This window comes from Klebsiella sp. HMSC09D12 (assembly GCF_001808475.1).
Classification (GTDB): Bacteria; Pseudomonadota; Gammaproteobacteria; order Enterobacterales; family Enterobacteriaceae; genus Klebsiella; species Klebsiella oxytoca.
In genome coordinates, this window is sequence record NZ_KV793512.1 from 57,672 (window position 1) to 113,151 (window position 55,480).

The following is a 55,480-nucleotide window of genomic DNA, read 5'->3' on the forward strand; positions in this document are numbered from 1 at the left end:
TCATCTGGACCGCCGCAGCGGAGAGAGACCCGGCTTCGACAATCCGAATGAACGTACGCATCAATTCGATACGATCTATACGCTCCTGCTTCTTCATTTTTATTCTGCCTATACGTTTAGCGTATAACCGTTTTACCACCGGGCTATCTACCGCGCCAGCCTCATTACGGGAAAAATAGCGCCATCGCTTCTAAGAGGAATCATTCATGACACCGACACCACTCACCTCCCGCGCAGCCGGCTGGGTAATTTTTATCCTTGCGCTCGGCGCAGGCTTCAGCGTTGCCGCTATCTATTACGCGCAGCCGCTGCTGCCGCTAATGGGAGCAAACCTGCATTTGAGCGTTGAGGGTATGGGTCTGGTTCCGACCCTGACTCAAGCGGGCTATGCGCTGGGTATACTTTTCCTTCTACCGCTTGGCGACCGTCACGATCGCAGAAAGCTGATCCTGATGAAAAGCGCCGCGCTGGCGGTCCTGTTGCTGCTCTGCAGCCTTACCGGTCAGCTCACCTCTCTGTTGATGGTTAGTTTGCTGATCGGGATGGCTGCGACAATGGCGCAGGATATCGTACCAGCTGCCGCGATTCTGGCTCCTGCGGGTAAACAAGGGAAAATGGTGGGTACGGTCATGACTGGCCTGCTGCTGGGGATCCTGCTGTCACGGACGGTGAGCGGGCTGGTGGGTGCGCTATTCGGCTGGCGGGTGATGTATCAGGCCGCTGCGGTCAGTATTGCACTGATTGGTCTGCTGATGTGGCGCGTGCTGCCGCGCTTTGAAATTCACTCAAACCTGACTTATCCGCAGCTGATAAAATCGATGGCCCACCTGTGGAAACGCTATCCGGCACTGCGTCGCGCCGCATTCGCCCAGGGGTTCCTCTCTATCGCCTTCAGCGCATTCTGGTCCACCCTGGCGGTCATGTTACTGGCGCACTATCAAATGGGCAGCGCGGTAGCCGGCGGCTTTGGTATTGCAGGCGCTGCCGGGGCGCTCGCCGCCCCGCTGGCTGGCGGCCTGGCCGATAAATTCGGAGCCGAAAAAGTCACGCAAATGGGCGCGGCGCTGGTTACCGTTTCTTTTGCCCTGATGTTTCTGCTGCCTGCGCTACCGCCGCATGGCCAGCTGATCCTGATTGCCATCTCGGCCGTCGGTTTTGACCTTGGACTGCAATCCAGCCTCGTGGCGCACCAGAACCTGGTGTATGGTCTGGAGCCTCAGGCGCGCGGTCGTCTCAATGCGCTGTTGTTTACCGGCGTGTTTATCGGAATGTCGCTCGGCTCAGTGCTGGGAAGCAAACTGTATGTGATAGCAGGCTGGAGCGGTGTAGTGACTCTCGCCGTCATTACCGGCGCTATCGCCCTCGGCATCCGCCTGATAGAAAGCGCGAGGGTCGTTTCGGCGCAACGAACCGTCAGGTAAAAAAAAGCCGCCCTGCTGGCAATACAGGGCGGCTTTTGTGTCAGGAAGAGAACTCAGACCGTGCGGCGAGCAAACTCTTTGACGCGGAAGCCCAGCAGCAACAGCGTCGCGAAATAGGCGACGACACCCGCTACCACGACTACCATCAAACGCAGCAGGCGGAACGGCATCGTCCCCTGCGACCACTCCGGCATCAGGTACATCACGCCCAGCAGCGCCGCAGACATCACGATGACGGCAATCACCAGGCGCAGCAGGAACAGGAACCAGCCGGGCTGAGGGGTGAAAATTTTCTGTTTCCTCAGCTGCCAGTAGAGCAGCCCGGCGTTAAGGCAGGCCGCCAGGCCAATCGACAATGACAGACCGGCATGCTTTAGCGGACCAATAAAGGCGAGGTTCATAACCTGCGTCATGATCAGCGTGACGATGGCAATTTTCACCGGCGTTTTAATGTCCTGACGCGAATAGAAGCCGGGAGCCAGTACCTTCACCACAATGAGTCCCATCAGGCCAACGGAATAAGCGACCAGCGCGCGCTGAGTCATCGCGGCATCAAAGGCGGTAAATTTTCCGTACTGGAATAACGCGACCGTCAGCGGCTTGGCCAGTATCCCTAACGCCACGGCGCTCGGTAGCGCAAGCAGAAAGCACAGGCGCAATCCCCAGTCCATCAAACGGCAGTATTCGTCGTGATTGCCGCTGGCAAAACTTTTGGACAGAGAAGGCAGCAGAATGGTCCCCAGCGCCACGCCCAGTACGCCGGACGGAAACTCCATCAGGCGATCGGCATAGTACATCCATGACACCGAGCCGGAGACGAGGAACGAGGCAAAAATGGTATTGATGATCAGGGAAATCTGGCTAACCGAGACGCCGAGGATCGCCGGCCCCATCTGTTTCACCACCCGCACCGCGCCAGCATCTTTGAGGTTGATTCGCGGCAGCACCAGCATGCCGATTTTCTTCAAATGCGGCAGCTGCCAGGCAAGCTGCAAAATACCGCCAACCGTCACCGCCCACGCCATGGCCAGCATCGGCGGATTAAAGTAGGGCGCGGCAAACAGCGCAAAACCAATCATGCTGACGTTCAGGAAAGTCGGAGCAAAAGCAGGCACCGAAAAGCGGTTCCAGGTATTCAGGATGGCGCCCACGAGTGAAGCCAGGGAGATCAGCAGAATATAGGGAAAAGTGATGCGCAAGAGCTGAGTGGTCAGGGCGAACTTTTCGGGCGTATTGGCAAATCCCGGCGCGGTGATGGTGATCACCCACGGTGCCGCCAGCATACCAGCGATGGTCACCAGCGCCAGCACCAGCGTCAGCAAGCCCGAAACATAGGCGACGAAAACCCGGGTCGCATCTTCACCCTGCTTGCTTTTATATTCCGCCAGAATCGGCACAAAAGCCTGTGAGAACGCGCCCTCAGCAAAAATACGCCGTAATAGATTCGGAAGTTTGAAAGCAACGAAGAAGGCGTCGGTGGCCATCCCTGCGCCAAAAATACGCGCCACAATCGCATCGCGCGCAAAACCCAGCACGCGCGAAAACATGGTCATCGAACTGACGGCCGCCAGTGATTTTAAAAGATTCATTAACGTGTTATTCCACAACCCTGGAGTAAAACGCCCGCTCAGGCGGGCGCTGGAAAGTGGCGATAGTCTACCGGGTTCATAATGAATTACTACTGCCAGTTGTTACAACGGGTTATTCGCTCATTGCTTCGCGCCAGAGTTTCTCCACGATACGCTGAGCAAGCAGCGCCTGTTCGCCGGAGGTTTCAGGAACCGTCTGATTTTGCACGCATTCGATAAAATGCCGGGCGCAGCCGGTGAATCCTCGTTGCTCAAGGGTGGTCTGCCAGCCGGGGACCGGACGCTGGATCACGCCGCGCCCCCGCTCCTCCTGCCACTCCCGCATATCACGGACTTCATATAATCCACCGTCGGTTACCGCCTGCACCCACTCCCGCTGGCTTCCAGCGCGGCGGTGCATACTGGTGGTCATTTGGATCATCCCGCAGCTGAAATGATGTTCAGCATAAAGCATTTCACCCTGGGCCGTCGTGAGCAGCGTACCGCCGTTTAAACGGGCTTTATCGCCCGCCAGCCATAGTGCGGTGTCGACGACATGCAGATAGTCATCCAGCAGCGTAAAGCGCAGATCGTGGCCCACGCTGTCGCTACGGTGTTTATCCATCCGCAGCGAAGCCGCGTTACCGAGCTGAGCTTTAAGTTCGCGATAGAGAGGGGAGAAGCGGCGATTAAATCCGACCATAAGAGTAAGACGGCGGCGGGCCGCCAGCTCAACCAACGTCTCCGCATCGCTAAGCTTGTCGGCCAGCGGTTTATCAACGCAGACATGAACTCCGGCATTGAGTAACCGACTAACCACTTCATAATGTGAAACCGTTGAAGTATGGACGAATACAGCATCACACTGCGCCGCCAGCTGTTCCAGAGTATCCGCATAGGGGATACGCCACGTTTCACAGATGCGCAGCGCTTTCTCTTTTCCCGGCGACCACGCCGCCTGTAGCGTCCAGCCATCCGCTGCTCCCAGCACCGGCAGCCAGCCCTTTTGCGCAATGCTACCTAAACCAACGACGCCGATGCGTAGTTTCGCCGACATGCTTAATCTCCTGAATGAGGCAGCAGTGAATCCAGACGCGCTTTAAGTTCAGCGACGTCCGCTTCCAGCGCCTCAACGCGGGCCTGGAGATCGTCACCCGCCGGCGAAACGGCTTCAACGGCGGTAATCAGCGAATCCATATCATCGCAGAACAGGTGCATATAGCGGCTTTCACGCTTCCCGGGTTCCCGCGGCAGACGTGCAACATAGGGGCCGTCGTCTCGCGTAGCCAAATTTTCGAGGACGCTTTCCACCTCTGCCATATCGCTGAATTCATGCATTCTCTGCGCCCGCCCGCGCAGTTCTCCGGGCGTCTGCGCCCCGCGCAGCAGCAACGTGGTAATAATTGCCACTTCCGCTGGAGTTAATTTCAGGTCGCCAAATTCAGAGTTGCAGAAGCGCTGTTCATATTTGGTCACCCGATTGCCGAAACCGCTTACCGTACGCAAAAAATGACGCTTAACTAACGTATCGAGGAGCTCCTGCACGTCATTTTCGCTGAGCGACATCACCGGTTCACGGTTCGTTTTCTGATTACAGGCGGTCACCACCGCGTTGACCGACAGGGGGTACTGCTCCGGCGTGGTGACCTGCTTTTCCAGCAGACAGCCAATGACTCGCGCCTCATGCGCGGTTAACTGATATTTCATGATGTCTCCTTAGCGACCCGGGGTCCAGTCCGGTGTCGTCAACGCCGTCAGTACGTGATCGCGCCACTGCCCATCAATGAGCAGGTAATCTTTGGCGTAACCCTCTTTTTCAAAACCCAGACGCGCCAGCAAATCGCCGCTACGCTGATTATGCGGCATATAGTTTGCCATTATGCGATGGATATGTTGCGTGCGCTGCATATAGCGAATTGCCGACGTCAGCGCTTCAAACATTAGCCCCTGCCCTTGCCATTTCTCTCCGATAGAGTAACCGAGATAGCAGGCATGAAACGATCCGCGCACCACGTTCGAAAAATTCGCCACGCCGATAATCTCTTTTTCTTCGGGGTCCAGCAGCGCAAAATAGAATGCCGAACCCTGCTTGTGAAACTCCGAAATCATCGATAAACGCGCCTGCCAGCCGGAAGGATAACAGTGGCTGTCGTCGCGCACTGGTTCCCAGGGTTTTAAGAACCCTTTATTTTCCGCGTAGTAATCGGCCAGACGCCAGGCGTCACGATCGTGTACCAGCCGCACCACCAGCCGATCCGTCGTCAAACGCACCTTCGGTACGTTACTGCGATAGCCAAACATTCCCCTCTCCTGTTCCCCTGACGCAATACTTGCTGACTTTACTATACCTGTCCTGCAGGGATGTGTGAAAACAGCAACATACCATTTTCTGCACCATCTCTGCTTTTCGATGAATAGCCTCTATCGTTCTTGCATTTTGATAAAAAAATATTGTCGCGAGTTAGCTGGGAAAATAGCCATTAACCCCGCAAAATATCAGAGCTTATTCTTATTTTTCCCGGGAGGGGAAATGTCCCGCGTATCGCAGGCAAGGAGCCTGGGTAAATATTTCCTGTTAGTTGATAACATGCTGGTCGTACTCGGCTTTTTCGTCGTGTTCCCGCTCATCTCTATTCGCTTTGTCGATCAGATGGGGTGGGCCGCGCTAATGGTCGGCATTGCGCTCGGGCTGCGTCAACTGGTGCAGCAAGGTTTAGGGATATTCGGCGGTGCGATTGCCGACCGTTTTGGCGCCAAACCGATGATCGTCACCGGCATGCTGATGCGAGCTGCCGGTTTCGCCGCGATGGCCGTCGCCCATGAACCATGGGTCCTGTGGTTATCCTGCATACTCTCCGGTCTCGGCGGCACGCTGTTCGATCCCCCGCGGGCGGCGTTGGTGGTTAAGCTGGTTCGCCCACACCAGCGCGGGCGTTTCTTCTCCATTCTGATGATGCAGGACAGCGCCGGGGCGGTGATCGGCGCGCTGCTGGGTAGCTGGCTGCTGCAGTATGATTTTCGTCTGGTGTGCAGCGCTGGAGCGGCCCTGTTTATCGCCTGCGCGGCGTTCAATGCCTGGTATCTCCCGGCCTGGAAGCTGTCAACGGTTAAAACGCCGGTTCGTGAAGGGCTGGGCCGCGTGCTGCGTGACAAACGATTTGTCACCTACGTCTTGACGCTAACCGGATATTACATGCTGGCAGTACAGGTCATGTTAATGCTGCCGATTATGGTTAACGATATTGCGGGTTCTCCGGCGGCGGTAAAATGGATGTATGCCATCGAAGCCACCATTTCACTGACGCTGCTTTATCCGATTGCCCGCTGGAGTGAAAAACGGTTTCGCCTTGAGCATCGGCTGATGGCCGGACTGCTGATTATGACGCTGGCAATGATGCCGATTGGCCTGAGCAGCAATCTGCAGCAGCTGTTTACGCTGATCTGCGTGTTTTATATCGGGTCCATCATCGCCGAGCCTGCGCGCGAGACGCTTGGCGCTTCGCTGGCGGATGCCAGAGCGCGCGGCAGCTATATGGGCTTTAGCCGTCTGGGATTAGCCTTCGGCGGCGCTTTCGGCTACGCAGGCGGCGGCTGGCTGTTCGATGCCGGTAAGGCCACGGGTCAGCCGGAGCTGCCGTGGCTGATGCTGGGCGCGATCGGTCTTGCGACGTTTGTTGCTCTGTGGTGGCAGTTCAGTCCAAAACGTTCAACGTCCGGTATGCTCGAGCCGCGCACCTGATTTGCCGGACCGTCGTTTCTCCTCCATACTGAATTGAGGAAGTTCAGCAACAATGGAGGAGAAACGTGAAGTTATATATCTACGATCACTGCCCGTTCTGCCTGAAAGCCCGCATGATTTTCGGCCTGAAAAATATCCCTGTCGAACTGATCACGCTCCTGAACGATGATGAATCAACCCCAACCCGCATGATCGGCCAGAAAATGGCGCCCATCCTGCAAAAAGACGATAGTCGCTATATGCCAGAAAGCATGGATATCGTGCACTATGTCGATAAACTTGATGGAAAACCGCTACTGACCGGAGCGCGTAACCCGGCTATTGAAACCTGGCTGCGCAAGGTCAACGTCTACGCGAATCGTCTGTTGATCCCGCGTTTCGCCAAATCCGCATTTGATGAATTCTCAACCCCAGAGGCGCGCGCTTATTTTGTGAATAAGAAGGAAGCGGCTATTGGTAGCTTTGCCGATCACCTCGCCCATTCTACCGGTCTGGTTAAGAACATCAGCGACGATCTGCGCGCGTTGGATAAACTTATCGTCCAGCCAAACGCCGTCAACGGAGAGCTGTCTGAAGATGATATTCATCTCTTCCCACTCCTGCGGAATCTGACGCTGGTTGCCGGGGTGAACTGGCCGAGCCGCGTGGCCGCCTATCGCGACAATATGGCTAAACAGACGCAAATCAATCTGCTTTCCTCAATGGCTATTTAAGCTCAGGGCAGCGGAAGGTAGTGTCCTTCGCTGCCTCCCCCCGCTTTTTAAGTCTTTTCCGCTAGCACCTCCTGCGCTGGCGGGTCATGCTGCTTTGTGTCAGGATGAACCCATGGCATGACATTAAGGAATCCAATGAAAAAGATGTTTATCGCGGCCGCGCTTATCGTCAGCGGCCTGCTGAGCGGCTGTAATCAGCTTACGCAATATTCCGTGAGTGAGCAGGAGATCAACCAGGCGCTGCAGAAACGTAACCACTTCGCCAAGGATATTGGCCTGCCCGGCGTTGCGGATGCTCATATTGAACTACAAAACCTGACCAGCGCGATTGGTCGTGAAGAACCCAATAAAGTGACGCTAAGCGGCGTTGCTAATTTAGATCTGAATTCACTATTCGGGAACCAGAAAGCGACCATTGACCTGAAGTTAAAAGCGCTGCCGACCTTCAACAAAGAGAAAGGCGCCATTTTCCTGCAGGAGATGGAGGTGGTGGACGCAAAGGTTCAACCTGAAAAACTGCAGTCCGTGGTACAGACGCTCATTCCTTACCTGAATCAGTCGCTGCGTAGCTACTTCAATCAGCAGCCTGCCTACGTCCTGCGCGAAGACGCCAGTGCGGGCGAAGCGTTGGCGAAAAAGTATGCTAAAGGGATTGAGGTTAAGCCGGGTGAGATTATTATCCCGTTCACTAACTAACGGCTCGGGCGCAGAAGCGCCCGTTTTTTTACAGAAGTTGATGCAAAGGAAAACGTTTACGCTTATCCTTAGTGCCCGGCAAAAACAGCCCTGATGACTGACCCTATTTAGCCGGAGCCTTCCATGACAGCACAATCCCAGGTATTGAAAATCCGCCGCCCTGACGACTGGCATATCCATCTGCGCGATGACGATATGTTAAAAACCGTCGTGCCTTACACCAGTGAGTTTTATGGCCGGGCGATCGTGATGCCGAATCTGGTACCCCCTGTCACCACCGTCGAAGCCGCCCTTGCCTATCGCCAGCGCATCATGGCGGCAATCCCGGCGGGCCACGATTTTACGCCGCTGATGACCTGTTATCTGACGGATACGCTCGACCCTGCTGAGCTGGAACGCGGATTCAACGAGGGCGTTTTCACCGCCGCCAAACTTTATCCGGCCAATGCGACCACCAACTCCAGCCACGGCGTCACCAGCACTGATGCAATCATGCCGGTACTGGAGCGCATGGAAAAGCTGGGAATGCCCCTGCTGGTGCACGGTGAGGTCACTCACGCGGACATCGATATTTTTGACAGAGAAGCGCGGTTCATTGAAACCGTCATGGAGCCGCTGCGTCGGCGCCTGCCGGGTCTGAAAGTGGTGTTCGAACACATCACCACCAAAGATGCCGCTGAATACGTACGCGACGGCAATGAGCTGCTGGCGGCGACCATCACCCCGCAGCACCTGATGTTTAACCGCAATCATATGCTGGTTGGCGGCGTGCGTCCCCATCTATATTGCCTGCCGATCCTTAAACGCAATATTCACCAGCAGGCGCTGCGCGAACTGGTGGCCAGCGGTTTTGACCGCGCCTTCCTCGGTACTGATTCCGCTCCGCATGCCCGCCATCGTAAGGAAGCCAGCTGCGGATGTGCAGGCTGTTTTAACGCCCCGACCGCCCTGGGCAGCTACGCAACGGTGTTCGAGGAGATGAACGCCCTGCAGCACTTTGAAGCCTTTTGTTCGCTTAACGGCCCTCGCTTCTATGGTCTGCCGGTCAATGAAGGCTACGTTGAGCTGGTGCGCGAAGAGAGCCTGGTGGTAGAGAGTATCGCTCTGCCTGGCGACGCGCTGGTGCCGTTCCTGGCAGGAGAAACCGTGCGCTGGAGCATGAAGAAATAAATACCTCTCCCCCTGTTGTAAATGCGACAACAATACTGTATAAATAAACAGTACATTACACAGGGGGCAATTATGCGTATTGAAGTCTCTATCGCCAAATCGACAGCCTTACCCAACGGCGCTTTAGATGCGCTGAACAATGAACTCTCCCGCCGTATCGAACAGCAGTTCCCCTCGACGTCAAGCCAGGTGACGGTTCGCTACGCGGCTAATAACAATCTGTCGGTTATCGGCGGCCTGAAAGAAGACAAAGACCGGATTAGCGAAATCCTGCAAGAAACCTGGGAAAGCGCTGACGACTGGTTTGTCCGCGACTAGTCAATTAAATTTGCTCCCTCATTGTGCAACTTTTTGCCGGGTCGCCCCGGCTTTTTTATTTTTTTGATACTCAGACTCTCCCCTATTGCTTTTGCTTAGCGCCTTCAAAAATAACGTATAACTGAATTGTGTTTGCGTAAAAAATCAGCAATCAGCAGCGTATGTATCTCTTTTTCATTTAATTTCTCGAGTTTATTCTTGACTGCTGATATAATTAACTTGCTTCAAAAAACACGCATTAAACCTCGAGAACTGTTGTCTTTTAACATATGAATAAGGGGTTATGATGGAAAAGAATAATGAAGTCATCCAGACCCATCCCCTCGTTGGATGGGACATCAGCACCGTAGATAGTTACGATGCGCTGATGTTGCGCCTGCACTACCAAAACCCCGCTCAAGAAAGCAGTAGAGACGCAGAGATTGGCCAGACGCTATGGCTAACGACGGACGTCGCACGTCAGTTTATTTCTATTCTGGAAGCAGGTATTGCGAAGATTGAATCAGGCGAATACCAGGAAAATGAGTATCGAAGGCATTAAGATTTAGCAAAATGTCTTAATATTCACCTAACAGGCACCTTCGGGTGCCTGAACTATTTTCGGGCTTGTATATCAGCAGGTTGTTAATTACCCTGCTAATAAAGCAATAACCTGGAACTCACCATGCAATACGATCTTATCATTATCGGTAGCGGCTCCGTCGGCGCTGCCGCAGGCTATTATGCTCGCCAGGCAGGGCTTAACGTACTGATGATTGATGCCCATCAGCCTCCGCATCAGGAAGGTAGCCATCACGGCAGCACCCGCCTGATACGTCATGCTTACGGCGAAGGCGAAAGATACGTCCCTCTGGTACTACGCGCGCAGAAGCTATGGGATGAATTTGCCGCCGCCAGTGGGGAAGCCGTTTTTGAGCGTACAGGGGTGATTAACCTCGGGCCTGCCGACTCCGACTTTCTGCGCAACGTGGCCAGCAGCGCGCGCGAGTTCCAGCTCAATATTGAAGAAATGGATGCGCAGACAGTGATGACTCGCTGGCCGGAAATTCGTATTCCTGACGATTACCGGGCGATATTTGAACCCGCATCCGGGATACTGCGCAGCGAACTGGCCGTTGAAACCTGGATCCGTCTGGCACGCGAAGCGGGAGCCGCGCAATTGTTCAACTGCCCGGTTTCTGCTATTCACCACCAACCGGACGGCGTAACCGTTGAGACGCTGGATGGCGAGTACAGCGGCAAAAAACTCCTTGTCAGCGCCGGTACCTGGGTTACGCGTCTGTTGCCAGAACTCCCAGTCCAACCGGTACGTAAAATTTTCGCCTGGTTTCAGGCCGATGGTCGCTACAGCAGCAAAAATAACTTCCCGGCGTTTACCGGCGAGTTAGCTAATGGCGATCAGTTTTACGGTTTCCCGGCAGAAGATAACGAATTAAAAATCGGTAAGCATAACGGCGGGCAGCTTATTTCCACTCCGGAGGAGCGCAAGCCGTTTGGCTCTGTTGCTACGGACGGTTCAGAATCTTTTAGCTTCTTGCGTAACGTGTTGCCCGGTATCGGCGGCTGCCTGCACGGCGCATCCTGCACCTATGACAATACTGCTGACGAAGACTTTATTATTGATATGCTACCCGGCCAGCCGGATACGCTGCTGATCACCGGCCTGAGCGGTCACGGCTTTAAATTTGCTCCGGTTTTAGGCGAACTGGCCACACGGTTCGCGCTTGAAGAACCCTTTGGATTTGATCTATCTGCGTTTTCACTGGCGCGGTTTAATAAATAACTGCCCAACGTCACAACTACGCTAAAGAAACGGCCTCGTTTGAGGCCGTTAATAACTGAGAGAGATGATGCGTCGCCTGTTTGAATTACTGGTTAACAACGTCCGCGAACATTTTATGATCTACCTGGCGCTGTGGCTGCTGCTGGCGTTTATCGATCTTATCTGGTTATGGTTTTTCTGACGGCTCAGGATCGGGGATCCCCAGCTTAGTATTCAGACGACCGCGGGATTTATTAAAAATCTTATTGCCATTTTCCCGTCCGGCGCGCAGTTTTCTCTGCTCCTCTTCCGGCAGCTTATGTTCTTCCATGCAGGCTTCGCTACAGCAGCCGGCGAATTTCTCCGCGCAGGAAGGACACTGGATAAATAGCAGATGGCAACCATCATTCAGGCAATTGGTGTGGCTATCGCACGGAGCGCCGCACTGATGGCAATGGGCGATAACGTCATCTGAGATACGCTCCCCCATCCGCTCATCGAAGACAAAGTTTTTACCGACAAAGCGTACCGGCAGCCCCTGCTCGCGGGCGCGTCTCGCATACTCGATAATCCCGCCCTCAATATGCGAGACTTTAGTAAATCCGTTGTGCTTCATCCAGGCGCTGGCTTTTTCACAACGGATACCGCCGGTGCAGTACATCACGATATTCTTATCTTTATGTTCCTGCATCATCTCCACGGCTTTTGGTAGCTGGTCGCGAAAAGTATCCGCCGGGATCTCCAGTGCGTTCTCGAAATGGCCAACCTCATACTCATAGTGGTTGCGCATATCAATAAAGACCGCATTGGGATCGTCCAGCATCGCGTTAACCTCTGCGGCTTTCAGATAATCCCCCACGTCCGAGGCATCAAATGTCGGATCGTCAATTCCATCCGCCACGATCCGATCGCGAACCTTGAGGCGCAGAACCCAAAATGATTTGCCGTCATCGTCCAGAGCGATATTCAGGCGGAGCCCATTGAGGGCGGGGTCAAAACCGTATAAGAATTCGCGCAGCGCATCGACCCGGCTTTGCGGGACGCTGATTTGCGCGTTAATCCCTTCATGAGCCAGATAAATTCGGCCAAAGACATTAAGCTTAGTCAGCGCAATCCACAGCGCATCGCGCGTGGCTTTCGGGTCAATAATAGAGAAATACTTATAAAACGAGATCGTCGTGCGCGGCTCGGTTTCAGCCAACATTTGCGCTTTTAACGTCTCATTTGAAATGCGGTTATGTAACACTGGCATGGTGTACCTGCTCGGCATAGTCAATGAGTAAAATAAACGGCGGGCATCATATAGCAAACACGCTTAATTTACATCCCTACATTTTGCGCTACATTTTTCTCACCCATATTTGCATGCATTAACATTAAATGCCATCTGAGGCCGGTATTTTGGCTGAGGCATAAAAAAATGCGATAATAGAACACGTTGCTTAATTAAACAGGTATGAGATGACCCATTTACCTAAATTTTCCGCAGCGTTGCTGCACCCGCGTTACTGGTTGCTTTGGTTAGGAATCGGCCTGCTGTGGTTGGTAGTTCAGCTGCCTTATCCCCTGATTTATCGCCTCGGTACTGGTCTTGGCCGTATCGCCATGCGGCTAATGAAGCGCCGGGCCAAAATAGCCCATCGCAATCTGGAGCTCTGTTTTCCTGATAAAAGCGAGCAAGAGCGTCACCGGATGGTCGTGGCAAACTTTGAATCCGTCGGTATGGGGCTGATGGAAACCGGTATGGCCTGGTTCTGGCCGACGAAGCGTATTGCGCGCTGGACGGACTCCATCGGCGTAGAGCATATCCGCGATGTACAGGCGCAAAAGCGCGGCATTTTGCTTATTGGCATTCATTTTCTGACCCTGGAAATGGGCGCCCGCATGTTCGGCATCAATGAGCCGGGTATCGGGGTTTATCGCCCTAATGATAACCCGGTTATCGACTGGCTACAGACCTGGGGACGGCTGCGCTCCAACAAAGACATGATCGATCGTAAAGATCTCAAGGGTATGATCCGCGCATTGAAAAAGGGAGAAGTGATCTGGTACGCGCCGGACCACGACTATGGCCCCGCCGCCAGCGTGTTTGTGCCGTTTTTCGCCGTTGACCAGGCCGCGACGACCTCCGGCACCTGGATGCTGGCAAAGATGTCAAAAGCCTGCATCGTTCCCTTCGTTCCGCGCCGTAAACCCGACGGTAAAGGTTATGAGCTGATCATCCTGCCGCCAGAGTGCGATCCGCCGCTGGACGATGCGGAGACGACCGCTCTGTGGATGAATAAAGTTGTTGAGAAATGCATATTAATGGCGCCGGAGCAGTATATGTGGATGCACCGCCGCTTTAAAACGCGTCCGGAAGGCGTTCCTTCTCGTTATTAAATCTTTTCCATTTTCCGCCTGGTTATCCCGCATCTGAACACGGATGCGGGATATGTCGCCTTGTTTAGTCCCCTCCTTTAGCTTTAAAAGCTCTCCTGCATTGCGGCAGTCATTTCTCAGGCGCATAATTAGCATGCTCATATTTTCAATTATTTGACCTGCGCTGCAGGCCAGTGGAATCCTATGTCGTCTGCTGATACCCCTATTAACTGGAAACGTAATCTCACCGTCACCTGGCTCGGCTGCTTTTTAACCGGGGCGGCCTTTAGCCTGGTGATGCCATTTCTCCCTTTGTACGTTGAACAGCTCGGCGTCACCGGCCACAGTGCCCTGAATATGTGGTCAGGGCTGGTTTTCAGCATTACCTTTTTATTTTCAGCCGTAGCTTCTCCCTTCTGGGGCGGACTCGCGGACCGCAAAGGGCGCAAAATAATGCTGCTGCGCTCAGCCCTCGGTATGGCTATCGTCATGCTGCTCATGGGGCTGGCGCAGAATATCTGGCAATTTCTGATCCTACGCGCGCTGTTAGGCCTGCTCGGCGGATTTATTCCCAACGCCAATGCGCTGATCGCAACGCAAATCCCCCGCCATAAGAGCGGCTGGGCGCTGGGGACCCTCTCTACGGGGGCCGTTAGCGGCGCGCTGCTGGGGCCGCTGGCTGGCGGCTTCCTGGCCGACCACTGGGGGTTACGCACCGTCTTCTTTATGACAGCAAGCGTACTGTTTATTTGTTTCTTATTTACCCTGTTTCTCATCCGCGAGAATTTTGTCGCGGTCAGCAAAAAAGAGATGCTCAGCGCGAAAGACGTCTTTTCGTCGCTTAAAAGTCCAAAGCTGGTGCTGAGCCTGTTTGTAACATCACTGATTATCCAGGTCGCTACCGGTTCCATCGCTCCGATTCTGACGCTTTACGTGCGCGATCTTGCCGGCAACGTAAGTAATATTGCGTTTATCAGCGGTATGATAGCTTCAGTCCCCGGCATTGCCGCCCTGCTTAGCGCCCCTCGCCTCGGGAAGCTCGGCGATCGTATTGGTCCGGAGAAGATCCTGATCGTCGCGCTGGTGATTTCAGTCCTGCTCCTGATTCCTATGTCGTTCGTCCAGACGCCGCTGCAATTGGGGATCCTGCGCTTCCTGCTAGGCGCCGCTGACGGCGCGCTGCTGCCGGCGGTACAGACGCTGCTGGTGTATAACTCGACCAGCCAAATCTCGGGCAGAATATTCAGCTATAACCAGTCGTTTCGCGATATCGGCAACGTCACTGGACCGCTGATCGGCGCGTCGGTCTCCGCCAACTACGGTTTTCGGGCGGTCTTTCTGGTGACCGCATTTGTGGTGCTCTTTAACGCGGTTTACTCAACTCTGACCCTTGGCCGCGTTCGTCGTCAGCGGGCTACGGACAATCCGGGTTCCGGCAATCATTCGGTAAATTAATGCTCCCTCCTTGACGCATTGCCAACCGCCTTCTATAGATTGAATCGTATTCATTTCTATTCTTCTTAGGAGGTTAGCCATGCCAAAGGATTCGATGTTCTATGCCACGCTCGAAGAAGCAATCGATGCAGCCCGCGAGGAGTTTCTGGCTAATAATCCGGACAGCGACGAAGAAAGCGCCAGCATTGAGCAGTTAAATATCCAGAAGTACGTGCTTCAGGACGGTGATATTGCCTGGCAGGCAGAATTTTTTGCCGACGAAGATCAGCAGGGAGAATGCCTGCCAGTACTCAGCGGCCAGGCTGCGCAAAGCGTCTTTGACGGTGATTATGATGAGATTGAGCTGCGCCAGGAGTGGCTGGAAGAGAACACGCTGCATGAATGGGATGAAGGTGAATTTCAGCTTGAACCCTCGCTCGATACCGAAGAGGGCCAGGCTGCGGCCGATGAATGGGATGAACGCTAATTAGTTGTAGGGGCCATGGCTGGCATCAAGCGGCAGCAGAAGCGTATCGAACACCAGCGAAAAGGGCAGATCGAGGATCGTGATGTAGCGCCATGAGGAATCACGGACATCCCATTGCACGCCGGGATAGTACTGATTTCCATGGCCCTGCCCTGGCACCGTGCGACTGATAATGCTCCCGCAGCCGCTCAGCAGCAGCGTCATTGCGATAACCAGCAAAACTCTCATCAACAACCTCTATTCTCAGGTCAAAAAAATACCGGCACTATTGCCGGTATTTTCCTTAAGGTACGGCTTACTTGGTTTTTAACGCCAGCGGATTCAGCGTCAGCTGCTGATAAGCTGCCACCCACGAAGAGTATTTCTCCGGAGCGGCCCACACGCGATAATGCATACGCGACATGGTCACCGGGTCGCTCAGCAAGACCAGACGACGATCGCGGTTAAGTTTATCCGGCGTCTCGTTCAGCGCCTGTTCAACGTGACGTTCGCGAGCGATATCCAGAATATGCCCGTGACGGTGGCGCGCGGTAGCCATCGCTGTTGCCAGCGCGTTAAACGACGGGTTGAATACCGCATGCATAAAGCCATCGCCCAGAGAACGCTGGCGGTTCAGCGTCAGGTAAGCGTCAGTATCTTTTAGCACCTGCGGCGGAGAGTACTCTTCCGGGATCAGGAACAGCTTCCAGCGCTTAGTGCGCAGGCCAATGGTGGCGCGGCTGGAAATAGCCGACACGAACGGCGACAGAATCAGCGAGACCACGATCGGCGCCAGCCAGAACAGGAAACGCAGATCCAGCCATGCCATGCCCACCGCCCAGACCAGACCCAACAGCATCTGTGATCCGTGACGCATAAACGCTTCACCCCATGGGGTAGAGTCATCGTCACGCTGCGGCGAGTTCCACACCACTTCCCAGCCGAGAAACGCGCTGACCACAAAGACGGTATGGAACAGCATACGTACCGGCGCCAGCAGCACCGAAAACAGCACCTCCAGCAGCAGAGAGAGCGTGACGCGGATAAAGCCACCGTACTCTTTAGGCCCTTTACACCAAACCAGAATAATGCTCAGCAGCTTCGGCAGGAACAGCAGCACCATGGTCGAAGCAAACAGGGCTATAGCCAGCTCCGGGCGCCACTGCGGCCAGACCGGGAACAGCTGCCGCGGCTGCAGGAAGTACTGCGGTTCGGTCAAGGCATGCACTACCTGCAGAGCGGTAGAGAGCGCAAGGAACATAAACCACAGCGGTGCCGACAGGTATGACATCACGCCGGTCAGGAACACTGCACGGTGAACCGGATGCATCCCTTTAACCAGGAACAGGCGGAAGTTCATCAGGTTACCCTGACACCAGCGGCGATCGCGCTTCAGCTCGTCCAGCAGGTTTGGCGGCAGCTCTTCATAAGAGCCGGGAAGATCGTAAGCAATCCATACGCCCCACCCGGCGCGACGCATCAGCGCCGCTTCCACGAAGTCGTGCGACAGAATTGACCCGGCGAAGTTGCCCTCGCCCGGCAGCGGCGCCAGCGCGCAGTGCTCAATAAACGGTTTCACCCGGATAATCGCGTTGTGACCCCAGTAGTGGGATTCCCCCAACTGCCAGAAGTGCAAACCGGCGGTAAACAGCGGGCCGTAGACGCGGGTAGCAAACTGCTGGCAGCGCGCATAGAGCGTATCCATACCCGACGCGCGGGGTGAAGACTGAATGATCCCGGCATTCGGGTTCGCTTCCATGAGGCGCACCAGGCCGCTCAGACATTCACCGCTCATTACGGAGTCGGCATCCAGCACCACCATATAGCTGTACTGGCTCCCCCACCGACGGCAGAAGTCATCAATGTTACCGCTTTTACGCTTCACGCGGCGGCGGCGGCGGCGGTAGAAGATCTGCCCTTCGCCCTGCACTTCGGCAATCAGCTCCATCCACGCTTTTTGCTCCGCCACGCAGATGTCCGGGTTGTAGCTATCGCTCAGGATATAGACATCAAAGTGCTCGGCATTACCGCTGGCTTTTACCGACTCCCAGGTCGCGCGCAGGCCCGCGAATACGCGGTCAACGTCTTCGTTACAGATAGGCATGATAAGCGCGGTGCGATGCTCCGGATTCAACGGCTCATTCCCGACCGTTGACGCGGAGATACTGTACTTATCGCGGCCGATAAGTAGCTGCAGGAAGCCCATCAGCGCAGTCCAGAAACCCGCAGAAACCCAACAAAAAAGCACGGCGAAAAGAATCAGGATCCCGGACTGCAGCACATACGGCAGCAGCTGCATAAAGGAGATCCACAGGTTCTGTCCCACCATGTCCGCCGGGTTAATCAGCGCCCAGCCCTGGTAAGGCAAAATGGTTTTCATGTACCAGGTCGCCACGACGGTCTGCGCCAGGGTGAGCAGCAGAAGAATATAGCGACGAATAGAGCCGACGGTACGCCATTTCTGCTCGCTCGCCTGTTCCTCCTGACTGAGGCGAGAGAGATAGCGCGGAGTCACATCGCGTCCGCGCAGACGATCCCAGAAGCGCCCGACCGGGTTAGTACGCCATGGGTCCGGGAACATAGAGGAACGTTTTGCTTTCGGCATGGCGTTCAGCTGCGTGCGCCCTTCATCATCCTTAACCAGCTGATTACCGGCCAGTGAATCTGGCCAGCTATGCTCCAGTCGGGCTTTCACCGACCCCAGCGGGGAGTCATCTTCCCGTTTATAAACGTGATGTTCAGCGTCCAGTGCTTGATGTACGGCCTGCAGACTCGCGTCAGGTAACGCGCGCTTTTCTGCATCCGACAGCGGCAATGCATCGATGTACTTCGTTATCTTATTCATTGGCAGGCAGCTGATAGCTCCAGGTTTCGCTCAGCGTCTGGTCGGTATTGACCAGCGCAGCGCGCATATCCGTGGTTTTCTTAGGATCTTTCACTTTGACGCGCAGGATCATACGCCAGCCTTTAGTCACTGGGTTATAACGCACGGTGTTTTCAACGATTTCAGCGTTATCGCCGATGCTGGCCTGGGCAGTCACTGGCGTATCTGCGGGCAGCTTTTTCATCTCGGCGCCGGTGAAATCGACAATAAAGGCAATGGTGCCATCAGGCTGGCGAATCAGGTTCGATTGCTTGACGTCGCCGGTAGAACGGCGGGTCTGCATAACGTAAGCGTTATCCGGCGCGTGCAGCTTGTCTTCATCGCGGCTAAAAGTGATGGTGTATTTGAAATTCATCTCTTTGCCGGGTTCGGGCAGCTGATCGGGCGTCCAGTAGGTGACGATGTTATCGTTGGTTTCATCATTGGTCGGGATTTCGACCAGTTCGATTTTGCCCTTACCCCAATCACCTTTCGGCGTAATCCATGCGCTGGGGCGCAGATCGTAGCGGTCATCGAGATCTTCAAAACGGGAGAACTGGCGACCACGCTGCAGCAGGCCAAAGCCCTGCGGGTTTTCCATCGCATAGCTGCTGACGGCAAGATGTTTTGGATTATTCAGCGGACGCCAGATCCACTCGCCGTTGCCGGCCAGGATGGACAGGCCGTTGGAGTCATGCAGCGCCGGACGATAGTTCGTGGTCGGCGACGGCTGATGTGGCCCAAACAGGAACATACTGGTCAACGGCGCCACGCCGAGCTTGCCGACTTTGTCGCGCAGATAGACCTTAGACTGCACGTCCACTACGGTGTCGCGGCCGGGCATAATCACGAAACGATAGGCGCCAGTTGCGCGCGGGGAATCAAGCAGGGCGTAAATCGTCAGGCGTTTATCGGTCGCTTTTGGACGCTCAATCCAGAACTCACGAAAACGCGGGAACTCTTCGCCGGAAGGCAGCGCGGTATCAATCGCCAGCCCACGAGCGGAAAGACCGTATACCTGACCCTGGCCAAGCACGCGGAAATAGCTGGCTCCGAGCATGCTGACGATTTCATCATTCTTGTCTTTGCTGTTGATCGGATACAGGACTTTGAAGCCCGCAAAGCCGAGGTCTTTAACCGTGTCTTTGTCGTGCTGGACGTTGCCAAAATTAAAATAGTCCGGGCTATATTTAATTTTACGTACGCTGGTTGCCGTCACTTCATTAATGGTGACCGGCGTATCGAAATACATCCCCTGGTGATAAAACTCGAGCTTGAATGGGCTTTTCAGATTATTCCAATAAGCTTTGTCGTGATTAAACTGAATTTGCTGATAGTCCGCATACTTCATATCGCGGAAGGCAGAGGGCAGGTTACTTTTAGGCGCTTCAAAGCCTTTGCCGGCTAACGTTTGTGCCTCTTTTGCGACGTCATCAATGCTGAATGCCCATGCAGATGAAGTACACAGGGACAACATTACGGCTGCGCTTAACCAACGCATTTTCATCATCTGTGGTTTATGTTTCATATAAGTAAGCACTTCCCCCTTTGTGTGCTTAAATCGATCCGATCTATTTTAATGGAAACTCAGGCATTCCGACAACATAATCCCTGCATTGTTCGGCCTGGCGGCACAGGGAATACGCAGTTCACTGCCCCGATTGCACTTTGCGTGCTTATCCTGGAGACAGATAACCAGAGTTCATGTAGGGTTGCAGAGAATTTAAACGTTATCACGTTGAGTGATAAGACGATTTGTCTGAGAATGTAGTGATATTGTATGAATAATACTCCGGTACAGCGTGAATATTTTTTCGATAGCATCCGCGCCTGGCTGATGCTGTTGGGGATCCCTTTTCACATCTCGCTTATTTACTCCAGCCACAGCTGGCACGTCAACAGCGCAGAGCCGTCGTGGTGGTTGACGTTGTTCAACGACTTCATCCATGCCTTTCGCATGCAGGTCTTCTTTGTTATTTCCGGCTATTTTTCCTACATGCTTTTTCTACGCTATCCGCTGAAGAAATGGTGGAAAGTTCGCGTTGAGCGGGTAGGCATTCCCATGTTAACTGCCATCCCTCTTTTGACGTTGCCACAGTTTATTATGCTGCAGTACGTTAACGGAAAAGCGGAAAACTGGCACACGCTTTCAGGCTATGACAAATTCAATACCCTTGCCTGGGAGCTGATTTCCCACCTGTGGTTTCTGCTCGTCCTGGTGGTCCTGACCTCGTTGGGCGTGGTGATGTTTAAATGGCTGACGCGCCAGCGTTCTGCCGCTGCGCCAACCTTCGGTGACACCGTCACATTAGGTCAGCTATCGATGATTTTTCTTGCCCTGGGCGTGCTGTATGCGGTCATTCGCCGCACCCTTTTTATTCTTTACCCGCCCATTCTCAGCAACGGCCTGTTCAATTTCGTCGTTATGCAGACGCTGTTTTATCTGCCTTTCTTTATTCTCGGCGCGCAGACGTTTATCAATTCACGCCTGAAGCTCATGTTCACTACGCCCTCCCCCTGGTGCTATACCGCAGCGCTACTGGGTTTTATCGCCTATCGTCTGAATCAGCAGTACGGTTCCGGCGATGGCTGGATGTATGAAACAGAATCCGTCATTACCATGGTGCTGGGGCTATGGATGGTCAACGTGGTCTTTTCGTTTGGCCACCGTCTGCTAAATTTCCAGTCCGCGCGGGTAACCTATTTCGTCAACGCATCGCTGTTTATCTATTTAGTGCACCATCCGTTGACTCTGCTCTACGGGGCGTGGATCACGCCGATAATTAAGTCCAATACGCTGGGATTTATTACCGGGCTGGTATTTGTGGTGGTTATTGCGCTGGTCCTGTATGAAATCCACCTGCGAATACCGCTGTTGCGCTTTCTTTTTTCCGGAAAATTCCAGCAAAAAACGGCGAAGCCGCAGACTTCTGCCGGTTAAAAATTACGCTGCTGCGCTATCTGAGCACAGCAGCGCTATTTTCGCGTGAACACCAGGTTAAAGACATCGCGATAAAGCGTTTCCATCGCCGCTTTATCCACCGTCGGGGCAGTCGCCAGGTCGCAGCGATACGCCGCCCCTTCGGTTAATATCGCGATAAATTCGCAGGCGACGCTAATCTGTTCAGCGGTCATTTCGGGGTGGTAGTGCCGGGTAAGTTTTCCCCCCTCTTCCTTCAGGCGTCGATCGGCCTGGTTCATGATTTCTCGCAGGCGCGGATTTCGGGAGGCTTCGGCGTTAATCTCCATTAGCAGATAATTATCATTTTTCGTATTCTCGCTCGCCGGGATCGCGCCGGCTAAAACCGACGCCATGCGGGCCAAATCATGATTCCCGGCAACCATCTCGCCAACTCTGGCATTCACGATCTCGCTGACGATGACTTCGATAATCTCTTCTTTACTGGCAAAAACACGATAAAGCTGGCCGACGCTCAGACCAGCCCGGCGCGCGATATCCGCCACTGAGGCGCCGTGCAGGCCCTTTTCAGCAAAGCATTTTTGCGCCGCGACCACAATCTCCGTCCGGCGAAGCCGTTGTTTTTGTAGAACCTTCCCTTCAGCCACCGATAAATCTCCTGTCATGATGGATCCCCGCGATCGGAGGAAGCTATCATAACTTATTATGGCGACCGAGTTGTGCCCGACTCTCCTCCAGTAATCGGTTATAGATACTGGCGGTTTCGGCATCAAAGCAGACGAAACAAACGCGTTCCAGAGGATGGTAGCGAGTAAGAAATGCATTCACCGTATTAATGGCTATCTCGGCGGCAGCGTGTTTAGGGTAGCCGTAAACGCCGGTGCTGATAGCGGGGAAAGCAATAGAGCGGTAATTGTTCGCCGAGGCCAGCTGCAGGCTATTTTTATAGGCGTCCGCCAGTAATTCCGCCTCCTGCCTGTCACCACCGTGCCAGATCGGCCCGACGGCATGAATGACCGCGCTGGCGGGCAGATTTCCTGCCGTCGTTATCACCGCATGGCCCGGCGGACACTCCCCCTGCTGCTGGCGCACAACTTTGCAGGCAGCCAGCAGATCCGGGCCTGCTGCGCGGTGAATTGCGCCGTCTACGCCTCCTCCGCCCAGCAGCGAAGGGTTTGCTGCATTGACGATAACGTCGACCGCCAGCGTGGTAATGTCGCCGAGAATTACCTCAGGTTGAACAGCCATTTCTCCTCCTGTCGGCATGCGTCTTGAAATAGATAAACGAGGATAATATGGCACGATCGCCCCCGGGACGAAAGCATGGGGGCGCCGGAGGTTAGCGATAATCAACGTCCAGAATAGCGAGTGTCCGTTGTGGGTTAATATATCTCAACTGCGCGGAACGGATATTTTCATTGTGAACATCCCCTTTCTCCAGCTGACGGGCAGAGATCCGCACCGTTTCCGCCCTCGGACAATCCATCACCACCTGATTCTTGATAGCATTGAGCTGACAGGGCGCTTCCACAACTTTTCCATAGAAATGAATAACACCGGCGACTGTCTGTTCGGCAATCGCCGGGCTGAAACTCGTGGGTAAAAAAAACAGGGCCGCAAGTGATATGTATCTAATTGTTTTCATTGTAAAACCCCTCTGCTTGTTGGTCTAGCTATTAAAAAAAGCACAGCCATCCATGAGCGCATCGAGTTACATTTTTTTACCTCAGCCCAATTGTATTAACATTTTAAAAACAAATAACCAGCATTTATATAAATATGATTACAAAATCGATTCACTGACTATCAGTACAGCTTATCGTGCTGATTTATAGAGGAAAATAAACTAAGGAAGGAGAAGGCTATGGACGATATTCTGCCAAAAACAGCAAAAGAGCCCGTAGGGCTCTTTTAACACATGAATACAGGGAAGGTTTAGAAGCAGTATGAGCGAAGCGCGGTTAACGACTTTCGTTAGCCAGGGATTTATTCTTTTCCGCCCGCGTCGCCAGCCACAGGCCGCTATTTTTCATGGCGTAGCCAAAGACCAGCCCCAGCGCCAGTGAAGGTAAAACCAAACGCCAGTCGCCGCTGGCGGCAAAGGTCGCACAGGCGCCGATAAAGGTGCCCGGCACAAAAGAGAGTAATAGCTGGCGCGCCTGAATGCACATCATAAACGCCACGATACCGGTCATGATGTAGCTCACTATTTCCAGCTGAGGCGCCAGCGCGCTACCGTGAATAATCACCAGCGCCCACGCTACGCCGCTCATTACCGTACAGGTGGAAATAACCAGCCCTTTTAACCCACCTTGCGGACAGGCAAAGTAAGCCGTACAGCCGAGAAATCCCGCCCAGCTCAGCAGACCCAGTGCGACCGCTACCCATCCCCAAATTGCAGAGAGTAAGCCCGTCGTTAATGCGATTGCGAAGAGTATGTTCATGGCGCGTATCATAGCAGAAACGCGCCGGCCAAATGAGATATGGAACACACTAAATGAATTAAGAAATCACTCGTTGCATTTTAATTGTGATTTAAATCACAATTTATTGTTCACCTTCTTCCTGGAGTTCATCCCACATGGCTGAAAGCGCTTCACGAGTTAGCGGAGCCATCGTGCGCCAGAACGGCGTAGTCGCATGCGCTTCAACCTTGCCAAGGAATGCGCCGCACCAGGGGAGAATATACTCAGCAAACAGCGTTTCCAGAACTTCGCTTTCATCTTCTGCCGCGTGATCTTCCAGCCAGGATGCGGCCAGCAGTAAGGATCCTAAGTGATCCGCCGCGCCCTCACCCGTGGGAACGCCATGCGCGCTGAGGAAAGCTCGAACTTCAGCTTCCGTAGCGCCCTCTACCCATGCGCGACGAAATGGCGCTACACTGCACTCTTCACCGACAAACAACGCGTTGTAGTCAGCAGCCAGAGCCTGCATATCGCAGCTCTTTTGCAGGCGCTCCAGCAGTTCATCCTGCTCCAGCGGCCAGCTTGCCGCCAGCTTCCCTTCGCGAATAAGGGTAAATAGCGGAACCAGCAGCGGATCCTGCGGCTGACGGTAATAGAGAGAGCCCAGCACGCGGCAGAGGATTGAAAACTCGTTCATTCAGTTATTCCAGTTATTCAAATTAAAGTTCAGCAAATTCCGCAATCGCTGGCATCCCACGCGATTCAAGGAAATTAAGCAGACGCCGGGGCGTCACGTTTAGAATCCGCTCTTGCGGAAAATCTACGGCATCAAGGATTTTACGGCATTCGGTAAAATCACCGAGCGTGAATGCCGTATGAGAATCTGAGCCCAACGCCACCCAACCGCCGGCATCCCGTACGGCCGCCGCGACGGCACGGCAATTATCTTCACTGCCAATGCGTGACGAGACAAAAGATGAGTTATTGATTTCCAGCGCCACATGGTGCTTCGCCGCGGCGGCGGCAATAGCCGGAATATCAACGGGAAATTTCGGGTTCCCCGGATGGCTGATGATATGCACCGTACCGCTCGCGATGGTGGCGATCATGGCCTCAGTATTCGTGGCTTTATCCTGCGGAGGAAACACCGGCTCGTGAAAGCCAGCAATAATCAGGTCCAGCGAATTGAGCATCGGGCCGGTACAGTCTATTTCGCCCTGGGTATTTTTAATGTTGGCTTCAATACCGCGCAGAATACCAACGCCATCCACCAGACGCGGCCAGATACGCATATTGATAAAATGCCAGTGGTGCGGCGCATCGGCCATATCTGGCCCGTGATCGGTAATGGCAAAGAGTTTGATCCCCTTGCGCTTGGCTTCCGCAATGTAGTCGTGCAGGGTACTGTAAGCGTGGGTGCTGGCGACGGTATGCATGTGCAGGTCAACAGGATACATCACAATCTCCTTCTCTGTTTGTGGCAAGAATAGCAGGAATCTGCGCCTGAGAGCAGCAAAAACCCCGCGCAGGCGGGGCTGACGCTTAGTATCCCAGCTGGCGATCGACCTGCCCGCTGACCGTTTCACCCCGTTCCATTTGACCGATGGTTTTGGCGATAAAAGCAATGGCTTCCAGAGGCCGGGTAACGGCCGCCACGTGGGGCGTCATTGCCACGCGCGGATGGCGCCACAGCAGGCTCGCTTCGGGCAGCGGTTCACGGCTGAAAACATCCAGCATCGCGCCTTTCAACTTACCGCTATTCAACGCGTCCAGCAGATCGTCTTCAACCACATGTACTCCGCGGGCCAGATTCAGCACATAGCTATTATCCGGCAGCTGCGCCAGGCGCGAGCTGTTAATAATTCCCACGGTTTCCGCCGTGTTGGGCAACAGGTTAATCAGCACTCGTGTTCCGTTCAGGAAGGCGTTCAGCTCCTTTTCCCCGGCAAAGCTGGTGACCTGCGGCCAGGATTTGCGGCTGCGGCTCCAGATGCGTAGCGGGAATCCCCAGTACTGCAGAGCTTCGGCGACCTTTGCGCCAAGCACGCCCGCCCCCATAATCCCGATGGGAAAGTCTTCGCGCTGATACTCCTCCAGCGGCTGCCAGCGCGCTTCTTGCTTTAAAGCCTGATAGTCATCAAAACGACGGAACCAGTGCAGCACCTGGCTCACCGCATACTCTTGCATTTGTAATCCCATGCCGGTGTCTTCCAGACGGAATAGTGGCGTCGACAACGGCAGCATTTCCGGATGCTCACGCAGTTTGCTCAGGATGGAATCGACGCCGGCGCCAAGAGCAAAGACGGCTTTTAAATCGCGGCCTTGCAGCATTTCTACCGGCGGATGCCAGACCAGCGCATAGTCAGCGGGTTGTTCATCGCCGGATTTCCACTCGCGAACTCGCGCGCCGGGGAGCTGTTTTTCCAGTTCCGCAATCCAGAAAGGGGTGTCAAAGGTCGGGTGGTAAAAAATGATATCCATAAAGGCTCCTGATAGCCGACGCTACAGGCAGGTTAGGTTAGCGCCGCGTTTTACTCGTTGTTTTCTATTGGTTTGCCAGCATAGCAAATTTCGTTCGGGGAGCGTGTGAAAAAGAGAATGGTGACAAAAAAAACGATTCTCGCGCGTTTAAGGAGCAAGTTGCTTGAAGTTTGGCTAAACGCGCGATTTTTTTAAAAAGTTGATTGACGGGCGATACGTATTTCCCTAAATTAGCGCCCGTTCCCGACAATAACGGGAAAGAAAATATGGTGAGGTGTCCGAGTGGCTGAAGGAGCACGCCTGGAAAGTGTGTATACGGCAACGTATCGGGGGTTCGAATCCCCCCCTCACCGCCATATTTTAAGAAGAGCTCGTACGCAAGTACGGGCTTTTTTTTCGTCTATTGCACGCCACCGGGGGGATGAGAAGCCCCGACCGGCCGAAATAGAGTCACGGCGCGGCCATCCTTCTCGCTACATATCATTCACCGCCATTTTATGACCGCCCTAACCCCTGCACATCGCCCTTCACTTCATCGCAGCGCGAAAGAGCAACCTCGGTTAACGATATGACGCGGTCGTACTTCACCAATAAATTTATAAACGACAAAGAGAGAACGACCAGACCGATATAGCCATATGCCAGCCCCATAACCCAATCATGACCTGCTACAGGTTTTGCTAACGTAATAACCATAGAGATTATCCCTGGCAGAATACCAAGTTTATCGACGGGGCCGACAATAAGATTGATTCTTTTACTCAGAAACTCACGTTCGTGCTTTATCTCGAGCAGCCCCAACTCCAGGGTAGGCTTGCCTAAGCGTACAAAATCCGCAAGAAAACGCTCGTCGGTTAAGGCCTCTTTTTTAATATTTTGTTCTACGCTGGCGCTGAGCGGCATGGTGAAGAAGTATTTTATCGTGTTTCGCTGCTGGTAGATTTTAATGATTGGCATGAGAATCAGCACTACATAGGAAAGTGCTATGAGTACGATCGACAAATCAATAAGCCAGCGGCCTGAGGGCTTGATCAGCATATACCCGCCCATTGCGCCAAAGGAAACCAGAACCATCCCCTCTAACCCGATAAATAGCCACCGGTCAGATTTACTTTTATCGCCGGCGAGTAATTTGTTTTTTAAAGCCGCTTCATGCGACTTAAGCAATTCAATATAGTTCAGCAAACCGCTGTTATTTTCATTCATAGCGCACTCCTGCTAAAGGTGATAAAAGAGCCTGAAACACTATCCACGCTAATGATAAACTGCCGAAGCGTTACCACTCACTATCCAGGAAGGAATATGAGCACTATTGCCGTTGTTGTTCTGACTTACATTAAACCGCTTGAAGAAGTAGATGCCCAGCTTGCCGCACACGTGGAATGGCTTAAGCAAGGGTATGCTGAGGGAATATTTCTCGCGTCGGGGCGTAAAATCCCCAGGTCCGGAGGCGTGATTCTGGCTAAAGGCGATGATATGGCTGCGCTGCAAAATCGGTTAAGCCTGGACCCCTTTCAGCAATCTGGCGTCGCGAAGGCTGATATCATTCCCTTTGAAGCCACGATGACCAGCCCTTCACTGCAGGCCTTGCTGTAATTAAGCAAAAACAAAGCCCGGTTTCCCGGGCTTTGCAGACTAAGAAACTATCAGTAGTAGGCTTTCAACGCGCGCTGGCAAAGCATCGAACGCACGCAATCGTCCGTCGTAAAGCGCACGATCCCCACCATTTCATCTTCCTCAAAACGCGCCAGCGCATCGGCCAGACCCGACCGCACGCCTGAAGGTAAATCGCACTGGGTGATGTCGCCGTTGACGATAACCGTCACATTCTCCCCGAGGCGGGTCAAAAACATTTTCATTTGCGCCGCGGTCACGTTCTGGGCCTCGTCCAGAATCACCACCGCATTTTCAAATGTACGTCCGCGCATATAGGCGAACGGCGCGATTTCCACCTTGCCGATTTCCGGGCGCAGGCAGTATTGCATAAAGGAAGCCCCCAGCCTTCTCACCAGCACGTCATAAACCGGGCGGAAATAGGGAGCAAACTTCTCGGCGATATCTCCCGGTAAGAAGCCGAGGTCTTCGTCGGCCTGCAGAACGGGACGGGTAACAATAATTCTGTCCACATCTTTATGAATCAGGGCTTCAGCAGCTTTCGCCGCGCTAATCCAGGTCTTACCGCACCCGGCCTCGCCCGTGGCAAAGATCAGCTGTTTATTGTCGATGGCGTTCAAATAATGCGCCTGAGCCTCATTGCGCGCTTCAATTGGCGATAGATCGCGGCTATCCCGCGCCATGCCAATGGCTTCTACGCCACTCATTTGCACAAGCGATGTGACCGATTCTTCTTCGCGCTGCTTATGGCTTCGCGAATCCTGTCTCAGCACACGTTTGGCCTCACGACGAGCTCTGGTCACTGCTTTTTGTCTTCCCATGGATAGCACCTTGCGTTGTTGGTTTACATCACACGCGCCACGTTCGACGCGATTATGCGCACTAACGATTGAGGTTTGGCTTCCTTGTAAGCCATTGCTTGCCTGACGAATTGGCAGAGGGTCACGGCTACGCGCACCGATAACCTTGCCTGGGTTCAGATATTCTGTGATAGAGGGGGATGATTTGGCGGTGAGAAAATCGCGGCCGGAAGTGGGGCTTCCGTGCTGATGAGTACGGTATCGGGTTTGACGTTTTCCGTTACAGCAATCGGGCATTCGCGATCTCCATAATGAAACGATACTGCTGCCGAGAACTACCGCGTCTGTAATAAGTACATCAGAAATAATTCTAAGCGCAACTTATTTTTCACATACAGACAACAAATAATTCTCAAGGCGGCTCGGGAGAGTTTCCGACTATAAGATTACAGAAAAATGAAACAAGGCAGGAAATACAAAAAATGAATGGAAAAACAGCAGAAAACGCCCTGCCCCGGAGGGCAGGTACGTCAGGCTTCGACTAACGATTGACCGAGGTAATGTTGAGGGTCAACGGCCCCCGGCAGAACAAAAAAGTATCCGCCGCCAATCGGCTTCACGTACTCTTCCAGGGCTTCTCCGTTCAGCCGCTTTTGCACCGTCAGGAAGCCTTTTTCCAGATCGTACTGATAGCAGACAAACAGCAGCCCCATATCCAGCTGGCCGGAATTCGTGACCCCCAGCGAATAACTGTAGCCCCGACGCATCATCAGGCTGGAGGCCGTTTCCGGAGTGCGCGGGTTGGCCAACCGAATATGACTGTCGAGCGCAATGATTTCGCCGTCAGGATCGTTACGGTAATCGGGCACATCGTGCTCGTGCTCCATCCCCAGCGGCGCTCCGGTCAGTTTTTCGCGGCCAAAAATGGTCTGCTGCTCTTTCAGCGGCGTGCGGTCCCAAAACTCAACGTGGAACTGAATAATCCGCGCCGCCTGGTAGCTACCGCCCGTCGCCCATGCCGGTTCCCCCTGATCGGCGGTTACCCACACCACCTTGTCCATTAACGCAGTATCCGAACTCAATGGATTCGCGGTGCCGTCTTTAAAGCCCAGCAGATTCACCGGCGTCTCTTTACCCTTGCTGCGCGCGGCGCTATCGGAGATGAATCCCTCCCGCTTCCAGCGCACGCTGAGTAAATCCGGCGTGTGTTTAATCACATCCCGCAGCGCGTGAATCACCGTATCCTGAGTATTGGCGCAAATTTGCAGCAACAGATCGCCGTGACAGAGCGCCGCATCCAGCGAGTCGTTAGGAAAACGGGTCATTTTTTGCAGCTTCTTCGGCGCATGGCTGGCCAGACCGAAGCGTTCGTCAAACAGCGAATGCCCCACCGAAACGGTTATCGTCAGGTTATCCGGGGCGATCCACGGCCCAAGAATGCCCGAGTCCATCGGCGGCAGCCGCGGGTTCGGCGTCTCCGGCGCGGGCCCCCCCTTAGTCAGAAAGGCGATCCGCTGGGTCAGCAGACGAAACAGCCTTTCCAGATCCGCTTTATCACCGGCGAGGACATCAAATGCGACGATCATCATCGATGCCTGCTGCGGCGTCAGCACGCCGGCCTGGTGCAAACCATAAAACGGCTGCGCTTCCATGCGCGCATCGGGGGAGACCGTACCCGGTGAGCTTTTCTCTTTTGCCGCATGCGCCACCGGGCAGCCACCGGTCAAGGCCAGCGCGCCACCAAGCGCGCCGATCCCTTTGAGTAACCGCCGACGCGACGGTTCATTGATAGGGTATTTTTGCTCTGCCATCGACTTAATCCAGACCGAGGATCCCGCGCAGCTGGGCCAGATCTTCCGCAAGGGTGGTGATCGGGCCTTTCAGCGCGTTACGATCGGCATCCGTCAGCTTGTCGTAGGTCTCAAAACCCTCTTTGGTGCGGTATTTACCGAGGATGGCGTCAACTTTCTTGAAGTTAGCATCCACTTTTGCCAGCAGCGCGCTGTTCTCTTTTTGCAGCTGCGGACGCAGCAGGTCGACGATTTTCTGCGCGCCGTCAATGTTGGCCTGGAAGTCCCACAGGTCGGTATGGCTGTAGCGATCTTCTTCACCGCTGATTTTGCTGGCCGCCACTTCTTCAATCAAACCGGCTGCGCCGCCAACCACTTTTGACGGCGGGAACGCCAGCTCGCTGATGCGTTTTTGCAGCTCAATAACGTCAGCGTGCAGTTGATCGGCGTATTTATCCATGCCTTTGACGCTGTTATCGCCAAACAGCGCTTTTTCCAGCCGGTGGAAACCGGTGAATTTTGGATCTTCGGCTTTTTTCTCGTAGTCATCCTCGCGGGCGTCAATGCTGCCATCAAGGTCAGAGAACAGCTCAGCGATCGGCTCGATACGTTCATAGTGCTGACGCGTTGGCGCATACAGCGCTTTTGCTTTCTCGATATCGCCTGCTTTCACCGCATCGGTAAAGGCTTTGGTGCTGCTCACCAGTTGCGCAGTCTCGGCGCTAACCCAGGCTTTATAGGCGGTAATCGCTTCGCCGAGGCTAAGCAGCGCATCGGCTTTCGCGGCACCCTGGATCGCCTCTCCGGTCACCGTCAGTTTGCCTTTCGGGTTAGTCAGCAGGCCGCAGGTCATATCATATTCACCCGGCTGCAGGTTTGCCGTTAGCTTTTGCGTAAAGCCGGGGGCAATATTCTCGCGCTCTTCAACCACCATCACGCCTTTCAGGATCTCCCATTCCAGCGCTTTCTGGCTGTGGTTCTGAATGATGAACTGAGTTTTACCCGCTTTGACGGTGACGTTCATTGGCTCGCACTGTTTATCAGTAACGGTAACTTTTACCTGCGGAATATCGGCCGCCTGGGCGTAAAATGCAGAGCTGAATAGCGCGGCAACGGTAAGCTGCAGCGCAGTGCGACGAAAATGATTCATCATGATGACCATCCCTTTCGATAAGTATGTTGTAACTATTTGAATTCGCGATGCCCGACTACGCGGCTCGGGATGCGGTGGTGTTATTGCCCGACGGCAGCGCGAACAGCACCAGCGCCGGAACCAAATAGATAAAGTAGACCGCCACTTCGCTGATAGTCGGCGTTTCCTGATAGCCGAAAATCCCCTCCAGAAGCGTCCCGAAGAGCGTATGCGTCGAAATCACGTTGCTGAGATCGAAGGCGACGTCCTGAAAATGGTTCCACAATCCGGCTTCATGGAAAGCGCGAATAGCCCCGGCCGCCAGACCTGCGGCAACCAGCAAAATAAACAGGCTGGTCCATTTGAAAAAGACGCCGAGATTCATGCGGATACCGCCCCAGTAGATCAGGAATCCTAAAACGATTGCCGTTCCCAGCCCAAGCATCGCTCCGATGGGCGGCCAGATACCCACATCCTGCTGGAACGCCGCCAGCAGGAAGAATACGGACTCCAGACCTTCGCGAGCGACGGCGAAAAACACCATCATCACCAGCGCCCAGCCGTGGTGGTTGCCGCGCTTAAGCGCATTATCAACCGCCTGTTCAAGCTGCTGTTTGACGTTGCGCGACACTTTGCGCATCCAGAAGACCATCCAGGTCAGAATACACACCGCCACCACCGCCACAATGCCTTCGAATAACTCCTGCTCGCGTTGCGGGAATTCGCCGGTCGTTTCGTTGATAAAGATCCCCAGCCCCAGGCACAGCGCCGCCGCCAGGAAAACGCCAATCCACATAACGCTAATCCAGTTCCCGCGCTGGGTGCGTTTCAGATAGCTGGCAATCAGGCTGACAATCAGCGCGGCCTCGAGGCCTTCACGTAACATGATGAGAAATGGGACAAACATACCAAAACCCTTAAATGTGAACCGCAGTCAATTGATGCAAAGTTAGGTAAATATTTCTGATAGTGATTATCATTACAATAATCAGAAACACAAGTGAAATGTGTAGGGAATGATGACGATTTGTAAATTAATCGCTAACAAATAATGAGCTACGGAATTATTTCTCTGCCTTAAGGCATTCCTGCAGGATAAGGGGATTTTTTGCGCCGGATATTTACCCGGCCGAAGAGCTGTGGCTAAATGGCGGCCTTATTTACTGCGAAATGAACAACATGACTCAATTCCTGCACTTCCTGCTGGCGCTGGCGGTTATCCTCGCGCTCGCCTGGCTTGCCAGCTACGACCGTAAAAAAATCCGCATTCGCTATATTATCCAGTTAATTATTATTGAAGTTGCGCTGGCTTTCTTTTTTCTCCACGCCGAAAGCGGCCTGTGGCTAGTGAAAAATATTGCATCCTTTTTTGAATCACTGCTCGGCTTCGCTGCCGAAGGCACCAACTTTGTATTTGGCGGCATGAGTGAAAAAGGGCTGGCGTTTATTTTCCTTGGCGTGCTGTGCCCTATTGTCTTTATCTCCGCGCTCATCGGTATTCTTCAGCACTGGCGTATTCTGCCGATTTTTATTCGCCTGATTGGTACCCTGTTATCGAAAGTTAACGGTATGGGTAAGCTGGAATCTTTCAACGCGGTCAGTTCGCTGATCCTCGGGCAATCAGAGAACTTTATTGCCTATAAGGGCGTGCTCGGCGACCTCTCTTCGCGCCGCCTGTTCACCATGTCGGCCACTGCAATGTCGACGGTTTCGCTGTCCATTGTCGGCGCTTATATGAGTATGCTCGACGCGAAATATGTCGTTGCCGCGCTGATCCTGAATATGTTCAGCACTTTTATTGTGCTGTCGATCATTAATCCGACGCGACCAGGCAGCGAGGAAGAGATCAAGCTTGAGAAGCTTCATGAATCGCAGAGCTTCTTTGAAATGCTCGGTGAATATATTCTGGCCGGATTCAAAGTCGCCATGATTATTCTGGCGATGCTGATTGGCTTTATCGCCTTAATTAGCGCCATTAACGCGCTCTTCGCCACCCTGTTTGGCCTGAGCTTCCAGCAGATACTCGGCTATGTCTTCTATCCGCTGGCGTGGCTGATTGGTATCCCGCTAAGCGATGCGCTGAGCGCCGGCAGTATTATGGCGACTAAGCTGGTGGCCAATGAATTTGTCGCCATGATTGAGCTACAAAAAATCGCTGCCAGCATGACGCCGCGCGGGCTGGGTATCTTATCAGTGTTCCTGGTCTCCTTCGCCAACTTCGCTTCTATCGGCATCATCGCCGGGGCGATTAAGGGTCTGAACGAGCAGCAGGGGAATATCGTTTCCCGCTTTGGCCTGCGGCTGGTGTATGGCGCAACGCTGGTCAGCCTGCTCTCTGCCAGCTTTGCTGGTCTGGTACTGTAACCGCAGTTATTGCCTGTGATCCCGGGGGCGGCGCAGAGCGCCTTGCCCGGGCAGGCAGCTCGTACGAGCTGAGGTTGCGTAGCCCGGGTAAGGCGTTATCCGCAACCCGGGCCTTTCATCAGATGCCAATTAAAAGTGCACGCAGACCGGCTGGTCAACGCGCATGACCGACTCCTGTGCAAAGCGCGATTTATAGGTATTGCGCAGCGCCTCAATCCCCTCTTCGCTCTTCGCATCTTTGCCATGGATCAGCATCAGCGCCTTGCTCTGCTCGCGCGCCACGGTTCCGTCATTGCCGAGCCACTGACCGCGCGCGTCAAAGACCGTCAGGCCATCGCGAAAGCGCGTCGTCACGTCGCGATCAACGAACTGCTGCCACTCCTGGGCGGTAATGTCCTTCCCGGCCGGACGGCTTAAGCCAAAATAAAGCGTGGTTTGCACCATGGCGTTATCCGCCGGGCAGGCATCAGCATCCGCCGCCGGGGCCATCTTCGCGGCGGGCGCTACGCAGCCGCTTAAAATCCCTGCCAGTACTAACGCCATCGCACCCTGTTTGACACTCATTTTGCTACCCTCATTGATATTTATGCTCAGATATCAGCGTATTTTCAATCGATTAGCAAGAGTCACAAACAATAAAGCCCGCATGATGCGGGCTTGATGATGCGACAGAGCATTACTCGGCAGTCGCGCGCACCGGCGGCGCGGAGTGGTAATGGGCGTCCGCTTCGGCAAAGCGTTTTTGCATCTCTGCGGAAGGCGCTTTACCCAGCAGGCTGAAGACCACAATTCCGATGCTACCGAAAATAAAGCCCGGGATAATTTCATACAGGCCCAGCCAGGCGAACTGTTTCCAGACAATCACCGTGACAGCGCCGATGATCATCCCGGCCAGCGCGCCGTTACGCGTCATTCGCGACCACATCACCGAGAACAGCACCACCGGACCAAACGCAGCGCCGAAGCCGGCCCAGGCGTAGCTCACCAGCCCCAGCACACGGTTCTCCGGGTTCGCTGCAAGGGCAATGGAGACCAGCGCCACGGCCAGCACCATAAAGCGGCCAACCCATACCAGCTCCTGCTGACCGGCATTTTTACGCAAAAACGCTTTATACAGATCTTCGGTGATGGCGCTTGAGCAAACCAGCAGCTGGCAGCTCAGGGTCGACATGACCGCCGCCAGGATCGCCGACAGCAGAATCCCGGCAATCCACGGGTTGAACAGAATCTGCGCCAGTTCGATAAAGACGCGTTCAGCGTTCTGATTAACTGCGCCCGCCACGCCCGGGTTGTTGTTGAAGTAAGCGATGCCGAAGAAGCCAACGGCTACGGCCCCCGCCAGGCAGAGGATCATCCAGGTCATGCTGATACGACGGGCGTGTACGATGCTATGGTGCGAGTCCGCCGCCATAAAGCGCGCCAGGATATGCGGCTGGCCAAAATAGCCCAGCCCCCAGCCCATCAGCGAAATAATCGCCACGAAGTTCAGCCCTTTCAGCATATCAACGTTCTCAATGCTCTTTTGCTTGATAACTTCCAGCGATTCGCCAAAGCCGCCGACCGAAATAATCACCATGACCGGCGTCAGGATCAGGGCAAATATCATCAGGCTGGCCTGGACGGTATCGGTCCAGCTCACCGCAAGGAAACCGCCGACGAAGGTATAAATAATGGTTGCCGCCGCGCCGGCCCACAGCGCGGTTTCGTAGCTCATGCCAAAGGTGCTTTCAAACAGACGCGCTCCGGCCACAATACCGGATGCGCAATAGATGGTGAAAAATAACAGAATCACCAGCGCCGAGATAATTCGCAGCACCCGGCTTTTATCTTCAAAACGGCCGGTGAAATAATCCGGCAGCGTCAGCGCGTTATTATTCACCTCGGTGTGTACCCGCAAACGCCCCGCCACCAGCTTCCAGTTAATCCATGCGCCTAGCGTCAGGCCAATGGCAATCCAGCTTTCGGAAATCCCGGAGATAAATATTGCGCCGGGCAGCCCCATCAGCAGCCAACCGCTCATATCTGAAGCGCCGGCGGAGAGCGCGGTGACGAATGGGCCAAGGCTGCGGCCGCCGAGAATATAATCATCAAAGTTCTTTGTCGAACGCCAGGCAATAAAACCGATGAGTACCATGCCAAAAATATAAACAATAAAAGTCACCAACATGGGTGTGCTAATAGCCATGTAAAAATCTCCAGAATTTTTTGTCGACAGCGTCCAGATTTGTCGTTTTATCCACTACCGGAACGGGGCAATGGCCTATTGGTTGTATTGGGCGACCGTATCCTGACGGAAGCTTTGTTTTTTCACAAATGATTTAACACAGCATTTACACTAAATGCATCGGGGACCAAACTTCATTTTGTAATAGGTTGCACTCTCTCACGTTTTTATCGGTTGCACCACGTAAAAGTGTTAAGTCACGCAGATAAAACCCCAAATATAAAGGGAATGAATAGCTGCTATTAACGCCATACAATTTAACAATTACGGCAATTTCAGGCCTGCAGCACAATTCTCAATTAACAAGGTTGCACAAAGTTGCAACATGGTAGATATTTCTACGCAACCTCATCACTGCACAGAAGCGAACTTCGCCAAATCAATCACTCGGCGTCCGGGCGGCAAATTTATCAGCATCCGGCGACATAGTTAACCTTGTGGCCGGAGCGTGGTAATGCAGCCAATAAAGAGGCGGGTTGAAGGATAAAGCGAATGACCAATAACAGGAGTTCCTGACATGGGCACCACCACCATGGGTGTAAAACTTGACGACGCGACGCGCGAACGTATTAAATCCGCGGCGAGCCGTATTGACCGTACGCCGCACTGGCTGATTAAGCAGGCCATTTTCAATTATCTGGAAAAGCTGGAAAACGACGAGACGCTGCCTGAGCTACCGGCGTTACTTTCCGGCGCGGCTAACGAAAGCGATGAAACGGGCAGTCCGGGCGATGAGCCCTGGCAGCCGTTCCTCGAATTCGCTGAGCAGATCCTGCCGCAGTCCGTCTCCCGCGCGTCAATTACCGCCGCCTGGCGTTGGGCCGAAACCGACGCCGTGCCGATGCTGCTGGAGCAGGCTCGCCTGCCGCAGAATCTCGGCGAGCAGGCCCACAAGCTGGCATATCAGCTGGCGGAGAAGCTGCGCAACCAGAAAACCGCCAGCGGCCGCGCAGGAATGGTGCAGAGCCTGCTGCAGGAGTTCTCGCTCTCGTCGCAGGAAGGCGTGGCCCTGATGTGCCTGGCGGAGGCGCTGCTGCGCATTCCCGACAAAGCCACCCGCGATGCCCTGATCCGCGACAAAATCAGCAACGGCAACTGGCAATCGCATATCGGCCGCAGCCCCTCGCTGTTCGTCAATGCCGCCACCTGGGGGCTACTGTTTACCGGCAAGCTGGTCTCAACCCATAACGAAACCAGCCTGTCGCGTTCGCTGAACCGTATTATCGGCAAGAGCGGCGAACCGCTGATTCGTAAAGGCGTCGATATGGCGATGCGCCTGATGGGCGAGCAGTTCGTCACCGGCGAAACCATCGCCGAAGCGCTGGCCAATGCCCGCAAGCTGGAAGACAAAGGCTTCCGCTACTCCTACGATATGCTGGGAGAAGCGGCGCTGACCGCCGACGATGCCCAAGCCTATATGGTTTCCTATCAGCAGGCTATTCATGCCATAGGCAAAGCCTCGAACGGCCGGGGTATTTATGAAGGGCCGGGCATTTCGATTAAACTCTCCGCGCTGCATCCGCGCTATAGCCGCGCCCAGTACGATCGCGCGATGGATGAGCTTTACCCGCGCCTGAAATCGCTAACCCTGCTGGCGCGCCAGTACGATATCGGTATCAACATTGACGCCGAAGAGGCCGATCGTCTGGAGATCTCGCTCGATCTGCTGGAAAAACTCTGCTTTGAGCCGGAGCTGGCGGGCTGGAACGGGATTGGCTTTGTGATCCAGGCCTATCAGAAACGCTGCCCGTTTGTCATTGACTACCTGATCGACCTGGCTACCCGCAGCCGTCGCCGCCTGATGATTCGTCTGGTAAAAGGCGCCTACTGGGATAGCGAAATCAAACGCGCGCAGATGGACGGGCTCGAAGGCTATCCGGTCTATACCCGCAAGGTTTATACCGATGTCTCCTATCTGGCCTGCGCGAAAAAGCTGCTGGCGGTGCCGAACCTGATCTATCCGCAGTTCGCAACGCATAACGCCCACACCCTGGCAGCGATTTATCAGCTCGCCGGACAAAACTACTACCCCGGTCAGTATGAGTTCCAGTGCCTGCACGGCATGGGCGAACCGCTGTATGAGCAGGTGACCGGCAAAGTCGCCGATGGCAAACTCAACCGTCCCTGCCGTATTTATGCGCCGGTGGGCACCCACGAAACGCTGCTGGCCTACCTTGTGCGTCGCCTGCTGGAAAACGGCGCTAACACCTCGTTCGTGAACCGCATCGCCGACAGCACCCTGCCGCTGGATGAGCTGGTTGCTGACCCGGTCGCCGCCGTGGAAAAACTGGCCCAGCAGGAAGGTCAGGTTGGCCTGCCGCATCCGAAAATCCCGCTGCCGCGCGATCTCTACGGCAAGGGGCGCAGTAACTCAGCCGGTCTGGATCTGGCCAACGAGCATCGCCTGGCCTCCCTCTCTTCCTCGCTCTTAAACAGCGCGCTGCATAAATGGCAGGCGCTGCCGATGCTGGAACAGCCGGTTGCCGAAGGCGAAATGCAGCCAGTCATCAACCCGGCGGAGCCAAAAGATATCGTCGGCCACGTGCGCGAAGCCAGCGAGGCTGAAGTTCAGCTGGCGCTGACCAGCGCGGTCAACAACGCGCCGATCTGGTTCGCCACCCCGCCGCAGGAGCGCGCGGCGATCCTCGAACGCGCTGCGGTACTGATGGAAGGCCAGATGCCAACGCTGATGGGTATCCTGGTGCGCGAGGCGGGAAAAACCTTCAGCAATGCCATTGCCGAAGTGCGTGAAGCGGTGGATTTCCTGCACTATTACGCAGGCCAGGTGCGCGCGGATTTTGATAACGAAACCCATCGTCCGCTCGGCCCGGTAGTGTGTATCAGCCCGTGGAACTTCCCGCTGGCAATCTTTACCGGCCAAATTGCCGCCGCGCTGGCGGCCGGCAACACCGTTCTGGCGAAACCCGCGGAACAGACGCCGCTGATCGCCGCTCAGGGCGTCGCTATCCTGCTGGAAGCGGGCGTACCGCCAGGGGTTATTCAACTGCTGCCGGGCCGCGGAGAAACCGTCGGTGCGGCGCTGACTTCCGACGAGCGCGTTCGCGGCGTGATGTTCACCGGCTCAACCGAAGTCGCCACGCTACTGCAGCGCAATATCGCCAGCCGCCTGGATGCTCAGGGTCGCCCGACGCCGCTCATCGCCGAAACCGGCGGCATGAACGCGATGATCGTTGACTCTTCCGCCCTGACCGAACAGGTGGTGATCGACGTTCTTGCCTCGGCGTTCGACAGCGCGGGACAGCGCTGCTCTGCGCTGCGCGTGCTCTGCCTGCAGGATGATATCGCCGACCATACGCTGACGATGCTGCGCGGCGCGATGGCCGAGTGCCGGATGGGCAATCCGGGCCGCCTGACCACCGATATCGGGCCGGTTATTGACGCCGAAGCCAAAGAGAACATTAAGCGCCATATTCAGACGCTGCGCGCCAAAGGGCGCAAAGTCTTCCAGGCGGTGCGCGAAACCAGTGAAGATTCGCGCGAGTGGACCAGCGGTACTTTCGTTCCACCGACGCTGATCGAACTCGACAGCTTCGACGAGCTGAAAAAAGAGGTCTTCGGCCCGGTGCTCCACGTGGTGCGCTATAACCGCAACGAGCTGGACGGGCTGGTTGAGCAGATCAACGCCTCGGGTTATGGCCTGACCCTGGGCGTGCATACCCGTATCGACGAAACCATCGCGCAGGTCACCGGCAACGCCAACGTCGGCAACCTGTACGTCAACCGTAATATGGTTGGCGCCGTGGTCGGCGTGCAGCCGTTCGGCGGCGAGGGCCTGTCGGGTACGGGTCCAAAAGCCGGCGGCCCGCTGTATCTGTACCGACTGCTCTCCAGCCGGCCGCAGAACGCAGTCGGGATCACCCTCGCCCGCCAGGATGCGGAGTACCCGCTGGACGCGCAGTTGAAAACGCTGCTGGAGAAACCGCTGCTCGCGTTACAGCAGTGGGCTAAAGACCGCCCGGAACTGCAGGCCCTGTGCCAACAGTTCAGCGAACAGGCGCAGGCCGGTACCCAGCGTCTGCTTCCGGGCCCAACCGGTGAGCGCAACACCCTGACCTTTATGCCGCGCGACCGCGTGCTGTGCGTCGCCGATAACGAGCAGGACGCGCTCACCCAGCTGGCGGGCGTGACCGCCGTGGGGTGCGAAGTGCTGTGGCCTGACGCGCCTCTGCAGCGCGAGCTGGCGAAAAAACTGCCGCGCGAAGTCAGCGAACGGATCCACTTTGCCAAAGCGGAAACCCTGGCGAGCGAGCCTTTCGATGCGGTTATCTACCACGGCGATTCCGATCAGCTGCGTGAGCTGTGTGAACAGGTAGCGGCGCGCGATGGCGCGATTGTTTCGGTGCAGGGCTTCGCCCGCGGCGAGAGCAATCTGCTGCTGGAGCGGCTCTATATTGAACGTTCGCTCAGCGTCAATACCGCCGCAGCCGGCGGCAACGCCAGCCTGATGACGATTGGCTAAGCCTGCTTCCCGGGTTGCGGCTGATGCCTTACCCGGGCTACCCAACCACAGCCCGCACTATCAGTAGCCCGGGCAAGGCGCTCCGCGCCGCCCCCGGGAAAGCAGACGGCACAACGTCAGCTAATGACACCAGACGCAGGCTGTGGTTAATTAAGGCTCCCGGACGGGAGCTTTTTTTATGGGAGTTGACCAATGAAACGCACTTTACTCGCTTTTGCCGCGCTGCTGGCAAGCACCCATGCGCTGGCGGACGAATGTAGCAACGCCAGCAATCAAACGGAAATGAACCAGTGCACCGCCGAGCAGTACCAGGCTGACGACAAAAAATTAAATGAAACGTATCAGGAAGCGCTGAAGCGCGCCTCTGAAAAACAGCAGGAACTGCTGAAAAAAGCGCAGCTGACGTGGATTGCCCTGCGCGACGCCGACTGTCAATTCCTCGCCTCCGGCGCAGAAGGCGGCAGCGTACAGCCGATGCTGATCAACCAGTGCATGTCCGATAAAACCGTCGAGCGCGAGTCGTATCTCGCTTCGCTGCTGCAGTGCGAGGATGGCGATCAGAGCTGCCCGCTGCCGCCCGCCAATTAACGCACCCGAATCCCTTCGATAATCATCCGCTGGACGTTATCGACGGTTTGCTGAAAAAACGCCTCATCGCGCAGCGTCGCGCCGGTTACCGCCTCAACCTGAGTGGCGAAATCGGCGTAATGCTGCGTAGTCGCCCAGATCATAAAGATCAGATGCTGCGGGTCGACGGGCGCCAGCCTGCCGCTCTCAACCCAGCCGGAAATAATCGCCGACTTCTCATCTACCAACGCTTTCAGATCGCCGGTCAGCTCGCCCATCAGCAGCGGCGCACCTTGCAGCATCTCCAGACAAAACAGCTTTGACGCCTGCGGGTGATCGCGGGAAACCTCCAGCTTAAGGCGAATATATTCGCCGATGGCCACCAGCGGACTGATGTCTTCACGAAACGCCTTGAGCGGCGCCAGCCAGATAGCCAGGATCTGCTGCAGCACCGCGATATACAGCGCTTCTTTCGAGGGGTAGTAATAGAGCAAATTGGTTTTCGACACCCCGGCCAGCTCGGCAACCTGCTCAAGCCGCGTGCCGTGAATGCCATACTGCGAGAACGCGTCCAGCGCGGCAGCCAGAATAGCCTCTTTTTTTGCGCTCACCGCCTGTGAACGTTTGCCGATCTTTTTCACGCCGCCCTGTGCCATGCATTATCTCCTTCTTTTCCCGCCATCAGCATAGCAAAAGCCCAGCGCCGGCACGACTCTGTGCACCCCGATTGCGCACGACTGCGGCTTTTTCGTGCACCGATTTTGACCATTCAGTCCACTTTTATTGCTGCCATTTTCAGCAACCATAACGCAACACATTAATAACATTGGCCTTTGTAAAACTGGCATCGCCTTTGCTTTATCTTTCAGGCGAGGTGATTGAGGGAGATGCAGGATGCAGCGCCGCGCCTTCTTGTTCAACGACATGCAGAGAGGTAGGTATGAAAATTGGTGTCTTCGTTCCGATTGGTAATAACGGCTGGCTGATTTCCACCCATGCTCCCCAGTACATGCCGACGTTTGAGCTCAATAAGGCTATCGTGCAAAAAGCCGAACACTACGGCTTCGATTTCGCGCTATCGATGATCAAACTGCGCGGCTTCGGCGGCAAAACCGAATTCTGGGATCATAATCTGGAGTCCTTCACCCTGATGGCCGGACTGGCCGCCGTGACTTCACGCATCCAGATCTACGCCACCGCCGCCACCCTGACCTTGCCCCCGGCGATCGTCGCCCGCATGGCCTCAACCATTGACTCTATCTCCGGCGGCCGCTTTGGCGTCAATCTGGTCACCGGCTGGCAAAAGCCGGAGTACGAGCAGATGGGCATCTGGCCGGGCGATGACTATTTTGCCAGCCGCTATGACTACCTCACCGAATATGTCCAGGTCCTGCGCGACCTGTGGGGAACCGGGCGCAGCGACTTCAAAGGCGACTACTTCACCATGAATGACTGCCGGGTCAGCCCGCAGCCGTCGCAGCCGATGAAGGTCATCTGCGCCGGGCAAAGCGATGCCGGTATGGCGTTCTCCGCCCAACACGCTGACTATAACTTCTGCTTCGGTAAAGGCGTGAACACCCCTGCCGCCTTTGCCCCCACCGCCGCCCGGATGATGCAGGCGGCGGAAAAAACCGGCCGCGACGTCGGCTCCTACGTCCTGTTTATGGTGATTGCCGACGAAACCGACGAGGCAGCCCGGGCCAAATGGGAGCATTACAAAGCCGGCGCGGATGACGAGGCGCTGGCGTGGCTGACCGAACAGAGCCAGAAAGACACCCGTTCCGGCAGCGACACCAATGTGCGCCAGATGGCCGATCCCACCTCGGCGGTCAATATCAACATGGGCACTCTTGTGGGCTCCTACGCCAATGTCGCCCGAATGCTCGACGAGGTGGCGGCGGTTCCCGGCACCGACGGCGTGCTGCTGACGTTTGATGATTTCCTTATCGGTATCGAAGCCTTTGGACAGCGCATTCAGCCGCTGATGCGCTGCCGCGACCATATTGCCACCATGACTCAAGAGGTTGCCTGATGATTACCCTGCCCGCTCGCCCGGAATCCCTGACCTTCGCGCCGCTACAAAGCGCGCTGATCGTCGTCGATATGCAGAACGCCTACGCCAGCCAGGGCGGCTATCTCGACCTCGCCGGCTTTGATGTTTCCACCACCCGACCGGTTATCGACAATATCAACCTCGCCGTGGCCGCCGCGCGCGCCGCCGGGATGCTGGTTATCTGGTTTCAGAACGGCTGGGATGACCAGTACGTGGAGGCCGGCGGCCCCGGTTCGCCCAATTTTCATAAATCCAACGCGCTGAAAACCATGCGCCAGAACCCGGAGCTACAGGGCAAGCTGCTGGCGAAAGGCGGCTGGGACTATCAGCTGGTCGATCAGCTTAAGCCGCAGCCCGGCGATATCGTGCTGCCGAAACCGCGCTACAGCGGCTTCTTTAATACCGCGCTCGACAGCATCCTGCGCAGCCGCGGAATCCGCCATCTGGTGTTTACCGGCATCGCCACCAACGTCTGCGTGGAATCAACCCTGCGCGACGGCTTTTTCCTCGAATATTTCGGCATCGTGCTGGAGGACGCTACGCACCAGGCCGGTCCGGCGTTTGCCCAGCAGGCGGCGCTGTTTAATATCGAAACCTTCTTTGGCTGGGTCAGCGATGTCGCCAGCTTCTGTAATGCCCTTGAGCCCGCCGCGCCGCACGCATTTACCGAGGAGAAACGTTATGCCTAAACAGGTGATTATTCCGCCAGGCACCACCGCGCCTATCGCACCGTTTGTTCCCGGCACGCTGGCCGACGGCGTGGTTTACGTCTCCGGCACCCTGCCGTTCGATAAGCAAAATAACGTGGTTTACATCGGCGACCCAAAGGCGCAAACCCGCCACGTGCTGGAAACCATCAGGAGCGTTATCGAGACGGCGGGGGGCAGTATGGCGGATGTGACCTTCAACAGCATCTTTATCACCGACTGGAAAAACTACGCCGCGATTAACGAAGTCTACGCGGAGTTCTTCCCCGGCGACAAACCGGCGCGTTTCTGCATTCAGTGCGGGCTGGTGAAGCCCGAAGCGCTGGTGGAGATCGCCACCGTCGCCCATATCGGGAAACCGGCATGATGAAGCTGAATATCTCCCCGGCGCCTTATCCCGGCGCGCCGGTGGTGGTTCTGAGCGCCGGGCTCGGCGGCGCGGGCGGCTACTGGCTGCCGCAGCGTTCGGCGCTGGAAGCGCACTACCAGCTGGTGAGCTATGACCACAACGGCACCGGCGAAAACGGCGGCTCGTTGCCCGCCAGCTATAGCATGGCGCAGATGGCGCAGGAGCTCTACGCGGCGCTGCTGGAGGCGGGTATTGGGCGCTTTGCGCTGATCGGCCACGCCCTGGGGGCGCTGATTGGCCTGCAGCTCGCGCTGGACCATCCCGAAGCGATAAGCGCCCTGGTACTGGTGAACGGCTGGCTGACGCTCTCCCCGCATACCCGCCGCTGCTTCCTGGTGCGCGAGCGCCTGCTGCACGCGGGTGGCGCGCAGGCGTGGGTAGAAGCGCAGCCGCTGTTCCTCTATCCGGCGGAGTGGATGGCTTCTCGCCTGCCGCGTCTGGAGGCCGAAGACGCGCTCGCCATCAGCCATTTCCAGGGCAAAGAGAATCTGCTGAAAAGGCTGAATGCTCTCAAGCAGGCCGACTTTTCGCGCCGGGCGGCAGCCATCGCCTGCCCGACGCTGGTTATCAGCGCCGCTGACGATCTGCTGGTCCCGGCCTCCTGCTCCCGCCTGCTGCAGGCGGCAATCCCCGACAGCCAGCTGGTGGAAATGGCCTGGGGCGGCCACGCCTGCAACGTCACCGATAGCGCCACCTTTAACCCTATTTTATGCGACGGGCTGGCCGCGATGCTGCCCGTACCCCAGGAGAACCTATGAGCGAAGCCATTAGCCCTGCCGCCTGCGCCGCGCTGTTCACCGAGGCCCGAACCCACAACGGCTGGCTGGATAAGCCGGTCAGCGACGCGCGGCTGCGCGAACTCTACGACTTGCTGAAAATGGGGCCGACCTCCGCCAACTGCTCCCCGGCGCGCTTCGTTTTCGTCCGCACCCCGGAAGGTAAAGAGAAGCTGCGCCCGGCCCTGTCGAGCGGCAACATCGCGAAGACCCTGCAGGCGCCAGTCACCGCTATTGTCGCCTGGGACCGCGCGTTCTATGACCGGCTGCCGGAGCTGTTCCCCCACGGCGACGCCCGCAGCTGGTTTACCTCCAGTTCGCAAATGGCGGAGGAGACCGCCTTTCGCAACAGCTCATTGCAGGCGGCATACCTGATTTTCGCCTGCCGCGCGCTGGGCCTGGATACCGGTCCGATGTCGGGTTTTGACCGCGAAAAAGTCGATGCGGCGTTTTTTGCCGACGGCGCCTGGAAAAGCAACCTGCTGATTAATATCGGCTACGGCGATCCCGGTAAACTGTACGCGCGCCTGCCGCGTCTGTCCTTTGATGATGCCTGCCAGCTGGTATAAGGAGCCCGCATGTCTCTTGCCGATAAACAAAGCTTTCGCGACGCCATGGCCCACGTCGGAGCGGCGGTGAACATTATCACCACCGATGGTCCCGCAGGCCGCGCAGGATTTACCGCCAGCGCGGTTTGCAGCGTCACCGACGCGCCGCCCACGCTGCTGGTCTGCCTGAATCGTTCAGCCTCGGTATGGCCGATCTTCAGCCAGCATCAGGCGCTGTGCGTTAATACCCTGGCGGCCGGTCAGGAAGGACTCTCGAACCTTTTCGGCGGTAAAACGCCGATGGCGGAGCGCTTCGCCGCCGCCGACTGGCAAACCGGCGCGACCGGCTGCCCGCGTCTGGAGGCAGCGCTGGTCAGCTTCGACTGCCGCATCAGCCAGATCGTCAGCGTCGGGACGCACGACATTCTGTTTTGCGAAGTGGCGGCGATTGTTCGCCATCCGGAACCGCGTGGACTGATGTGGTTCGATCGCGGCTACCACACGCTGATGCGTCCAGCCTGTTAACCCTAAACCCAGGATCTCATCATGGCTCTCTTCGATTTTCCTCGCTGGCAGTTAACCTCCCCCTCCGCCGCGTCCGGCGTCGTGGCCCCCGATGAACGGCTGTCGGTCGGGCAAACCGTGGTGATGGGCGTTCAGCACGCGGTGGCGATGTTTGGCGCAACCGTCCTGATGCCAATCCTGATGGGGTTAGATCCTAACCTGTCGATCCTGATGTCCGGCGTCGGCACCCTGCTGTTCTTTTTGGTCACCGGCGGGCGCGTGCCGAGCTACCTTGGTTCCAGCGCCGCCTTTGTCGGCGTGGTCATCGCCGTCACCGGCTTCAACGGCCAGGGGCTTAACCCGCACCTTAGCGTCGCGTTGGGCGGAATTATCCTCTGCGGACTGGTGTATACCCTGATTGGTCTGGTAGTGATGAAACTCGGTACCCGCTGGATTGAGCGGCTGATGCCGCCAGTGGTCACCGGCGCGGTGGTGATGGCGATTGGTCTTAATCTGGCCCCCATTGCGGTTCGCAGCGTATCAGCGACGCCGTTCGACGGCTGGATGGCGGTGCTGACCGTGCTCTGTATCGGCCTGGTGGCAGTGTTTACCCGCGGGATGCTGCAGCGGCTGCTGATCCTCGTCGGGCTGATTATCGCCTGCGCCCTCTACGCGCTGCTGGCCAACGGCCTCGGGCTGGGCAAGCCGCTGGATTTTAGCCTGCTTGCGCAGGCGGCGTGGTTCGGTTTGCCGCAGCTGACCGCCCCGACCTTTAACGGCCAGGCAATGATACTGATCGCTCCCGTGGCGGTAATTCTGGTGGCGGAAAATCTCGGCCACCTGAAGGCGGTTGCCGGGATGACCGGGCGCAATATGGACCCGTATATGGGCCGCGCGTTCGTCGGCGACGGGCTGGCAACGATGCTCTCCGGCTCGGTTGGCGGCAGCGGCGTGACTACCTATGCGGAGAATATCGGCGTGATGGCGGTCACCAAAGTGTACTCGACGCTGGTGTTCGTCGCGGCGGCGCTGATTGCGATGCTGCTTGGGTTTTCACCGAAATTCGGCGCGCTGATCCATACCATTCCGGGACCGGTGATCGGCGGCGCATCGATCGTGGTGTTTGGCCTGATTGCCGTCGCGGGCGCGCGAATTTGGGTACAGAATCGGGTGGATCTGAGCCAGAATGCGAATCTGATTATGGTGGCAGTGACGCTGGTGCTGGGGGCGGGCGATTTTGCGCTTTCGCTCGGTGGCTTTACCCTCGGCGGGATCGGCACGGCCACCTTCGGCGCGATTCTGCTCCACGCTCTGCTTAACCGCCGTCCGCGTGAGGCCGGGCAAACCAACGTCACCCCGGTATGAAAGCGTGCAACGCCAGCAGACCCGTACCGGGAAATCCCCGGTCGCGCTACGCTTACCGGGGCGACAAAACAGCGCCAACCCGTAGCCCGGCTAAGGCATTAGCCGCAGGGCGGGGGCTACTTCCGCTTAGCGGCATCTGCATGCATCGGGATAAAAAAAACCGCCGACTACACGTCGGCGGTGAGGGCGATGGGGTTTGCTCTGGAGATTAACCCCTATCGGCAGACAATCAGGACGGCGCTAGCTATCGCGGCTGCCGTGACTGTTTTTTCCCCCTTTTTTACCAGCTTCGGAAGCGCGCTGAGGATCGTTTTTAAAGTTTCCCCCGCTATGCTGGCCACCTTTACGACCTGCTTCTGATGCTCTTTCACGGTCTTCAGCAAAGTTGCCGGTACCGCCACGATGGTTTGCCATTACTGACCTCCATTTAGGTTAGACATCATGCTGCATTAGGTGAAACAAAAGGCCTTAGCCTCCGCGATCCCATTTTCCGATCGCGTACTGTTAAGGTTAGCGAATACAGAAGCGGCTGTAGGCAGATAGTCATATCCTGAAATAGATTTCTGATAACAACCGCCGCTATGGCGCACATTCTGCGCTAAGCAACTCTTATGACAGCCTAAAATAGCGCCGCCAAAGATGTATCTTTTTGCAACAGCCGCTATTTTTTGCATTTTTGTTATAAATCAAACAAATGATTGTTACATTTGCACTCTTCGCCAGAGATCTTATCTTTAAAGGTAGCCAGTCGTCTGGCTGGCGCATAACGCAACCGAGGAGTGATGCAAATGGCTAAGATTCTGGTGCTTTATTATTCAATGTACGGACACATCGAGACCATGGCGCATGCCGTCGCCGAAGGGGCTAACAAAGTCGATGGCGTGGAAGTGGTCGTGAAGCGCGTGCCGGAAACCATGCAGGCAGAGGTTTTTGCCAAAGCAGGCGGGAAAACACAAAACGCCCCCGTTGCCACACCGCAGGAGCTGGCTGAGTACGATGCCATCATCTTTGGTACCCCTACCCGCTTCGGCAACATGTCCGGGCAGATGCGCACCTTCCTCGATCAAACTGGCGGTCTGTGGGCATCCGGCGCGCTGTACGGCAAACTGGCCAGCGTATTCAGCTCAACCGGTACCGGCGGCGGTCAGGAACAGACCATCACCTCCACCTGGACCACCCTTGCCCACCACGGGATGATCATTGTGCCGATTGGCTACGGCGCTCAGGAGCTGTTTGATGTCTCGCAGGTTCGCGGCGGCACGCCTTACGGCGCCACCACCATTGCCGGCGGAGACGGATCGCGTCAGCCAAGTGAAGAAGAATTGGCCATTGCCCGCTATCAGGGTCAACACGTTGCAGGTCTGGCAGTTAAATTACACGGTTAATCTTCAGCAGGAGGAAAAGCATGCCGAATCAAGAAGCAAAGGCCCACCGCGTGGGTGAATGGGCAAGTCTGCGCAATACATCTCCTGAAATTGCCGAGGCAATTTTTGAACTCGCCAATTATGATGAAAAGCTGGCGGAGAAAATCTGGGAAGAAGGCAGCGATGAAGTCCTGCCCCGCGCCTTCGCCAAAACCGACAAAGACTCGCTGTTCTGGGGCGAACAAACCATCGAACGCAAGAACGTGTAGCCCGGACAGGTACGCAGTACCGCCTCCTGGATTTATTGCATGAGCTTCCCGGAGGCGGCGCGTTGCGCCAGTCCAGGCGACAACACCCGGCTAAACATCGGCAGCAAGACCCGGATTGCTCCGGGTTTTTTATGCTCTGCTACTTTGTCGCCTCGGCCATCGCCTTTTTAAAGGTATCCATTGGGCAGAAGCCGTTGTCATCCACAGGACAACCGTTCAGCGCCAGCGTTACCCGCTGCGGCGGCGATTGCAGGGTCAGCGCATCGGCATTACGCAACTGCTCGGTGCTTTGGTACAGATACTCGATCTTCATCAAATCACGATTGCCGCTCTTATCATGCCAGCGCTGGAACACCAGCTTGCCGCCGATGGGCGTGCGTTCGTACTGGTTGTGCAGCTGATAAGGTTTAAAATCCAGCGCCGTCAGCAGCGAGGCGATGTTAGAGTCGTGCCCCACCAGCAGCGTCACTTTCGCCGACTTCGCCGCGTCCCCTACCAGAACGTTATCAATATATTTCACCAGCGGTTTGGCCACATTGCGCGCCACTTCCGGCGAAGTAAACAGACTGTCCTGATAGCCGTTTTTCAGCTTCGACAGCACCTGCCACTGCTTATCGCTGTTAATTTCACCCCACGCCACCTGGTCTTTCGGGAAACCTTCATAATATTGCAGTGTAAAGGCGTCAACCAGCGAGTTGCCGACTTTAAGCGGCCCGGAAACGCCCGGCTCCTGCTGATATTTAGCGCTAAAGGTATCTTTCGCGTCGCTCAGCGAGCACTGCTGCTTCTCTTTACAGGACGGGGAGTTACGGTAGTCGGTCATCTCCTCCAGCAGCTTATAGCTTTCGCTCAGCTGCATCCCCTGCCGCTCTTTCTCCATCGCCTGTACGGCCTTTTCGCTGAAGGCGGCGGAATCATCGGTGATCACCGGATTAAACGTCGGGTCCATGGTGCCCATTTTTTCCTGATGATGTACGGTCACGCCGCAGCCGGGGAACGCGCCGGTGATAAAGAACTGCGCGGTGGCGACGGTACGCTGCAGGCTATTGGCATAGGCGTAGACCGCGTTCTCCGGCGGGCATTCGCCGCTGGTCACCACTCCCTGCTGCGCCAGCCATTCGCGCATATAGTGCCCCATGTAGACTTCCAGCACTCCGCCCTTGGTGGTCAGCTGTCCACCGGGGACATCCCACTCTGGCCAGGACTTTGGCGTGGATTGCTCCAGCACGCTGCCGTTGTTCGCCAGCGGCGCGCGCAGGTTATGGCGGCTCATGATCAGCACCTGCTGAAGCTGGTACCCTTCCGGTGCGGCCGGTTCCTGCGCCTGAACGCCAGCGGACAGTAAAACAGCGCCGGCCACAGCGGCGGCGAGTAGACTTTTTCTCATCCCTTCATCCTCAGTCAGTGATTATCATCGCCATGATTGTGACAAATTTATGACATTTTTCCGGGCAATGGCTCGCAAAGTACGGAAAGAAATACGCTTTCCGCGATGACCGAGGGTCGCAAAATCAGGGAACAGGATTACTGCGGCAGCGGTACTGCCGCCAGAGTGCAGATAGCCTCATGCTCGCCGCCGTGATGGTCAACGATGACCACTTTATCTCCGGCTTTTTTTCCTTCGCAGGGTTTTAAAATCCGTTCGACAACGCGTTCATGGATAGATTGATGGCCGGAATCGGCCAGGCTGCTTGCTGACGTCGCCATCAGCAGCAGTCCAGCCAGCCCGACGATATGCTTATTCACCATTGATTACTCTCGCCCCCTATTTAAGCGGGCCAAGGGTAGCAACCTGCCGGGCCGTGGTCTGTAAATTCGCTTAAACGAGTGTTACTCCGTTCATTTTTTCATCACCGTCGAGCTTTACTCTTCACATTTATTCATGTAAATAATAATTTCATTGCTCGGCTGGCTGTCTATTCTCGTCCGACTCATCGGGTCATCTTTAAGAAATATCCCGATGCTATTATCCCGATATCACGGTATTTTTTCTCCATGTTAAACATAACATTAGGTTAATCTATGTCAGGTATCCTGCTCTTTATCGTCGCGGTGGTTTTGCTGGGAGTCGCGGTCTACAGCCTGGTCTCCTACGTCAAAGATCGGCGCTCCGCGCAACTGCCAACTCATAAGAAAAAGAAATAATTCATCCTCACTATTCTTACCTTTTGCCCCTGCTATTTCTTACCGACCGCCTGATTTCAAACGAGAATGACAAAAAAGAAGGCAGGCGCTTTCGCCTGCCTTTGTGTCGACGTAAAAAATGGTTACGATTCCCAGGCCTGTTCCGCTTTAGCGCCGTCAAACTGCGGCGGCGGTTTACGGAAACGGCGGGTCAGGTAAGTCAGATAGAGTAACCCCAGCCCCGCCCATATCAGACCGAGCGTCAGGGATGTCGCTTCCAGATTAATCCACAGCACCCCCACCGTCAGCGCGCCGACCATCGGGAGCAGCAGATAGTGAAAGCGATCCTTCCACGTTTTGTTAAAGCCTTTACGCCGCCAGAAGTGGTTGAACACCGATAGATTAACGAAGGTGAATGCTACCAGCGCGCCAAAATTAATCAGCGCCGTGGCGGTAACCAGGTCAAAGAACAGCGCCGACAGCGCGACAATCCCCACCATGATCACGTTGAGCGCTGGGGTACGCCACTTCGGATGGACGTAGCCAAAAATACGCTCCGGGAAAACGTTATCGCGGCCCATGACGTACAGCAGTCGTGAAACGCTGGCGTGCGACGCCAGGCCGGAGGCCAGCGTATTCACAAACGTCGTGCACAGGAAGATCGACTGGAACAGCTTGCCGCCGACGTAGAGAGCAATCTCCGGCAGCGCCGCATCCGGATCTTTAAAACGGCTGATATCGGGGAAAAAGAGCTGCATAAAGAACGAAGCGGCAATGAAAATCACTCCGCCATAGACCGCGGTCAGAAAGATCGCCTTCGGGATCACCCGTGCGGCGTCCGGCGTCTCTTCGGAGAGCGTAGTCACCGCATCGAAGCCGAGGAATGAAAAGCAGACGATCGTCGCCCCGGTAATAATCGGGATCAGGTGCGCATTCTGGCTGATAAAAGGCTGCAGCGACCAGACGGTGCCCACCCCTTCCCCTTTATGCAGTCCCTGCACCACCAGCACGATAAAGACCACCATAATCGAGATCTGCACCAGCACGAACAGGGTGTTGAAGTTCGCCACCAGATTGACGCTTTTCAGATTCGCCGCCGTCAGAATCGCGACAAAGGTCACCACCCATACCCAGGGCGGCACGTCCGGAAACAGCGCGGAAAGATAAATCTTCGCCAGCAGCACGTTGATCATCGGCAGGAACAGATAATCCAGCAGCGACGACCAGCCCACCATAAAGCCGACGTGCGGGCTGATCGATTTCTGCGCATAGGTGTAGGCTGAGCCCGCCTGGGGAAACTGGCGCACCAGCTTGCCGTAGCTGATGGCGGTAAACAGCACGCCGGCCAGCGCCAGCAGATAGGATGCCGGAACGTGGCCGTTGCTGATGCCGGAAACAATGCCGAAAGTATCAAAAACCGTCATCGGCGTCAGATAGGCGAGGCCCATCATCACCACCTGCCACAGCTTGAGGGATTTGCGCAGGCGCGGTTTTCCCGCTCCGGAGGCGTTGTCGAGAGAGGGATTAATAGCCATGGCCATTTCCCCCGCTGCACGCCTGGGCTTGCGGTCGTAGAGACCGGGAAACCAACCTGCTTCGCAACGGGGTTAATGGCAAATCAAAAGGTAAAAAGAACCGACGAGCGGCGGTAGCGGCGCATTCCATGCGGCCATGACGGCCCCCTTCTCCCTGCGGATATTTAAACATCTGCATCATTTCCTACCTCGTTACACACTGTGTCGTTAACTGAAGCCCCGTTGCCGCCTGCGCTCCTTAACGCGGCATCCGGGAATGGCTGGGCTCCCAGCAAAAACGTCCGACCAGGCTCCGCTCAGGCCGTATGATGCTACTCGTGATAATGCTAAAGCGCCCCTTGCGGGGCGAAAATCAGGCGTTTTTCAACATCCACTCAATTTCAGTCTCTGTGATCAGACGCTCAAATTGCAGTAATTCGTCATTTTTACAGGCGTGATAAACGTGACAGAAACGTTCGCCAAGCCGCTCGCGCAGGTGGTCGTTTTGCATAAACTCCCACAGCGCATCGCTCTGGCGAATCGGGAACGGCAGCCCCTCCTGCTCAAGGCCATTGCCTTCCACTTCTTCCTGTAACGGCAGCGGGTTATCCAGCCCGTGGAGGATGCCGGCAAAAATCGCCGCCATCACCAGGTACGGGTTGGCATCCGCCCCGGCCACCCGATACTCGACGCGATGGTTGTGCCGATCGCCGCATGGAATGCGCAGCGCCACCGTCCGGTTGTTATGCCCCCACGACGCCTGGGTCGGCACATACATTCCCGGCTGGAAACGGCGATACGAGTTCACGTTCGGCGCCAGCAGCGCCATCGATGCCGGCATCAGATCGATCATCCCGGCGAGCGCGCGTTTTAACATCGCGGAATCTTCACCGTCGGCGTCAGCCAGCACGTTCTCGCCTTTGTTGTTCTGCATGCTGATGTGGATATGCATCCCGCTACCGGCGTGCTCTTCATAGGGTTTCGCCATAAAAGTGGCGTGCATCTTATGCTTCTCCGCCATTAAACGCACGAGACGTTTTAACGCCAGCGCATCATCGCAGGCATCGAGTACGTTATCGGTATGGTGGAGGTTGATTTCAAACTGGCCGGGAGACGCTTCCGCCACCGCGCCGTCGGCGGGGATCAGCTGGAGCTGGGCGATCTCATCAATATCGTTAAGCACGTCGGCAAAATGGTTGAGGTTATCGACGGAGTAAACCTGGCTTTGGGTATTGCGATCGCCGGTTCCCGGCGCGCAAGGCGGCTGCAGGTAGCCTTCCGCGTCGCGCTTGCGGTCAAGTAAATAGAACTCCAGCTCTACCGCTACCACGGGGAACAGCCCGCGCTGGCGCAGCTGCTGCCAGAGGCGGTTCAGAACGTTCCGCGGCTCAACGTCAAAGGGAGCGCCATCTTCATCAACCATGGTCAGCAGAACCTGACCAATGTATTCCGGGTCCGCCGCGGACGGGGTTAAGGTTCCCAGCACCGGCACGCAGGTGCGATCAGGTTCGCCCATCTCCTGGCCGAGCCCCGCCTCTTCCACCACGTTGCCGAGAATATCCATGGCAAATACCGAAGCCGGGAAATAGCAGCCCTTCTCCAGCTTGTTCAGGCTGGAGACCGGGATCCGCTTACCGCGGAAGCAGCCGTTCAGATCGGTTAACAGCACATCAACGTATTGCGTATTGGGGTAACGCTCAAGGTAGCGCTTCACTTCCCAGGTGAATGCGCTGACCCGTCTCTCTTCCGACTGCTGAACAAAATTCTCAACTTCTACGATATTGGTTTCCATGATTCACCGCCGTTGTTGTAGTTTCGGACCCTGAATTGCACTGTTAAATATAATGTCCACCCTTCGAATGTGTATGCAAACAAATTGTTTGTCAAATGTTAAATTAAGTTTGCAAAGGGCAATATCCACTGCTAGATTGAGAAAATATTGAACGAAATGGCCGTTTTACCCGCTAACCCGGTCATAATTTAGTCCACTTTGTGAGGGCGATCATGGAAAATATAATGTACAAGCCAGTTATTGGCGTAGTGATGTGCCGAAACAGGCTTAAGGGTCACCAGACCCAGACTCTGCAAGAGAAGTACCTGAACGCGATTGTTCACGCCGGCGGCGTACCGATTGCCCTGCCGCACGCGCTGGCCGAGCCGGAACTGCTTGCTACGCTACTGCCGAAACTGGACGGCATTTATCTGCCCGGTAGCCCGAGCAACGTACAGCCGCACCTTTATGGTGAAAACGGCGATGAGCCTGACGCCGATCCCGGGCGTGATCTTCTGAGCATGGCGCTGATTAACGCCGCGCTCGAAAGGCGCATCCCCATTTTCGCCATCTGCCGTGGACTACAGGAACTGGTTGTCGCCACCGGCGGGACTCTGTATCGTCGTCTGTTCGAGCAGCCTGAGCTTCTTGAGCACCGCGAAGACCCCGAACTTCCCGTCGAGCAGCAATACGCGCCCTCGCATGAAGTTCAGGTTCAGGAGGGAGGATTACTTTCTCAGTTAATACCGGGCTGCAACACGTTTTGGGTAAACTCGTTACACGGGCAG

General features: G+C 55.6%; 57 protein-coding genes and 1 tRNA gene (2 of these 58 only partly in view). 29 read left to right on the forward strand and 29 right to left on the reverse strand.

Annotated elements, in window-relative coordinates; all coding sequences use genetic code 11:
• On the reverse strand, positions 1-97 hold the beginning of the coding sequence (locus HMPREF3178_RS28525) for a LysR family transcriptional regulator (protein ID WP_004112158.1). 839 nt of this gene lie to the left of the window's left edge; 97 of the gene's 936 nt are visible here — the first part of the coding sequence; its start codon is at positions 95-97; its stop codon lies beyond the left edge, outside the window.
• A 109-nt stretch (positions 98-206) separates the two neighbouring features.
• Between HMPREF3178_RS28525 and HMPREF3178_RS28530 the strand changes: the two genes are divergently transcribed.
• The gene (locus HMPREF3178_RS28530) at positions 207-1,421 is read left to right on the forward strand and encodes an MFS transporter (RefSeq protein WP_004112155.1); all 1,215 of its coding nucleotides are present in this window, start codon (positions 207-209) and stop codon (positions 1,419-1,421) included.
• Positions 1,422-1,474: 53 nt separating this feature from the next.
• Here the strand turns inward: HMPREF3178_RS28530 and murJ are convergent, their stop codons facing one another.
• The 4 genes from murJ to rimJ form a co-directional block, all read right to left on the reverse strand.
• On the reverse strand, positions 1,475-3,010 hold the full coding sequence (gene murJ / locus HMPREF3178_RS28535; protein WP_004101058.1) for a murein biosynthesis integral membrane protein MurJ: 1,536 nt from the start codon (positions 3,008-3,010) through the stop codon (positions 1,475-1,477).
• Between the two features lie 112 nt (positions 3,011-3,122).
• Positions 3,123-4,046, reverse strand: coding sequence for a Gfo/Idh/MocA family protein (locus HMPREF3178_RS28540; protein ID WP_004112153.1), 924 nt, complete (start codon positions 4,044-4,046; stop codon positions 3,123-3,125).
• Between the two features lie 2 nt (positions 4,047-4,048).
• Positions 4,049-4,696, reverse strand: coding sequence for a YceH family protein (locus HMPREF3178_RS28545; protein ID WP_004101051.1), 648 nt, complete (start codon positions 4,694-4,696; stop codon positions 4,049-4,051).
• 9 nt (positions 4,697-4,705) lie between these two features.
• Positions 4,706-5,290, reverse strand: a complete 585-nt coding sequence (gene rimJ / locus HMPREF3178_RS28550; protein ID WP_004101049.1) for a ribosomal protein S5-alanine N-acetyltransferase — start codon at positions 5,288-5,290, stop codon at positions 4,706-4,708.
• A gap of 229 nt (positions 5,291-5,519) precedes the next feature.
• On the opposite strand from rimJ, the gene mdtH reads away from it, so the two are divergent.
• The 8 genes from mdtH (at position 5,520) to HMPREF3178_RS28590 (ending at position 11,589) form a co-directional block, all read left to right on the forward strand.
• A complete protein-coding gene (gene mdtH, locus HMPREF3178_RS28555; protein WP_004112151.1) occupies positions 5,520-6,728 on the forward strand; it encodes a multidrug efflux MFS transporter MdtH in 1,209 nt (402 codons plus the stop codon).
• A gap of 65 nt (positions 6,729-6,793) precedes the next feature.
• The gene (gene grxB, locus HMPREF3178_RS28560) at positions 6,794-7,441 is read left to right on the forward strand and encodes a glutaredoxin 2 (protein ID WP_004101046.1); all 648 of its coding nucleotides are present in this window, start codon (positions 6,794-6,796) and stop codon (positions 7,439-7,441) included.
• A gap of 135 nt (positions 7,442-7,576) precedes the next feature.
• Positions 7,577-8,137, forward strand: coding sequence for a lipoprotein (locus tag HMPREF3178_RS28565; protein ID WP_004101044.1), 561 nt, complete (start codon positions 7,577-7,579; stop codon positions 8,135-8,137).
• A gap of 123 nt (positions 8,138-8,260) precedes the next feature.
• Positions 8,261-9,307, forward strand: a complete 1,047-nt coding sequence (pyrC, locus tag HMPREF3178_RS28570; protein WP_004101042.1) for a dihydroorotase — start codon at positions 8,261-8,263, stop codon at positions 9,305-9,307.
• A 72-nt stretch (positions 9,308-9,379) separates the two neighbouring features.
• Positions 9,380-9,625 (forward strand): DNA damage-inducible protein I, encoded by a 246-nt coding sequence (gene dinI, locus HMPREF3178_RS28575; protein WP_004101040.1) that lies wholly within the window; start codon positions 9,380-9,382, stop codon positions 9,623-9,625.
• Between the two features lie 286 nt (positions 9,626-9,911).
• The gene (gene bssS / locus HMPREF3178_RS28580; protein WP_004101039.1) at positions 9,912-10,166 is read left to right on the forward strand and encodes a biofilm formation regulator BssS; all 255 of its coding nucleotides are present in this window, start codon (positions 9,912-9,914) and stop codon (positions 10,164-10,166) included.
• Between the two features lie 123 nt (positions 10,167-10,289).
• Positions 10,290-11,408: an N-methyl-L-tryptophan oxidase gene (gene solA / locus HMPREF3178_RS28585; RefSeq protein ID WP_017146134.1), complete on the forward strand. Its 1,119-nt coding sequence runs from the start codon at positions 10,290-10,292 to the stop codon at positions 11,406-11,408.
• Positions 11,409-11,475: 67 nt separating this feature from the next.
• Positions 11,476-11,589, forward strand: a complete 114-nt coding sequence (locus tag HMPREF3178_RS28590; protein WP_004101037.1) for a YceO family protein — start codon at positions 11,476-11,478, stop codon at positions 11,587-11,589.
• Here HMPREF3178_RS28590 and HMPREF3178_RS28595 read toward each other — a convergent pair.
• A complete protein-coding gene (locus tag HMPREF3178_RS28595; protein ID WP_016807609.1) occupies positions 11,575-12,639 on the reverse strand; it encodes an oxygen-dependent tRNA uridine(34) hydroxylase TrhO in 1,065 nt (354 codons plus the stop codon). The two genes, HMPREF3178_RS28590 and HMPREF3178_RS28595, sit on opposite strands and share 15 nt — an antisense overlap.
• Before the next feature lie 209 nt (positions 12,640-12,848).
• Between HMPREF3178_RS28595 and HMPREF3178_RS28600 the strand changes: the two genes are divergently transcribed.
• From HMPREF3178_RS28600 to HMPREF3178_RS28610, 3 genes are all read left to right on the forward strand, one after another.
• Entirely contained in the window at positions 12,849-13,769 is a 921-nt protein-coding gene (locus tag HMPREF3178_RS28600; RefSeq protein WP_004101033.1) for a Kdo(2)-lipid IV(A) acyltransferase, read from the forward strand.
• A 183-nt stretch (positions 13,770-13,952) separates the two neighbouring features.
• Positions 13,953-15,203 (forward strand): multidrug efflux MFS transporter MdtG, encoded by a 1,251-nt coding sequence (mdtG, locus tag HMPREF3178_RS28605; RefSeq protein ID WP_004101031.1) that lies wholly within the window; start codon positions 13,953-13,955, stop codon positions 15,201-15,203.
• 79 nt (positions 15,204-15,282) lie between these two features.
• Complete coding sequence (locus HMPREF3178_RS28610) at positions 15,283-15,669, forward strand: MysB family protein (protein WP_004101030.1); 387 nt, start codon at positions 15,283-15,285, stop codon at positions 15,667-15,669.
• Here the strand turns inward: HMPREF3178_RS28610 and HMPREF3178_RS28615 are convergent, their stop codons facing one another.
• From HMPREF3178_RS28615 to mdoG, 3 genes are all read right to left on the reverse strand, one after another.
• Positions 15,670-15,897, reverse strand: a complete 228-nt coding sequence (locus tag HMPREF3178_RS28615; RefSeq protein WP_004112143.1) for a YceK/YidQ family lipoprotein — start codon at positions 15,895-15,897, stop codon at positions 15,670-15,672.
• 67 nt (positions 15,898-15,964) lie between these two features.
• Positions 15,965-18,493, reverse strand: coding sequence for a glucans biosynthesis glucosyltransferase MdoH (gene mdoH / locus HMPREF3178_RS28620; RefSeq protein ID WP_017146135.1), 2,529 nt, complete (start codon positions 18,491-18,493; stop codon positions 15,965-15,967).
• On the reverse strand, positions 18,486-20,039 hold the full coding sequence (gene mdoG, locus HMPREF3178_RS28625; RefSeq protein ID WP_004101027.1) for a glucans biosynthesis protein MdoG: 1,554 nt from the start codon (positions 20,037-20,039) through the stop codon (positions 18,486-18,488). Before mdoG ends, mdoH begins: the two co-directional genes overlap by 8 nt.
• A 252-nt stretch (positions 20,040-20,291) precedes the next feature.
• Between mdoG and mdoC the strand changes: the two genes are divergently transcribed.
• On the forward strand, positions 20,292-21,452 hold the full coding sequence (gene mdoC / locus HMPREF3178_RS28630; RefSeq protein WP_070585664.1) for a glucans biosynthesis protein MdoC: 1,161 nt from the start codon (positions 20,292-20,294) through the stop codon (positions 21,450-21,452).
• Between the two features lie 35 nt (positions 21,453-21,487).
• Here mdoC and HMPREF3178_RS28635 read toward each other — a convergent pair whose 3' ends face one another.
• The 7 genes from HMPREF3178_RS28635 to ghrA all read right to left on the reverse strand — a co-directional run bounded on the left by HMPREF3178_RS28635 (position 21,488) and on the right by ghrA (position 26,317).
• Positions 21,488-22,078 carry a TetR/AcrR family transcriptional regulator gene (locus tag HMPREF3178_RS28635; protein WP_017146137.1) on the reverse strand — a complete coding sequence of 197 codons (591 nt, stop codon included), beginning with the start codon at positions 22,076-22,078 and terminating at the stop codon, positions 21,488-21,490.
• Between the two features lie 46 nt (positions 22,079-22,124).
• Entirely contained in the window at positions 22,125-22,679 is a 555-nt protein-coding gene (gene ymdB / locus HMPREF3178_RS28640; protein ID WP_004112127.1) for an O-acetyl-ADP-ribose deacetylase, read from the reverse strand.
• A gap of 91 nt (positions 22,680-22,770) precedes the next feature.
• Positions 22,771-23,076, reverse strand: coding sequence for a type 1 fimbrial protein (locus tag HMPREF3178_RS28645; protein WP_017146138.1), 306 nt, complete (start codon positions 23,074-23,076; stop codon positions 22,771-22,773).
• A 316-nt stretch (positions 23,077-23,392) separates the two neighbouring features.
• Positions 23,393-23,875, reverse strand: a complete 483-nt coding sequence (locus HMPREF3178_RS28650) for a DUF1097 domain-containing protein (RefSeq protein WP_026055849.1) — start codon at positions 23,873-23,875, stop codon at positions 23,393-23,395.
• A 103-nt stretch (positions 23,876-23,978) separates the two neighbouring features.
• Positions 23,979-24,533: a TorD/DmsD family molecular chaperone gene (locus HMPREF3178_RS28655; RefSeq protein WP_004101018.1), complete on the reverse strand. Its 555-nt coding sequence runs from the start codon at positions 24,531-24,533 to the stop codon at positions 23,979-23,981.
• A gap of 22 nt (positions 24,534-24,555) precedes the next feature.
• Complete coding sequence (locus tag HMPREF3178_RS28660) at positions 24,556-25,293, reverse strand: phosphatase (RefSeq protein WP_004101016.1); 738 nt, start codon at positions 25,291-25,293, stop codon at positions 24,556-24,558.
• Positions 25,294-25,378: 85 nt separating this feature from the next.
• On the reverse strand, positions 25,379-26,317 hold the full coding sequence (gene ghrA, locus HMPREF3178_RS28665) for a glyoxylate/hydroxypyruvate reductase GhrA (protein WP_017146140.1): 939 nt from the start codon (positions 26,315-26,317) through the stop codon (positions 25,379-25,381).
• A 268-nt stretch (positions 26,318-26,585) separates the two neighbouring features.
• Between ghrA and HMPREF3178_RS28670 the strand changes: the two genes are divergently transcribed.
• Positions 26,586-26,673 (forward strand) — tRNA-Ser (locus tag HMPREF3178_RS28670).
• Positions 26,674-26,812: 139 nt separating this feature from the next.
• Here HMPREF3178_RS28670 and HMPREF3178_RS28675 read toward each other — a convergent pair.
• Entirely contained in the window at positions 26,813-27,523 is a 711-nt protein-coding gene (locus tag HMPREF3178_RS28675; protein ID WP_017146144.1) for a hypothetical protein, read from the reverse strand.
• Positions 27,524-27,619: 96 nt separating this feature from the next.
• On the opposite strand from HMPREF3178_RS28675, the gene HMPREF3178_RS28680 reads away from it, so the two are divergent.
• Positions 27,620-27,913, forward strand: coding sequence for a YciI family protein (locus HMPREF3178_RS28680; RefSeq protein ID WP_004112116.1), 294 nt, complete (start codon positions 27,620-27,622; stop codon positions 27,911-27,913).
• 50 nt (positions 27,914-27,963) lie between these two features.
• On the opposite strand, the gene phoH is transcribed toward HMPREF3178_RS28680, so the two are convergent.
• The 4 genes from phoH to efeU all read right to left on the reverse strand — a co-directional run bounded on the left by phoH (position 27,964) and on the right by efeU (position 32,560).
• On the reverse strand, positions 27,964-28,752 hold the full coding sequence (gene phoH / locus HMPREF3178_RS28685) for a phosphate starvation-inducible protein PhoH (protein ID WP_017146145.1): 789 nt from the start codon (positions 28,750-28,752) through the stop codon (positions 27,964-27,966).
• A gap of 509 nt (positions 28,753-29,261) precedes the next feature.
• On the reverse strand, positions 29,262-30,542 hold the full coding sequence (gene efeB, locus HMPREF3178_RS28690; RefSeq protein ID WP_017146146.1) for an iron uptake transporter deferrochelatase/peroxidase subunit: 1,281 nt from the start codon (positions 30,540-30,542) through the stop codon (positions 29,262-29,264).
• 4 nt (positions 30,543-30,546) lie between these two features.
• Positions 30,547-31,674, reverse strand: a complete 1,128-nt coding sequence (gene efeO, locus HMPREF3178_RS28695; protein ID WP_017146147.1) for an iron uptake system protein EfeO — start codon at positions 31,672-31,674, stop codon at positions 30,547-30,549.
• A 55-nt stretch (positions 31,675-31,729) separates the two neighbouring features.
• Positions 31,730-32,560 carry an iron uptake transporter permease EfeU gene (gene efeU, locus HMPREF3178_RS28700; RefSeq protein ID WP_017146148.1) on the reverse strand — a complete coding sequence of 277 codons (831 nt, stop codon included), beginning with the start codon at positions 32,558-32,560 and terminating at the stop codon, positions 31,730-31,732.
• A 272-nt stretch (positions 32,561-32,832) separates the two neighbouring features.
• On the opposite strand from efeU, the gene HMPREF3178_RS28705 reads away from it, so the two are divergent.
• Positions 32,833-34,017 (forward strand): NupC/NupG family nucleoside CNT transporter, encoded by a 1,185-nt coding sequence (locus HMPREF3178_RS28705; RefSeq protein ID WP_016807397.1) that lies wholly within the window; start codon positions 32,833-32,835, stop codon positions 34,015-34,017.
• Positions 34,018-34,146: 129 nt separating this feature from the next.
• Here HMPREF3178_RS28705 and HMPREF3178_RS28710 read toward each other — a convergent pair whose 3' ends face one another.
• Together HMPREF3178_RS28710 and putP are read right to left on the reverse strand one after the other, a co-directional pair.
• Positions 34,147-34,581 carry a DUF3574 domain-containing protein gene (locus HMPREF3178_RS28710; protein WP_004112099.1) on the reverse strand — a complete coding sequence of 145 codons (435 nt, stop codon included), beginning with the start codon at positions 34,579-34,581 and terminating at the stop codon, positions 34,147-34,149.
• Between the two features lie 112 nt (positions 34,582-34,693).
• Positions 34,694-36,202 (reverse strand): sodium/proline symporter PutP, encoded by a 1,509-nt coding sequence (gene putP / locus HMPREF3178_RS28715; protein ID WP_004100988.1) that lies wholly within the window; start codon positions 36,200-36,202, stop codon positions 34,694-34,696.
• Between the two features lie 556 nt (positions 36,203-36,758).
• Here putP and putA point away from each other — a divergent pair.
• Complete coding sequence (gene putA, locus HMPREF3178_RS28720; protein WP_017146149.1) at positions 36,759-40,721, forward strand: trifunctional transcriptional regulator/proline dehydrogenase/L-glutamate gamma-semialdehyde dehydrogenase; 3,963 nt, start codon at positions 36,759-36,761, stop codon at positions 40,719-40,721.
• Positions 40,722-40,913: 192 nt separating this feature from the next.
• Complete coding sequence (locus HMPREF3178_RS28725; RefSeq protein ID WP_004100983.1) at positions 40,914-41,309, forward strand: lysozyme inhibitor LprI family protein; 396 nt, start codon at positions 40,914-40,916, stop codon at positions 41,307-41,309.
• On the opposite strand, the gene rutR is transcribed toward HMPREF3178_RS28725, so the two are convergent.
• Entirely contained in the window at positions 41,306-41,944 is a 639-nt protein-coding gene (gene rutR, locus HMPREF3178_RS28730) for an HTH-type transcriptional regulator RutR (RefSeq protein WP_004100981.1), read from the reverse strand. The genes HMPREF3178_RS28725 and rutR overlap by 4 nt on opposite strands.
• A 284-nt stretch (positions 41,945-42,228) precedes the next feature.
• On the opposite strand from rutR, the gene rutA reads away from it, so the two are divergent.
• Genes rutA through rutG form a run of 7 tightly spaced genes read left to right on the forward strand, consistent with a single transcriptional unit; the run spans position 42,229 to position 47,650 of the window.
• On the forward strand, positions 42,229-43,320 hold the full coding sequence (rutA, locus tag HMPREF3178_RS28735) for a pyrimidine utilization protein A (protein WP_004100980.1): 1,092 nt from the start codon (positions 42,229-42,231) through the stop codon (positions 43,318-43,320).
• Positions 43,320-44,030 carry a pyrimidine utilization protein B gene (gene rutB / locus HMPREF3178_RS28740; RefSeq protein ID WP_004100975.1) on the forward strand — a complete coding sequence of 237 codons (711 nt, stop codon included), beginning with the start codon at positions 43,320-43,322 and terminating at the stop codon, positions 44,028-44,030. Before rutA ends, rutB begins: the two co-directional genes overlap by 1 nt.
• Positions 44,023-44,415 carry a pyrimidine utilization protein C gene (gene rutC / locus HMPREF3178_RS28745; RefSeq protein WP_004100974.1) on the forward strand — a complete coding sequence of 131 codons (393 nt, stop codon included), beginning with the start codon at positions 44,023-44,025 and terminating at the stop codon, positions 44,413-44,415. Before rutB ends, rutC begins: the two co-directional genes overlap by 8 nt.
• The gene (rutD, locus tag HMPREF3178_RS28750) at positions 44,412-45,215 is read left to right on the forward strand and encodes a pyrimidine utilization protein D (protein WP_004100973.1); all 804 of its coding nucleotides are present in this window, start codon (positions 44,412-44,414) and stop codon (positions 45,213-45,215) included. Before rutC ends, rutD begins: the two co-directional genes overlap by 4 nt.
• On the forward strand, positions 45,212-45,802 hold the full coding sequence (locus tag HMPREF3178_RS28755; protein ID WP_004100972.1) for a malonic semialdehyde reductase: 591 nt from the start codon (positions 45,212-45,214) through the stop codon (positions 45,800-45,802). Before rutD ends, HMPREF3178_RS28755 begins: the two co-directional genes overlap by 4 nt.
• A gap of 9 nt (positions 45,803-45,811) precedes the next feature.
• Complete coding sequence (gene rutF, locus HMPREF3178_RS28760; RefSeq protein ID WP_004100971.1) at positions 45,812-46,306, forward strand: NADH-dependent FMN reductase RutF; 495 nt, start codon at positions 45,812-45,814, stop codon at positions 46,304-46,306.
• A gap of 21 nt (positions 46,307-46,327) precedes the next feature.
• Entirely contained in the window at positions 46,328-47,650 is a 1,323-nt protein-coding gene (gene rutG, locus HMPREF3178_RS28765; protein ID WP_004112072.1) for a pyrimidine utilization transport protein G, read from the forward strand.
• Positions 47,651-47,890: 240 nt separating this feature from the next.
• Here rutG and HMPREF3178_RS28770 read toward each other — a convergent pair whose 3' ends face one another.
• Complete coding sequence (locus HMPREF3178_RS28770; RefSeq protein WP_004100969.1) at positions 47,891-48,064, reverse strand: con-10 family general stress protein; 174 nt, start codon at positions 48,062-48,064, stop codon at positions 47,891-47,893.
• Between the two features lie 374 nt (positions 48,065-48,438).
• Here HMPREF3178_RS28770 and wrbA point away from each other — a divergent pair, with 374 nt between their 5' ends.
• Entirely contained in the window at positions 48,439-49,035 is a 597-nt protein-coding gene (gene wrbA / locus HMPREF3178_RS28775) for an NAD(P)H:quinone oxidoreductase (RefSeq protein ID WP_004100968.1), read from the forward strand.
• A 20-nt stretch (positions 49,036-49,055) separates the two neighbouring features.
• Entirely contained in the window at positions 49,056-49,283 is a 228-nt protein-coding gene (locus HMPREF3178_RS28780; protein WP_004100967.1) for a YccJ family protein, read from the forward strand.
• Positions 49,284-49,422: 139 nt separating this feature from the next.
• Here HMPREF3178_RS28780 and agp read toward each other — a convergent pair whose 3' ends face one another.
• Together agp and HMPREF3178_RS28790 are read right to left on the reverse strand one after the other, a co-directional pair.
• Entirely contained in the window at positions 49,423-50,670 is a 1,248-nt protein-coding gene (agp, locus tag HMPREF3178_RS28785; protein ID WP_004100966.1) for a bifunctional glucose-1-phosphatase/inositol phosphatase, read from the reverse strand.
• Positions 50,671-50,807: 137 nt separating this feature from the next.
• A complete protein-coding gene (locus HMPREF3178_RS28790; RefSeq protein WP_004112069.1) occupies positions 50,808-51,032 on the reverse strand; it encodes a hypothetical protein in 225 nt (74 codons plus the stop codon).
• A 273-nt stretch (positions 51,033-51,305) separates the two neighbouring features.
• Here HMPREF3178_RS28790 and HMPREF3178_RS31225 point away from each other — a divergent pair, with 273 nt between their 5' ends.
• A complete protein-coding gene (locus tag HMPREF3178_RS31225) occupies positions 51,306-51,428 on the forward strand; it encodes a small membrane protein (protein ID WP_004100963.1) in 123 nt (40 codons plus the stop codon).
• Between the two features lie 122 nt (positions 51,429-51,550).
• On the opposite strand, the gene HMPREF3178_RS28795 is transcribed toward HMPREF3178_RS31225, so the two are convergent.
• Positions 51,551-52,942 carry an APC family permease gene (locus tag HMPREF3178_RS28795; protein WP_004100961.1) on the reverse strand — a complete coding sequence of 464 codons (1,392 nt, stop codon included), beginning with the start codon at positions 52,940-52,942 and terminating at the stop codon, positions 51,551-51,553.
• Positions 52,943-53,294: 352 nt separating this feature from the next.
• Positions 53,295-54,713: a glutamate-putrescine ligase gene (gene puuA, locus HMPREF3178_RS28800; RefSeq protein WP_004112067.1), complete on the reverse strand. Its 1,419-nt coding sequence runs from the start codon at positions 54,711-54,713 to the stop codon at positions 53,295-53,297.
• Positions 54,714-54,937: 224 nt separating this feature from the next.
• Here puuA and puuD point away from each other — a divergent pair, with 224 nt between their 5' ends.
• Positions 54,938-55,480: the 5' portion of a gamma-glutamyl-gamma-aminobutyrate hydrolase gene (puuD, locus tag HMPREF3178_RS28805; RefSeq protein ID WP_160887670.1), read on the forward strand. Its footprint extends 210 nt past the window's final position; only the first 543 of its 753 coding nucleotides appear in the window; it begins with the start codon at positions 54,938-54,940; the stop codon falls past the right edge of the window.

What these genes read in the sequence shown, in the direction of transcription:
- HMPREF3178_RS28530 (WP_004112155.1), top strand. Translation starts at nt 207, where the DNA reads ATGACACCGACACCACTCACCTCCCGCGCAGCCGGCTGGGTAATTTTT.
- murJ (WP_004101058.1), bottom strand. Translation starts at nt 3,010, where the DNA reads ATGAATCTTTTAAAATCACTGGCGGCCGTCAGTTCGATGACCATGTTT.
- HMPREF3178_RS28540 (WP_004112153.1), bottom strand. Translation starts at nt 4,046, where the DNA reads ATGTCGGCGAAACTACGCATCGGCGTCGTTGGTTTAGGTAGCATTGCG.
- HMPREF3178_RS28545 (WP_004101051.1), bottom strand. Translation starts at nt 4,696, where the DNA reads ATGAAATATCAGTTAACCGCGCATGAGGCGCGAGTCATTGGCTGTCTG.
- rimJ (WP_004101049.1), bottom strand. Translation starts at nt 5,290, where the DNA reads ATGTTTGGCTATCGCAGTAACGTACCGAAGGTGCGTTTGACGACGGAT.
- mdtH (WP_004112151.1), top strand. Translation starts at nt 5,520, where the DNA reads ATGTCCCGCGTATCGCAGGCAAGGAGCCTGGGTAAATATTTCCTGTTA.
- HMPREF3178_RS28565 (WP_004101044.1), top strand. Translation starts at nt 7,577, where the DNA reads ATGAAAAAGATGTTTATCGCGGCCGCGCTTATCGTCAGCGGCCTGCTG.
- pyrC (WP_004101042.1), top strand. Translation starts at nt 8,261, where the DNA reads ATGACAGCACAATCCCAGGTATTGAAAATCCGCCGCCCTGACGACTGG.
- dinI (WP_004101040.1), top strand. Translation starts at nt 9,380, where the DNA reads ATGCGTATTGAAGTCTCTATCGCCAAATCGACAGCCTTACCCAACGGC.
- bssS (WP_004101039.1), top strand. Translation starts at nt 9,912, where the DNA reads ATGGAAAAGAATAATGAAGTCATCCAGACCCATCCCCTCGTTGGATGG.
- solA (WP_017146134.1), top strand. Translation starts at nt 10,290, where the DNA reads ATGCAATACGATCTTATCATTATCGGTAGCGGCTCCGTCGGCGCTGCC.
- HMPREF3178_RS28590 (WP_004101037.1), top strand. Translation starts at nt 11,476, where the DNA reads ATGCGTCGCCTGTTTGAATTACTGGTTAACAACGTCCGCGAACATTTT.
- HMPREF3178_RS28595 (WP_016807609.1), bottom strand. Translation starts at nt 12,639, where the DNA reads ATGCCAGTGTTACATAACCGCATTTCAAATGAGACGTTAAAAGCGCAA.
- HMPREF3178_RS28600 (WP_004101033.1), top strand. Translation starts at nt 12,849, where the DNA reads ATGACCCATTTACCTAAATTTTCCGCAGCGTTGCTGCACCCGCGTTAC.
- mdtG (WP_004101031.1), top strand. Translation starts at nt 13,953, where the DNA reads ATGTCGTCTGCTGATACCCCTATTAACTGGAAACGTAATCTCACCGTC.
- HMPREF3178_RS28610 (WP_004101030.1), top strand. Translation starts at nt 15,283, where the DNA reads ATGCCAAAGGATTCGATGTTCTATGCCACGCTCGAAGAAGCAATCGAT.
- HMPREF3178_RS28615 (WP_004112143.1), bottom strand. Translation starts at nt 15,897, where the DNA reads ATGAGAGTTTTGCTGGTTATCGCAATGACGCTGCTGCTGAGCGGCTGC.
- mdoH (WP_017146135.1), bottom strand. Translation starts at nt 18,493, where the DNA reads ATGAATAAGATAACGAAGTACATCGATGCATTGCCGCTGTCGGATGCA.
- mdoG (WP_004101027.1), bottom strand. Translation starts at nt 20,039, where the DNA reads ATGAAACATAAACCACAGATGATGAAAATGCGTTGGTTAAGCGCAGCC.
- mdoC (WP_070585664.1), top strand. Translation starts at nt 20,292, where the DNA reads ATGAATAATACTCCGGTACAGCGTGAATATTTTTTCGATAGCATCCGC.
- ymdB (WP_004112127.1), bottom strand. Translation starts at nt 22,679, where the DNA reads ATGGCTGTTCAACCTGAGGTAATTCTCGGCGACATTACCACGCTGGCG.
- HMPREF3178_RS28645 (WP_017146138.1), bottom strand. Translation starts at nt 23,076, where the DNA reads ATGAAAACAATTAGATACATATCACTTGCGGCCCTGTTTTTTTTACCC.
- HMPREF3178_RS28650 (WP_026055849.1), bottom strand. Translation starts at nt 23,875, where the DNA reads ATGAACATACTCTTCGCAATCGCATTAACGACGGGCTTACTCTCTGCA.
- HMPREF3178_RS28655 (WP_004101018.1), bottom strand. Translation starts at nt 24,533, where the DNA reads ATGAACGAGTTTTCAATCCTCTGCCGCGTGCTGGGCTCTCTCTATTAC.
- HMPREF3178_RS28660 (WP_004101016.1), bottom strand. Translation starts at nt 25,293, where the DNA reads ATGTATCCTGTTGACCTGCACATGCATACCGTCGCCAGCACCCACGCT.
- ghrA (WP_017146140.1), bottom strand. Translation starts at nt 26,317, where the DNA reads ATGGATATCATTTTTTACCACCCGACCTTTGACACCCCTTTCTGGATT.
- HMPREF3178_RS28675 (WP_017146144.1), bottom strand. Translation starts at nt 27,523, where the DNA reads ATGAATGAAAATAACAGCGGTTTGCTGAACTATATTGAATTGCTTAAG.
- HMPREF3178_RS28680 (WP_004112116.1), top strand. Translation starts at nt 27,620, where the DNA reads ATGAGCACTATTGCCGTTGTTGTTCTGACTTACATTAAACCGCTTGAA.
- phoH (WP_017146145.1), bottom strand. Translation starts at nt 28,752, where the DNA reads ATGGGAAGACAAAAAGCAGTGACCAGAGCTCGTCGTGAGGCCAAACGT.
- efeB (WP_017146146.1), bottom strand. Translation starts at nt 30,542, where the DNA reads ATGGCAGAGCAAAAATACCCTATCAATGAACCGTCGCGTCGGCGGTTA.
- efeO (WP_017146147.1), bottom strand. Translation starts at nt 31,674, where the DNA reads ATGATGAATCATTTTCGTCGCACTGCGCTGCAGCTTACCGTTGCCGCG.
- efeU (WP_017146148.1), bottom strand. Translation starts at nt 32,560, where the DNA reads ATGTTTGTCCCATTTCTCATCATGTTACGTGAAGGCCTCGAGGCCGCG.
- HMPREF3178_RS28705 (WP_016807397.1), top strand. Translation starts at nt 32,833, where the DNA reads ATGACTCAATTCCTGCACTTCCTGCTGGCGCTGGCGGTTATCCTCGCG.
- HMPREF3178_RS28710 (WP_004112099.1), bottom strand. Translation starts at nt 34,581, where the DNA reads ATGAGTGTCAAACAGGGTGCGATGGCGTTAGTACTGGCAGGGATTTTA.
- putP (WP_004100988.1), bottom strand. Translation starts at nt 36,202, where the DNA reads ATGGCTATTAGCACACCCATGTTGGTGACTTTTATTGTTTATATTTTT.
- putA (WP_017146149.1), top strand. Translation starts at nt 36,759, where the DNA reads ATGGGCACCACCACCATGGGTGTAAAACTTGACGACGCGACGCGCGAA.
- HMPREF3178_RS28725 (WP_004100983.1), top strand. Translation starts at nt 40,914, where the DNA reads ATGAAACGCACTTTACTCGCTTTTGCCGCGCTGCTGGCAAGCACCCAT.
- rutR (WP_004100981.1), bottom strand. Translation starts at nt 41,944, where the DNA reads ATGGCACAGGGCGGCGTGAAAAAGATCGGCAAACGTTCACAGGCGGTG.
- rutA (WP_004100980.1), top strand. Translation starts at nt 42,229, where the DNA reads ATGAAAATTGGTGTCTTCGTTCCGATTGGTAATAACGGCTGGCTGATT.
- rutB (WP_004100975.1), top strand. Translation starts at nt 43,320, where the DNA reads ATGATTACCCTGCCCGCTCGCCCGGAATCCCTGACCTTCGCGCCGCTA.
- rutC (WP_004100974.1), top strand. Translation starts at nt 44,023, where the DNA reads ATGCCTAAACAGGTGATTATTCCGCCAGGCACCACCGCGCCTATCGCA.
- rutD (WP_004100973.1), top strand. Translation starts at nt 44,412, where the DNA reads ATGATGAAGCTGAATATCTCCCCGGCGCCTTATCCCGGCGCGCCGGTG.
- HMPREF3178_RS28755 (WP_004100972.1), top strand. Translation starts at nt 45,212, where the DNA reads ATGAGCGAAGCCATTAGCCCTGCCGCCTGCGCCGCGCTGTTCACCGAG.
- rutF (WP_004100971.1), top strand. Translation starts at nt 45,812, where the DNA reads ATGTCTCTTGCCGATAAACAAAGCTTTCGCGACGCCATGGCCCACGTC.
- rutG (WP_004112072.1), top strand. Translation starts at nt 46,328, where the DNA reads ATGGCTCTCTTCGATTTTCCTCGCTGGCAGTTAACCTCCCCCTCCGCC.
- HMPREF3178_RS28770 (WP_004100969.1), bottom strand. Translation starts at nt 48,064, where the DNA reads ATGGCAAACCATCGTGGCGGTACCGGCAACTTTGCTGAAGACCGTGAA.
- wrbA (WP_004100968.1), top strand. Translation starts at nt 48,439, where the DNA reads ATGGCTAAGATTCTGGTGCTTTATTATTCAATGTACGGACACATCGAG.
- HMPREF3178_RS28780 (WP_004100967.1), top strand. Translation starts at nt 49,056, where the DNA reads ATGCCGAATCAAGAAGCAAAGGCCCACCGCGTGGGTGAATGGGCAAGT.
- agp (WP_004100966.1), bottom strand. Translation starts at nt 50,670, where the DNA reads ATGAGAAAAAGTCTACTCGCCGCCGCTGTGGCCGGCGCTGTTTTACTG.
- HMPREF3178_RS28790 (WP_004112069.1), bottom strand. Translation starts at nt 51,032, where the DNA reads ATGGTGAATAAGCATATCGTCGGGCTGGCTGGACTGCTGCTGATGGCG.
- HMPREF3178_RS31225 (WP_004100963.1), top strand. Translation starts at nt 51,306, where the DNA reads ATGTCAGGTATCCTGCTCTTTATCGTCGCGGTGGTTTTGCTGGGAGTC.
- HMPREF3178_RS28795 (WP_004100961.1), bottom strand. Translation starts at nt 52,942, where the DNA reads ATGGCTATTAATCCCTCTCTCGACAACGCCTCCGGAGCGGGAAAACCG.
- puuA (WP_004112067.1), bottom strand. Translation starts at nt 54,713, where the DNA reads ATGGAAACCAATATCGTAGAAGTTGAGAATTTTGTTCAGCAGTCGGAA.